The sequence below is a fragment of the Pollutimonas bauzanensis genome, from assembly GCF_900129885.1.
Taxonomy (GTDB): Bacteria; Pseudomonadota; Gammaproteobacteria; order Burkholderiales; family Burkholderiaceae_B; genus Pollutimonas; species Pollutimonas bauzanensis.
This window is the reverse complement of the sequence record NZ_FQXE01000023.1, coordinates 1-56,082: the sequence shown is the minus strand read 5'-3', so window position 1 is coordinate 56,082 and position 56,082 is coordinate 1. Positions and strand designations below refer to the sequence as shown.

Here is a 56,082-nt window from a genome sequence, read left to right as displayed (position 1 = left end):
CACCTGGCCGGCTTTCAACGATGACCGGCTGGCCCAGTTTCTGCGAAAGCGGCTCGCTGATGATGCGCGCCAATGAATCCACGCTGCCGCCAGGCGGCAGAATCGAAACTATCCGGATCGTCTGGTTGGGATAGTTATCCGGCTTCTTGTCCGCCATCGCCGAAGCGCTTATCGCCGCCAAGGAACATGCAAGCAAAACACATGCTGCGAAGCGTCTTTTTTTCTCTATCACTACTGTCTCCTTGTTTTGGTATCGGCAAAATCACCCGCAAGGGCACATGCCGTGAAGCCAGTATAGGTAGGCACTTTGGGGCTTACAAATAGTTTCTCAGTCTAGGGGTATAAGCAAAATAGATATGTTGGCTGCCCTGCCCGCCGCCTATCCGGCGGCACGCTGCTTGGTCAATGGAGGACCGTGCATTGGCTTACCGGGCCTCTGCGGGAGCGCGAGCCGGTGGTCGCCGCACTACAATGCGGGCATGTTTGAGACGCGACCGTCGGCAAACGGTTCGCCTTGGAGAATGCGCATGGAACTTCGTCAGCTTAAATATTTCATCAAGATAGTGGAGCTGGGCAGCATCTCGCGAGCCGCGGGCGCAGTCTTTGTGGCGCAATCGGCGCTCAGTCAGCAAATTGCGTCTCTGGAATCGGAATTGGGATGCAAACTGCTTTCACGCAATGCCCGCGGCGTTACGCCGACCTTGGCCGGCGCCACATTCCACAGACACGCGGTGGCTGTGATAAAGGGAATGGAGAATTTGCAGTCCGCGGTGCGCGTCGCCGCAAAAGAGCCTTCTGGACGCGTGACAATAGGACTGCCCGTTTCCATGTCGCGAATATTGACGGTTCCGTTGCTGTTGGCCGCGGCTGAAACGCTTCCGAACGTTGTCTTGACTATCGATGAGTCTCCAAGCAATTATCTGCCGGAATTGCTGCTCTCGGGGCGCTTGGATCTCGCTCTCGTTTATTCGGAAGATATCGTGCGCAGCATCAAGACGACCTATTTGCTTGAAGAAGACCTATTCCTCATAGAAAGCGCTTCGATGGATGGCAAGCCAAACCAAAATGAGACTGTGCCTCTGGACTTCCTTGATGGCATGCCGATAGCCCTGACATCGGAGCCCAACAGCATACGGAGACTGGTCGATGCCGCCTGCAACAGCGCCAACGTGTCATATAAGCTCGTGGCAGAGGTGTCGTCCCCGGTCACATTAATCGATATTGCCCGCAGCCGCCTGGCCGCCACCATAATGTCGTGGTCCGCATTGGGGCCCGCGCGCGATGATCCGAGCCTTTCCATCCGGCTGCTCGACTCACCAAGGCTCAGTCGCACCATAGCAATGGGGGAAAATGCCGACATGCCGGGAAATGAAGCCACTCTTGCAGTAAAACTGATTCTAATGAACGTATTGGACCGGCTTCTCGAAGAACGCGGCTGGTTTGGCGCCCGCAAGGCGAAAGGCCATCCCTCTCCTGACATCTAGCGCATTTCAACAATAGGCATTCATCCAGGTCACGGCTGAACGCTGAAAAAAGCATGGCCTTTGCGGTTTCCGGAAATAGCGTCTATCGAAGACGCCATTTCCGATTAAGCCAACATACGAGCCAGCATGCGTGAAGGCATCGCGGGCATACCGGCATGGCCATCGACCGACGCTCGTCGGCCACAAGCGCCTACCTGAAGCGCATCTTCAGATACAGGCTGGCGGCATTGTCGGTGCTGCCGTCGCCGAACTGGCCGCTGTAGGCCAGGCCCATCGCGGTGTTCTTGCCAACGGCCATTTCCGCGCCCAGCTCCGCCACGGCGGCATTCCTGGCTATCGGCGCGCCCGCCACCTTGAAGGCCGCGCCATTGCCCTGGATGAAGGACAAGCGGCGGCTGGGATCCACGTCGCCCGCCGCGTGGCGCCAGCCCAGTCCCGCGGACAGGCTGGCCGTGCCGGTGCCGACCTCCACGGTGGTGGCGCCGCGCAGGCCCAGGGTGAAGGTGGTGATGCTGTCGGTCTGGCTCTTGCCGGCCAGGGCCGCAGGGCCGCCGCTTTCACTAAACGCCTGGGCGCGCAGCTGGTTCCATGCCACGCCCAGGTAGGGCTCCACGGTGCTGGCCCGCCCCACGGGCACGGCGTAGCCCAACTCGGTAAACAACTGAGCGGTGTTGGCGTGGTAATCCGCTTTCAAGGCCTGGCTTGCGCCCAGCGCCACATTGCGCCGGCTGTCTATCTCGTGATGGGTATAGGCGCCGCCGGCCAGGAAGTTGACGCGGCCCGCGTCCGTGGCCCAGCTGTTGCCGCCATACAAGGCAGCCGTATAGCTGCGAACGTCGGACTTGGAATCGCGCCCGTCGACCTTGATATTGCCGTCGGTAAAGCCCAGGGCGCCGCCGGCGCGCCAGCCTTTGCCCAGCCCGGTGTCGCCGCCGATGAACAGGCCGGCCATGTCGCTCTTGACCTTGGCGGCATTGCCGTCGCCGTCCAGGGAGTTCCAGCCACCCACGACCTGCGCCCACAAGGGATAGGCCGCGGAACGAGGCATGGATCCCGCCGTCGCACCATAGGCTTGCGCCGTAGGTGCGCCGTCCAGCATGCCTGCGCCAAGGTTGCCGCGCATGCGGTTCGATAGAGTCCGCACAACGAGACCGCCAGCGTTCATCAGCGCTGACTGCGTGCTGGCGTGCACTTCACCCGACAGCTGATCCAGCGCATCTTTGACATCCGGAGCCATCAGGGCTGCCGTCGCAAGCGTGTTGCCACCGGCCGCCGACATCAAGCCGTCGAATGTTGCGCTCTGGTTGGCCGACCATTCAGTACGCGCCGCCGCGACTTTGTCGCCATCAACCGAAATCCCGACCCTGACGTCAGAAGGATTGTCGTACTTGACGTCAAGCTTGGCGAGCGAATCGAAATTACCGGCCAGGGTTGGATCCGAGAACTGGTTTATGACCTGGCCTGCCTTCGTTTCGAGAATCGTGTAGTCATGATTCAACAAATACCCGCCATTGCCGTTCTCTTGGGCCACGGTAAGCTTGACGCCACCGATATCGATATTTCCCGTGGTAACGACAATCTTGTCGGACTGGCCGGCAGCATTGATTTCCGCAATGTATTCGGAATCGGTCAACGCACCGACGCTTTCAAACGTCTGTGTACCCACCGAATTGCCCGGGCTGAATATCCCGCCGCTGGATGCGACTGTTCCCAGCACATTCAAATTTCCACCAAGAGTCGAATTTTGCACTGCCACCGCACCGCCGATCTGAATCGGAGTTCCGACGGTACCACCGCCCAATGACGAGCCGCTGGTCAACAACACATCGCCCTGAATATTGGTCGGCTGGGTGCGGCTGAAGGTGAACTTCGCCCCTTCGCCCGCGATCGCTGTGCCAGTGCCGCTGCCGATGGTGGTAGCACCCGAAAAGGCAAAATTCGAACCCTGTACACCAGTAACCGCGTTACCGATGGTTGCCGGGCCGTTGAATACAACGCTTGAATTCTGCTGCCCCGTCAGATTGTTGTCGATCGTGGCTGCGCCCTGGAAAACGGAGCTTGAACCGACGCCCGTCGACACGCTGTCCTGGATCACGACATCATTATCAAACGTGATGGCAGAGCCAGCCCCGCTGGCAACGCTTCCGCTGATGTTGGCGTCGGCATAATTCTTCGATGCGCCATCCTCGACCACGTCGTCCCCATCATTCAAGATGATGCCGGCCCAATGAGCGCCATTGTTGGACACATTCGTTTTACCAGTACCCGTGGCGCCTCTGTCGTCCACATTACCAGCCGTGAAAGCGTCGGCTTCCAAAGCCAGATTCACGTTACCACTCTGGCCATCGGCGTTGCGATCCACCAGCAGCAAGGTACCGTTATTGACAGCCAGCGTCGAGCCGTTGGTGATCGTGATGTTCTGCGTGGCGCCGCTGGTCCTCAGTTTGGAGACCAGCGATGCGCCTTTGGCTTCGACGGTCGTGTTATCCAACACAACGGTAGCACCGTCGGTCATGACTATGCCATCGCCTTGAGTCGAGACAAGCTTGGTGCCGTTCGTGGCGGTCAACGCGCTGCCGTAATTCACCATTGCAGCTGTGGCATTGTCCCCTGTGACGGTTATAGCCGTGTTGTCAAGGTTGATGGTGCCCGATGTCTTGAGTGAGCCTATGTCAGCACCCGCCAATGCGCCAACGCTGTCGATACCGGTGGTCGTGATCGTTGCGCCATGTATATTGATAACGCCATTGCCCACGCCTGCCGCACCGCCACTTGCCACCAACCCATTCGCCGTCTCGCCGGCCGTAGCGTTGGGACCGCCGCCAACCAAAATAATGCCGCCATTGATCGTGGCATTACCGCCGTTATACGCCCAGACTGCATCGCCCACGTCGCCGGTGGTGGAAATATCCACGTTGTGGGTGGTCACCTTGGATCCGGCGCCCGATGCGTAAACGCCGTAGGCCATGAAGCCGTGCGTTTCCACCGAGCCGCCATCCAGTTCGACGCTCCCGCCGTTCGTGGCATAAGCACCATACGCGCGCTGCCCCTGGGTGCTTATCGCTGTGCCATTTTTCGTGCTGATGCTTGAGTTGGCGCCGTCGGCGGTCAATGCATAGGCGCGTGAACCATCGCCGTCCTGAGCATCGCGGCCAGTTGGATTAGTTGTCGTGATCGAACCGCCATCCAGGCTGATGACGCCGCCGCCTTCGGCACGCGCACCAAATCCGTACAAGCCGTTGGTTGCGATGAATGCGCCGGCAGCGCCGATTGCGGAACCCGGACCCTTGGCGTACAGGCCGTATGACCGGTATCCGTCCGTCGTTACTGTGCCGCCGCTCAATGTGATCGAGCCACCATCGTGCGCGTAGGCACCATGGGAGGAATCGCCCTGGGTATACACGCTGGAGTTCGTGCTGGCAATGCTGCTGCCAAATGCCGATTCGATGCCTGCCGCATTGCTGCCCGCGGTCATGATGATTGCGCCCGATAGATTGGCGATTCCACTCGTGGGTTCGGCGATGTCGCCGGCCAGGATGCCGGATGCGCCCGCGCCGCTGGTGGTGATATGTGTGCCCTCGACAGTCACGGTGCCTGATCCGAGACTCCCTCCATAGACCCGCAGGCCCGCGGCGCCGACTCCGCCAGTCGTTATGGACCCGTTGGAGAGCCTGGCCGCGGCACCATTGAACGACTCGACGCCAAAGCTGCCGATTCCTTCCGTGGTGATATCCGTATCGGTGGCGGTAACGCTGGCGCCCTTGTTCGCCGCTTGAATGCCGACGGAATAATTGGCGCCATGGGTCGTGATCGAAACGTGATCCAATTCTATATGGGTGGCAATCTCGTCTGCCGTGGGCGTCCGATATGCCTGGATCGCATGCCCGAAATTGCCGTTGGTGGTGATCTGAACATTGTTCGCGCTGATGGAGCCGCCGTCGTTCGCCTGCATACCGACGGTACGCTTGCTGCCCGAGGCGGTGATACTTCCCCCGGTGATATTGACATGGCCGCCATCCGCAGCCCCCACCCCTGCGGTGAACGCATGGGCATAGTCGGCGCCGGGATTGGTCGATTGCGCGCTGATTACGATTGTCGAGTTAGTCAAAGAGGCCGTGGCGCCGGAACCCTTGGCTGTGATTGTGCGGCCGTTTCTTCCTGTCGGATCGTCCAGATTATTCGATAGGGTGGCATTATCCAAGGCCAGGCTGCCGCCCGAATTGACCAGCACCAAGTCGTAGGCGGCGCCGCTGATTTTCGTGCCATCGCCCGTAGCCACGCCGCCCGCGTTCACTGTCACCGTACTGTTAGTCATACTAGAGGCACCCAAGTCATATGGGATCTCGATCGTCAAATTGACTGCGGCGGTACCGGGCGCGTAGCCATATATGGCCAGCAGCGCTGCGGTGAGCACTGTTTTCCGGAGTATGCCGCCGCGTGTGGCCGTCTCGCCCATTGCGGATTTCGCCGCGGCCAGCGTGGCGACCTGGAAAGCCCGCCGATTCCGATATGTGTATTGTGTGCCCATGAGTGCGTCCTTGATCTGAAACTTCCGGCTGGAAAAGTTGATATGAAAAATGCGGTCAGCCCGATGTGCTTGGATGGCCGGGCCCGAATGCGTCCCGGACCAGCGCCGGCGCGCGCAGCCAGTCGGCCATCACAGAGGGCTTTCCAAGGAAGAGCCCTTGCGCGGCATTCGCGCCTGAGCTGATGACGGCCTTCAAGTCGTCCTCGGTCTCGACCCCCTCGACGACGACGCAGGGGCTGTAGTCCGCGCATAGCCTGACCAGCTTGCGCAACAGTTCGGGAGAACGCGGGCGGCCTCCCGGGCCGCTGAGGAAAGACTGGTCGATCTTGACCACATCCGGACGTGACTTGGCCACGAAATCCAGCGTGCTGTAGCCGGCGCCCATATCGTCGATCGCGATCTTGCAGCCGTACAGGTGCAAGGAATGAATCAGGTTCACGGCCTCGTCCACGTGTGGAACCGCGCTGGTCTCGGTGATTTCCAGGGTCAGGCGCCGCGCCAGGCCTGGATCGCGCCACAACTGGGCGAACAACAAGCGCCACCAGGAATCGTGCTGCATGGACAGCGCGGAAACATTGCACCCCAGGTGTATGGCCTTGTTCGACTTGAGGATCTGGATGGCCGCCCACAGCACGCTGCGATCCAGCCTGTCGACCATGCGCAAGCGCTCCAGAGCCCCGACATCGTCGGCGCAGGAAACCGCCTCGCCCCCGCCCGGCGCAGCCAGCCTTCTGAGCAGGCATTCGTAGTACAGCACTGGCTTTGCCCCATAGACGGACAGGACCGGCTGGAAGGCCAATGCGATCCGGCCAGCGCCCAGGGCATGAAGAAAATCGCCGGCCAGCGACATATCCGCCCGATACGCGCGGCGGCGGTTTTCCTGGTCCTGGGGATCCGGCGGCGCCACCGCGCCGGGCGCAACCGGCCTGGCCTTGACGAGTTTGTCGAAACTCGGCGCGTTCCTGTCCGCGAACGCGACCAGGACTTCCAGGTAGACGCTGTGCCGGCCCTGGACTACCGGCTCATACGACAGGCTTGCCTTGATATGCTCCGCGAGCAGGTCATCGTAGCCCCGGCCGGGCGGCTTGGCGTCCTGGAAGTCGACGCAGATATATTCGCCGGCAAGCGTGACGGAGCGCCTCTGCACGCCATGCCGGGACAAGCGCTCCTGCATCGCCTCGAAGGCGGCGCGATAAAAATCCTGCCCGTAGGCATCGGACAGTTCCCATAAATTGTTTATGTAAATCAGCACGCAATCATGGCGTGCCGCGCGCGGCGCAGCATACCGCCCCAGCATATGCCGGCTTGCGTTCAGCATGGCCATGCCGGTCCCTTGCACAAGGGACCGCAGCGGCACGGCCGGCACGGTCCGCAGGAGGCCTTGCCACTGTTGCCTGGCCTCATTGCTTCCGCATGGAAAAGGACAAAAGGCTCCCCTTCTGTCACGATGCGACCGTATCAGACAAATGCCCTAAACAAGGTGGCCTATATGACATTTTTTGTTGCGTTATCGTTGACGCCAGAAGGGGACGCTTTTGTCAACATTTTGCAACGCTTGGTCCCAGGCCATTCGTGCTGCAATAGCCCCCGCCAGAATCAATGCGAAGAGCCGCCCATACTGTCTCGGCCATCAATCTTTAGCAATGCTGCCCACGCGCTCTGCCGCAAGCAGCCGGAATGATGCGCCTAGCATGGGCCTGAAATACGCGCAGCGTCCGCTTCTACCCAAGAAGGCCGCGAGGACGGCCCCCCAACAGACAATCGTCCCCCGTCGCTGCTTGCGGCTTAACCGGCGCGGCAACAGTCGGAGGTAGATACATTAAAGAGCATCATGGATACCAAATACGGATACGCAAGAGTTTCAACCGAAGACCAGAACCTCGATTTGCAGGTCGCGGCGCTCAAGAAGGCGCAGTGCGCCTACATATACACGGACAAGGGCATATCCGGCGCAATAGCCTCCCGGCCCGGCCTGGATGCCCTGCTCAAAAGGCTGAAACCCGGCAACACGCTGGTCGTCTGGCGTCTGGACCGGCTCGGGCGATCACTGCGCTACCTGGTGGACGCCATCGACAAACTGGGAAAAAAGAATGTCCATTTCGTCTCATTGACGGAAAACATCGACACGACCACTTCGGGGGGCCTGCTGCTGTTCCACATGATGGCGGCTCTGGCTGAATTCGAGCGTTCATTGATCAGTGAGCGCACCAAGGCAGGCATGGCTGCGGCGCGGGCCAATGGCAAGCACATGGGCAGAAGGCGCTCCTTGACGCCCAGCCAATGCGCCGAAGCCATATTGTCGATCCAGCGCAATACGCCCATCCAGGACGTCGCGGCCCGCTACTCTGTGCACCCGAGGACCCTGCGCAGGCTCATGGCCGCCAGCCCGGGCCGCATGCCGTAGCGGCGCCGGAAGGCGGTGGCGAAATTGGCGGGGCTGGAGTAGCCCGCCAGCCACGCGGCATACGCCACGCTGACGCCATCCTGCTCGAGCGCCCGGCGGGCCCGCGCCAGGCGCGATTCACGCAGATAGGCGACCACGGTCGTTCCCCACACCGCGCTGAAGTGGCGTTGCAGCGTATTGGCGCTGACGCAGACGTGCCGCGCGATCTCGTCCAGGCTCAGCGCATCGGCCTGGCCGCTGTCCAGCAGATCACGCAGTTGCTCCATGCGCACCCGGTCGCGCTTGCGCAAGCCCGCAGCCGCGATTTCAGGCGCCACCCCTTCCAGGTTCGCGAGCGCCTCGACCGCCAGATCGAGCGCGCGCGACTCCTGGTACATGCGCCACAGGGAAGGCGTAAGGGCGGGCGGCCCCAGCATCTGTTCGACCAGGGCCACCGCCTGCGCCGAGATATGCCAGGGGCACACCGACAAATGGCGCCGCGCGAACGCCATGCAGGCCGCCGATTCGGCGCCCAGACGGCTCTCCAGCCAATCCGCGGCCATGGTGAGGCTGACGGTGCGCTCCACGTCGCCGCGGCGTGATTGCCGCAAGAAAGCGGCGGGTTCGGCCACAGACATCACCGCGCCGCGCAAGCGCCCGGCGGCCTGCGGCCCGAGCAGCAATCGGTGCCCGCCGATGCTGACCTCGACCCTGCCGCCCACCACCAGCGCAATCCGCAAGCCCGGCTTCACGACGCCTTGAATGGCCACTCCCTGCATGTCGCGCGCATCGACGCGATGCAGGATCAGCCCCTCGGCAAGCTCGACCGTTTCGACCAGGCCATCGAACAAGCCGTGGCCCGCCCCTGCCGGGTAGTACTGCGGCGCCGCGGGCTGCGCCTGCCCATATGCCGCCTGCGCAAGCGGCATGTCGGCGGCCTTGGAGGCGGATGAGGAAAAAAGCGGCGCGGCGTGGATCATGACGGGAATGAGGATAGCGCAAAGGTTTTCGGTGATCTGGAAGTGCCTGCCCCCAGAAATGGCTGACATAATTCTGAACGACAAATGCTATTAGAAATCATTCTCAACAAACCCGCAAACGCGCCAGGAACACATACGCATGCCCGCCACTCATTTCCCCTTGCAATACGCGAGCGCCGCAGTCGCTCTGGCCCTGTCCGGCGCCGCGCTGGCCCAGACCGGCGCGCAGGCCCAGGGCGCGTCCCAGGTCCATGAAATGGAAACCATCCAGGTGCTCGGCACCGCCGAGGAAGAAATCAAGGAATCATTGGGGGTGTCCGTCATCACCGCCGAAGAGATCGCGCGCCGCCCGCCCGTCAATGACCTCTCCGACCTCATCCGCCGCGAGCCGGGCGTGAACCTGACCGGCAACAGCGCCAGCGGCGCGCGCGGCAACAGCCGCCAGATCGACATACGCGGCATGGGCCCGGAAAATACCTTGATCCTCATCGACGGCAAGCCCACGACCTCGCGCAATGCAGTGCGCTATGGCTGGAACGGCGACCGCGATACGCGCGGCGACTCCAACTGGGTGCCCGCCGAAGAGGTCGAGCGCATCGAAGTCATACGCGGCCCCGCCGCCGCGCGCTATGGCTCGGGCGCGATGGGCGGCGTGGTGAACATCATCACCAAGCGTCCGACCGACAAGGCCAGCGGGTCCATCACCTATTATCACAACCAGCCGGAAGACAGCAAGGAAGGCAACACCAACCGCGTCAACATGCATTTGTCCAGTCCCATCACGGACACGCTCAGCATGCGGGTTTACGGCAACTACAACAAGACCCAGGCCGATGCGCGCGACATCAACGCCGGCAGAGCCCCTGCCGGCGTCACCGGCGACCCGAGCACATCGGGGCGCGAGGGCGTCGTCAACAAGGACATGAACGCGCTCTTCTCATGGCGGCCCGACCGCAGCAACACCGTGGACCTGGACCTCGGCTTCAGCCGCCAGGGTAATCGGTATGCGGGCGACACCATGAACAACGCCAACAGCGAATTCTCCGACAGCCTGTACGGGGAAGAAACCAATGTCATGTACCGCGAGAACTTCGCGCTGACGCACCGCGGCGACTATGAATGGGGCACATCGCGCGCGTCGCTCGGGTACGACTACACGCGCAATGCGCGGCAGGCGGAAGGCCTGGCGGGCGGACCGGAAGGCGCGCCGACGGACCTGGGATGGGACACGGCAAGACTGAAAAACCTGCGGGCCGCCGGGGAAATCAACCTGCCCTTCGACCTGGGCTTCAAGCAGGTTGCCACCGTGGGCGCGGAATGGCTGCGCGAGACCCTGGACGACCCATCCGGCACGCGGCAAACTTATACCAGCGGCAGCATCGGCAACACGGGCCAGGGCAACCGCGACCCGAAAACAGAACAAGACAGCTATGCGATCTTCCTGGAAGACAACATCGAAGCCGGCGATCGCACCACATTGACGCCGGGTGTGCGCCTGGATCACAGCAGCGAATTCGGCAGCAACTGGAGCCCCAGCCTGAACGCGTCGTTCGACGCCACGGATACCTTGCGGCTCAAAGGCGGCATCGCGCGCGCCTACAAAGCGCCCAATCTGTACCAGTCCAACCCCAATTACCTGCTCTACAGCATGGGCAACGGCTGCCTGGCTTCCGAGACCAATTCGCAGGGCTGCTACCTGGTCGGCAACGAGGACCTGGCTCCCGAAATCAGCGTCAACAAGGAAATAGGCTTCGAGTACGACCCAGGAACCTGGCGCGCCAGCGCGGCCTATTTCCGCAATGACTACAAGAACAAGATCGTGGCCGACACCAGCGTGCTGTACCGCCTGCCCAACGGCGCTCGCGTGCTGCAATGGTCCAACAGCGGCAAGGCCGTGGTCGAAGGCGTGGAAGGCAATCTGTTCCTGCCCCTCACGCCCAGCCTGGACTGGAACACCAACTTCACCTACATGATAGAGTCCAAGAACAAGTCCACGGGCGAACCGCTTAGCGTCATTCCCGAATACACCATCAACAGCACGCTGGACTGGATCTATAGCTCCAAGCTGTCGTTCCAGGCCAACGTCACTTATTACGGCAAGCAGACAGGCCCATCGTTCAATGTGCGCACCGGGGAAGCATTGACCGGCGAGGCGCTCGACACCATCAGCCCCTATGCGCTGGCCGGCTTGAGCGCGGGCTATGAAGTCAACAAGAACTTGCGCTTTCGCGTCGGCGTTGCCAATCTGTTCGACAAGAAATTATATCGGGAAGGCAATGCCAGTTCGGCGGGAGCGGCCACCTATAACGAACCAGGGCGGGCTTATTACGCTACCATGACGGCTTCGTTCTAAGCAGGGGCGGCACACCCCCTAACCGAGGCCCGCGCAGCGGCTTACCCAAGATGCAAGCTGACCTGGACGGCTATACCGGCGAAGTCGGCTATGCCGAACGCTTCCACCGCGGCACCGCGCCCGCCTGGCTGCACTTCGTGGCCGGCGGCCTGGGCCGCAGCGCCCCCGACCCGTCGCGCCCCTACCGCTGGTGCGAACTGGGCTGCGGCCCGGGGCTGGGGGCCGCCCTGCTGGCCGCCGCCAACCCGCATGCCGCCTTCCATGCGGTGGACTTCAACCCCGCCCATATCTCGGCCGGCCGGGCCTGGGCCGCCAGCGCGGCGCTGGGCAACCTGAGCTTCCAGCAGAGCAGTTTTGCCGACCTGGCGCAGGCGCCCGCGGGGCAGCGCGAACCCTACGACTATATCGTCCTGACAGGCGTCTACGCCTGGGTTTCGCCATCCAATCAGCAGGCCATACGCGCATTCGTGCGGCGCTTCCTGGCGCCCGGCGGCCTGGTGTACCTGAGCTACCCATGCTATCCGGGCATGACCGAAATGGTGCCTGTACGTAACCTGCTGCGCGAATATGCGCGCGCCGCGGATGGCGATGCCCCCCGGCGCGCCGCCACGGCGCTGGCGCAATTGCGGGCGCTGGGCCATGCCGGCGCCCCCTGGCTGGCCAGCCGTCCCGAGCTGCTTGGGGCGCTGGATGACGCCGCCGGCCGCGACCCGGCATACCTGGTCCACGACCTGCTGGCCGAGCACTGGCAAGTCCAGCATGTGGGGCAGGTCGTAGGCGACTGGACTGATGGCGGCTGCTCCTGGCTGGGCGCCGCCCAGCCGGCTGACAATATCGACGCCATCGCCCTTCCCGCGCAAACCGGCCCGCTGCTGGCCGGCCTGCCGGGTGCCGCGCTGCGCGAGAGCGCCAGGGCATTTGCCGCCAATCAGGCGTTGCGCCATGACATTTACCAGCGCGTTGGCGGTCCGCCGCGCCTGGACGAGCCGGCCCATCGCCAGGCGCTGCTGCGGCAGCGCCTGCACCGCCTTCCCGCGCCGCGGGATCAGGCGGCCGACGCGCGGGCCCTGGCTGCCGTATCGGCACCCTATTTCGGCCCCTTGCGCCAGGCGCTGGCGCGAGAGGCCATCCGCTATGATCGCTGCGCCGCGTGGCCGTCCTATGCGGCGCAGCCCGGCGAACTGAATGCGGCCTTTCAACTGCTGGCAGGCGCCGGCATAGCCCATCCGATACTGCACGCTGCGCCCGATCCCCGGCCGGCGCAGGCGCTGAACCTGGCCTTGTGCCGCGCCGCCTTGCAAGGCCGGCCGATACAATGGCTGGCAGCGCCGGCCCTGGGCAGCGCCATCAGCGCCAGCCTGGCGCAGATGGCGGCCTGGCTGGCGCTGCATGAAGGCGCCGGCAGCGGCGCCGCACCCATCGCCGACCGGGCCTGGCAGGCTTGGCGGCGCCTTTCGGCGGCGCTGCCGGCCAGGCCGACAGCGGCCTTCGCCCACGCGCTGGCGGACTTTGAAAACGAGGTGCTGCCCTGCTGGCTCAGGCTGGGAGTGGCGGCCGATCGCCGGCCCTGAGCCGGCTTATCCCTACCGGCCTTTATCCATGCAAATTGTTCATTCCCGCCGCCGCGCGATGCCGCTCTCCCTTGCCACATTCTTCTTCATATGCTGGGCGCTGCTGATGGCAGCGCCCGCCGCGACGGCCCGGCCGAGCGAAAGCGCGGGCGTTCCGCCGGCCCAGCTGCGCGCGCAATTGGGCCGCCTGGGCGTGGTCCAGCAAATCGTGCTGCCGCGCGGCGATGGACGGCGCGCGCTGCGCCTGTATCTAGCCTACCCCCAAGGCGCGGCGCCGGCGCAAGGCTGGCCGGTGCTTTATATGCTGGACGGCAATGCGGCCTTCCAGGCGCTGGCGGCGGCCGGACGCGGCGATCTGGCCCGCCGCGCGGTGCTGGTGGGCATAGGCTATGACGTGGAGGCTCGCCTGGATGGCGATGCGCGGGCTTGGGACTACACGCCGCGCCTGCCTGGCGCCGGCGACGACGGCACGCCCGATCCCCGGGCGGCGCAGCGCCGCAATGGCGGAGCGGATGCCTTGCTGGACCTGATCGAGCTGCGCATCAAGCCCCTGGTGCGCGCCGCCGCGCCCGTCGATGACACCCGCCAGACCCTGTATGGACATTCCTACGGCGGCTTGTTCGTGCTGCATGCATTGCGCGCCCGGCCGGGCGCCTTCCAGCGCTATGTGGCGGCCAGCCCGTCCTTGTGGTGGCACGCCCCCTTTATGGCGCAAAGCATGCTGTCGCTGGATGCCGCGCCATGTTGCGGCAAACATCCAGCCGAACTGCATCTGATGGCGGGCGCCGCCGAAAGCCTGCGTTCGCCCGGCGCAGCCCCGCGCGCCACCGCGGGCGACCTGCGCAGCCTGGCTGCCGTCCTGGCTGGCAGGCCAGGACTGCGAGTGGATTATCGCGAATTTCCAGGCCTGGGCCACGGCGCCATGCTTCCCGCCTCGGCGATCGCCGCCGCCGAAATCGCGGGCCGGCCCTAGAAGCGGTAGCCGACGCCGACCGTGGCGACCCACGGGTCGATCTGGGCCTTGCCTATCCGCTGGCCGTTCAGTTTCACTTTCGAGGAAATGTCGATATAGCGCATATCGGCGTTCAGGAACCAGCGTTCATTCAGCTTGACATCGACGCCCACCTGCCCGGCCAGGCCCCAGGAATCGGCCAGGTCCAGATCGCCCAGCGAACTCTTGGTGCTGAAGAAAGTGGTGTAGTTCAGGCCCACGCCCACATAAGGCTGCACCCGGGCATCGGGCAGGAAGTGCCATTGCAGGCTGAGCGTGGGCGGCAGGTGCTTGGTGGAGCCGATATTGCCCACGCCCTGGGCGCCGATATCGTGCTTGAACGGGAAGGCGCCCAGCAGTTCGACCCCTATATTGCGGGTCGCCATATAGGTCAGGGTGAAACTGGGGCGGGTGCTGTTGCCGACGTCCAGTTGCACATTGCCCAGGACATCGCCATTATCGGACTTGGGCTTGACATGCGTAACGCCGGCTTTCAGCAGCCAATCCCCGGCTTCATGGGCCGCCGCCGGGGCCGCGGCGAAAGCGCCGGAGGTCACCAGACAAGCCAGGACGACATTGCGTAAACGTAGCTGCATTCTATTCTCCATGTTTGACGTAGGGTTATGTGGGACCATTGTGAAAGGGGAAGCCATGAAGAATTTTGATACATATCAAGCGCCGCCCGCGGCGGCGCCGACTATTGGATTTGCTTTTGATACAGATCAATAAAGCCCTGCTCGCCGCGTTCCAGAACGCCAACTACGCCGTGCATGCGCCCGGCGCCCGCCTCACCCTGCGCATCGGGCGGCACAGCGCCGGGCTGGCCGCGCTGCTGACGCAATACGGCCAGCCCGGCATTGCCATACTCACCGCTTTCAATCCTTGCGCCATCACGGCTTCCGACCATGAAAACCGCCGCGCCCAGCAATCGCTGCGGCGGGCCGTCCGCGCGCTGGGGCTGCCCTGTTTCAATGGAGAAAATAGCGCGGCGGACGGCGACGGGCCTTCCGAGCCCACTGTGGCGGTGCTGGGAATCAGCCGCTCGCAGGGGCAGGCGCTGGCCCGGCGATTTCGCCAGCTGGCTTTCGTATATGCCGATAGGGACGCGGTGCCGGAACTGGTGTGGACCGGGCAGCCGCGGATATAACAATCGGACACAATTCCGCCTGGCGCCGGATTGACGGCTCTTCGACAAGCGATCCAGGCAAATTGCGCGATTATCGGCGAAAATTACGCTAACTACGCTCTTTTACAGTCGTTCGCGCCGCAACATCCATCTTGCCGCGGCCCTGCGCCTAGCCCTACCATAGGCCAGACCTATGGCGCAGCCCCCTAATCGAGCATGATTGTGACCCAGACTACCCTGACACCCCTATCCCCGGCAGCCGCCGCCGTTCCCCGCTGGACCGTGCAAAAAATCGTGGATCTCTATGAGCTTCCCTTCCTGGACCTGCTTTTCCGGGCCCAGACCCAGCACCGCAAGCACCATCAGCCCAACGCGGTGCAGTTGTCCAGCCTGCTGTCCATCAAGACCGGCGGCTGCTCCGAGGACTGCTCCTACTGCCCGCAGTCGGCGCGCTACGACACGCAGGTCGAAGCCGAGCCGCTCATGCCTTTGGCGCAAGTGCTGGAAGCCGCCGCGAAAGCCAAGGAAGGCGGCGCCCAGCGCTTCTGCATGGGCGCCGCATGGCGCTCCCCGACCGCGCGCCAGCTCGACGCCGTGACCGAAATGGTCGGGGCGGTGAAAGCCATGGGCCTGGAAACCTGTGTCACCCTCGGCATGCTCAAGGACGGGCAGGCGCAGCGGCTGCGCGACGCCGGCCTGGACTATTACAACCACAACCTGGATACCTCGCCCGAGTTCTACGGCAACATCATTTCCACACGCATTTACCAGGACCGCCTCGATACCCTGGAGCGCGTGCGGTCCGCCGGGATCAATGTCTGCTGCGGCGGCATCATCGGGCTGGGCGAATCGCGCCGCGAACGCGCCGGCCTGATCGCCCAGCTTGCCAATCTTTCGCCCTATCCCGAGTCGGTGCCGGTCAACAACCTGGTCAAGGTGGAGGGCACCCCCTTGAGCGACACGCCGGCCGTCGACCCCTTCGAGTTTGTCCGTACCATTGCCGTGGCCCGCATCACCATGCCCAAGGCCGTGGTAAGGCTCTCGGCCGGGCGCGAAGCAATGAGCGACACCATGCAGGCCCTCTGCTTCATGGCGGGCGCCGGCTCGATTTTCTACGGCGACATGCTGCTTACCACCGGCAACCCGCAACTGTTGCAGGACAAGGCGCTGTTCGAACGGCTCGGCCTGACCGCAGCCTTGTAAGCACACAAACCAGGCGCCGCGCAGCAAAGCAATAGAAGAACCGGATTTTTATGTATACCTTGATTATCAGCGTGGCGTGCAGCGTCGCCGTGTCGGTGCTGCTGAAAATGGCCCGCCGGCAGAACCTCCAGATCGAGCAGGCCATCGCGGTCAACTACGCGGTGGCGGCCAGCCTGTGCCTGCTCATCCTGCGCCCTCACCCGGCGTCCTTGCTGGACCCAGGCACGCCATGGTGGGTATTGATAGCGCTGGGCGTGCTGCTGCCGGCCATTTTCCTGGCCATGGCCGGCGCCGTGCGCCACGCGGGCATCGTGCTGAGCGACGCCGCGCAGCGGCTTTCGCTTTTCATTCCGCTGATGGCGGCCTTCCTGCTGTTCGGCGAAGCCCTGTCGGGCAGCAAAATGGCCGGAATCGCCGTCGCCCTGGCCGCGCTTGGCTGCCTGCTGGCCCGGCCGCGCCAGGCCGGCGCGGCGGGCGGCAGCGGCACGGCGGTGGCGCTGCTGTTATCGGTATGGGTGGGCTACGGCGCCATAGACATCCTGTTCAAGCAGCTCGCCAAAAGCGGCGCCGTGTTTTCCAGCAGCCTGTTCGTGGCCTTTGCCCTGGCCGGCGTGCTCATCTTCCTGTATCTGCTCGCCCGGCGCACCGCCTGGGCGCGCCGCAATATCGTGGCGGGCGCGCTGCTGGGCCTGCTCAATTTCGGCAATATCTATTTCTACATCCGCGCCCACCAGGTCTTCCCGCAAAATCCCACCCTGGTTTTCTCGGCCATGAACATAGGCGTGATATCGCTGGGCACGCTGGTCGGCGCCGGCCTGTTCAAGGAAAAGCTATCGTGGGTAAATGCGCTGGGCATAGCTCTGGCCATCGCGGCCATCATCGTGCTGATTCCGAAATAAGGTCGCGGCAACCCGTGCCGCGCGCGCTCACGGCGCCGGCATGATTTCCTTCTTCGGGTCCGCATCCCCGTCCTGCACGGGGTCGTGCGACACGTCGCTTTCCAGGTCGACGCGCGGGTCCAGCGCGGCGACCACATTGGAGCTTTGCAGACTGTCGGACATAGGCACGAAATGGGTTGGCGCGTCCTCGCTGCGATTGGCGCCGGTGACCCGCTGCGGCCGGATGAATATCACCAGCACGGCGGCGCTGGCCGAAACGAAGATGAAATAGACGCTGGGATTCAGTTCGCGCATCAACAAGCCGGCAATCAGCGGCCCGACACAGGCCCCCAGCCCATACACCATGTACAGGATGGCGCTCAGGCCGACGCGCCGCTCCGGGTCGACGTTGTCGTTCGCGAAGGCGGCCCCCAGAGGATAAAGGGTGAACTGCAATATGCCGAAGGCGCAGGAAAACAGCAGCAGCGCCCAATACGGAAAGCTCCACCAGCCCCACAAGGGGATGGAAACCACGCACAGGATGAGCGCGTTCACGCGTATCATCCCCACCCGGTCTATGCGATCGGCCAGCCAGCCCACCGGCCACTGGAATACCAGCCCCGATGCCACGGCCGCGGCCAGGAACATGGCGACCTGGTTGCTGGACAAGCCCTGCTTGACCGCATATACAGGCGCCAGGCCATAGAACGCCCCGACTATCGTGCCGGCGACGAACAGCACCGTCAGGGACAGGGGCACCCGCGACAGGTAGTATTTGATCTGTATGGGCGCGGGAACCTGCAGGGCGGGATGCAGGCGGCGCGTCAGGGCGACCGGCACCAGGCACAGCGCCGAGCAGATGGCGACGAAGACCAGCGGCTCGTAGTCGAGCTTGGGAAAAAGCATCAGCGCCAGCTGCCCCAGCACGGTTCCCATGCTGGAGCACACCATGTAGAAGGCGAACACGCGGCCGCGCTGATGGTTTTCCGTCTGTTCATTCAGCCAGCTTTCCAGCACCATGAACTGGGTGACCATGGCGACGCCGGCCACAAAGCGCAACCCCAGCCATACCCACAGGTTGTCCACCAGGGCCAGAGCCAGGACAGTCACCGTGACTATGGCGGCAGTAGCCGCATAGGCGCGTATGTGCCCGACCTGGATGATGACTTTATGGCCTATGCGCGCGCCAAAGACCAGGCCGAGGTAGTAAACCGCGATCAGGGCCCCTACCCATACCTCCGATACGGATACGGCCGTCAGCCGCAGGCCCAGATAGGTGTTGAAGAGCCCCGACCCGACCAACAACAGCAATGTGGCCAGATAAAGCGAAAAAAATGAAGCGATCGTCTTTATCACAAGGGTCGCAGATCCAGGAAGTGAACGAAGACTATGCCAATTGGTCCAGCAGGGTCCGGGCGTCGCTGACTTCAAGCTGGCCGGCCTTCTCGACATTCAGCTGCTTGACGACGCCATCCACGATCAAGGCCGAATAACGCTGCGAGCGCACGCCCAGGCCGCGCGCCGACAAGTCGAAGTCCAGGCCCATCTGGCGGGTCCAGGCCGCGCTGCCATCGGCCAGCATGCGCACACGGCCGTCCACGCCCTGGTCGCGCCCCCAGGCGCCCATGACGAAGGGGTCGTTCACCGCCACGCACCAGATCTCGTCCACGCCCTTGGCCTTGAGCTGATCGCTCAGTTCCAGATAGCCCGGCAAGTGCTTGGCCGAGCACGTGGGCGTGAAGGCTCCGGGCACGGCGAACAGGGCAATGGTTTTTCCCTTGACCAGATCGGCGACCTGGAAATTGTTGGGACCAATGGCGCATGTCTCGGTCGCGGTTTCAATGAATTCGCCCAATGTGCCGTCCGGCACCCGGTCACCGATTTGAATAGACATAAGCGTTCTCCACAGGTATTGCTTATAGAAGGAAAGGCGCCGAAAGGCGCCGTCTGGAACTGCAATCATACGCCGGCCACAAGCCGGTTATGCCGGAACTACATATCCAAATTACAAAACGATCCGGTTCATTAACAGTTTCGTAATGATACGCGCCGAAAATGTGTGGCATCCTAGCACCCAGAAGAAGGCCTTGCCGCAATCCGCAAACAGCCTCGAATCGCTCCGCACAAACAGGAGTTTACTTTGATACTGCCCAAATTATCCGCCGCCATCCTTTCCATGTCGCTGCTGGGAAGCGCGTACGCCGCTTCCCGCCTCGAGCGCGACATCTCCCTCGATCAATGGGTGTTGATGTGCGGCGCGGCCAATGGCGCGGCCGATGCCGCCGGCGCCACCGAAGAAGACCGCCACAAGCACCGCAAGACCGCCAGAAGCCATCTCATGCGCTATGCCGCCGAGCATGGCTACGCATTGAGCGAATTCGACGCCCTGTTCGAGCTCGGCATGCTCGAAGGCAGAAAACTCGTGGCAGCCCGGTCGGCCAGGGGCGGCGCCAAGTTCCAGGCCTTGATGCATGGCTTCCACAGCGATAAAAGCATCCAGTACGGGGATGTGGAAAAGGCCCTGGACACCACCTGAACGCCCGGCTCGCCGCGGGCCGGGCCGGCGGGCTTCCGCCCGCGCAGGAATCGTATATCATAGGACGGTCATCATGTCCTTCGATATACCGCAATGAGCAATACTCCCACGGGCCGCGCCGCACTCAGCCATCTCGACGAATCAGGCCAGGTGCGCATGGTGGATGTCGGCGGCAAAGCCGACACCCGGCGCAGCGCCATCGCCGAAGGCCGGGTCCGCATGGGCGCCGGCGCCTACCAATTGCTGTCGGCCCAGGCCAACGCCAAAGGCGAAGTCCTCAATACCGCCCGGGTGGCCGGGGTGCTGGCGGCCAAGCGCTGCGCCGAGCTCATTCCGCTGTGCCATACCCTGCCCTTGAGCTTCGTTGGCATAGAATTCTTTCCGGACGACGCCACGCACAGCATAGTCATCACGACGACCTGCCGCAGCGACTACAAGACCGGCGTCGAAATGGAAGCCATGATGGCATGCAGCGTCGCGGCCCTGACCATTTACGATATGTGCAAGGCCGCCGACAAAGGCATAGTGCTCGAACATATCAGGCTGCGCTACAAGTCGGGAGGCAAAAGTGGCGAATGGCACAACGATTAAGGTCCTGTATTTCGCGCAGGTGGCCGAACTGACCAGAATCCGCGAGGAACAGTGGCCGCTGGCCCGGGCGCTGACGGGCGCCGACTGGCTCGCCCAGCTGGAATCCCGCTACCCGCAACTGGCCCCCGTCAAACGGCTCAAGCTCGCCGTCAACCAATATCACGTGGGCCACGACCGCCTCATCGAACCGGGCGACGAGGTCGCCGTCTTCGAGCCGGTTACCGGAGGATAGGCCATGGTCATCGTACAGGAAGCCGATTTCGACGCCGCAGCCCTGGCGGCGCGCCTGCGCAGCGGCACCGCGGGCAAGGCGGGGTCTATCGTCAGCTTTACCGGATACGTGCGCGACTACGCCGAAAACGCCCCCACGCGGTCCCTCTTCCTGGAGCACTACCCCGGCATGTGCGAACGGGAAATCGAAGCGCTGTGCGCCGCCGCGCAATCGCGCTGGAATGTGCTGGACTGCGTGGTGGTGCATAGGGTCGGCGAATTGCGCCTGAAGGACCAGATCGTCTTCGTCGCCGTGGCCAGCGCGCATCGCGGCGACGCGTTCGCCGCCTGCGAATACCTTATCGACGCCCTGAAAACCCGCGCCCCTTTCTGGAAACGCGAGACCCTGGCCAGCGGCGAACAATTCTGGGTCCAGCAGCACGAAGCCGACCAGCATAAAACCGAACAATGGGACACGCCCAGCCAAGCCTGAAGGACATCGATGAGCAAAGCCGACACCAGCAAGCCAGCGGTTTCATTGAACTGCGCCGTTCTCACCATTTCCGACAGCCGCGACGCGTCCAGCGATACTTCCGGCGACTACCTGGCCGACAGCCTGGCGGCGGCCGGGCACCGCTGCGTGAAACGCGCCGTCAGCCAGGGCAATCTGTACCAGCTGCGCAAAGTCTTCAGCGACTGGATCGCCGACGACGCCATACAAATCATCCTGGCCAATGGCGGCACGGGCTACACCCACGGGAAATCCACCGCCGCCGCCGTCATGCCGCTGCTGGACCTGACCTTCGCCGGCTTCGGCGAACTGTTCCGGCACCTGTCCTACCTGGACATCGGCAGTTCGGCCCTGCAATCCGACGCCTTTGCCGGCTCGGCCAACGATACGCTGGTCTTTTGCATGCCGGGTTCGACCGGCGCCTGCAGGACCGCGTGGGAAGGCATCATCAAGGAACAGCTCGACAGCACGCACCGGCCGTGCAACTTCGGTACCCACTATCTTGCCGGCACATAGGAAAATAGCGCCGGCCGCCCCGCGGCCGCGCTCCGTTTGCAAACCCCTTTTTTTGCGTCTCCGCCATGCTTGATTTCGATGTCGCCCAATCCCGCCTCGCCGCCGCCGGCAAGCCTCCAAGCATCAGCGAAAGCTGCCCGCTGCACGAGGCCCGGGGCCGCATTCTGGCCCAGACCCTGTTCGCCACGCTGGATCTCCCCCCGGCCGACAACAGCGCCATGGATGGCTATGCCATCAATTACGCCGACTACGCCCCCGGCCGGCGCTTTCCGGTCCAGCAGCGCTGCTTCGCGGGCGAACAGCCGCAGGCGCTGCAGCAAGGCAATGCCATACGGCTGTTCACCGGCAGCCTGATACCCGAAGGCGCCGATACCGTGGTGATGCAGGAGGACGGCATCGAAATCGACAACCAGTTCGAGATCAGGCAACTGCCCCCCAAGGGCTCGCACATGCGCCTGCGCGGCGAAGACATACGCACGGGCGACCAGATGCTGCCGAAAGGCAGCCTGATGCGCGCCGCCGAAATGGCCCTGCTGGCATCCCAGGGCTATGCCGAAGTGACGGTTTACGCCCGGCTGAAAGTCGGCATACTGACCACCGGCGACGAACTCATCCAGCCCGGGCAGCCGCGCGCCAACCAGCAGATCTACAACTCCAACGGCACGATGCTGGCGAGCCTGGTCCAGAACATGGGCGCCAGCGTCGTGCACGTGCTGCATGCCATGGACACGCAGGAGTCCCTGCAGGCCGCGTTTTCGACGCTGCTCGCCGATTGCGACTTGATCCTGACCGCGGGCGGCGTGTCGGTCGGCGAAAAAGACCTGGTAAAGCCCGCCATCGAGCAATATGGCGGCACGCTGGACCTGTGGCGCGTCTGCATGAAGCCGGGCAAGCCGGTAGCCCTGGCCCACGCCCATGCCAAGCCCATAGTCTGCCTGCCCGGCAACCCCGTATCGGCCTTCGCGGTTTTCGCCGTGCTGGTGTCGCCGCTGATACGCGGCATGCAAGGGCGCGCGCAGATCACGCCCGATGTGCAATACGGCAGGCTCGCCACCGTCAAGTCATTCAACGACAAGCGCGAAGAATTCCTGCGGGTGCGCGCCGAATTCAATGCCCAGGGCCAGCCGCTGCTCAAGCCCTATGCGCAGCAAGGCTCGGGCATCATCAGCTCCCTGCCCTGGGCCACCGGCTTCGCCCGCATTCCCGCCAATACGGTCGTGCGGGACGGCGACGTCGTGCCCTATTACGACCTGCAGCACTGGCTGGCCTGAAGCGATCGCGCGCCGGCTAGTCCGGCCGGGCCCTGGCGCGCGCCAGATCCTGCGGCGTATTGACATTGAAAAAGGCGTCGCCCGCGCCGTCGAACACGACCGGCACGGCGCCATTGCGCTGCTGCCACAGCTGCACCTTGCGCTCGCCCGCCTGCAGGAAGTCATACAGGCTCTGCCTCAGGCTGCAATGCAGCACCATGCACAGGGGATGCACACCCTGCGCGGTGCTGGCATAGGCAATGCGCGGACCGTCGAGGCCGACCGCGGCGCCCAGGCGCCGCGCCAGATCGGGCGGCGGCTGGAGCACGTCGACGGGCATCACCAGCAGCCAGGAAAACCCGCAGCGCCCCAGCGCGCTGGCGACCCCCGCCAGCGGTCCCGCATAGGCGCCCAGGGCCGGGTCGTCGGGCACCACCGCGCCATATTGCGCATAGGCATCCAGCTGCGTATTGGCGCTGACCAGGATCCGCCCCACGTGGGGCGCCAGGAAACGCCGGGCATGCTCGATCAAGGGCAGGCCGTCGAGTTCCAGCAAGCCTTTTTCCACCGCTTGCGCGTCCGGGGCCGCCCGCATGCGCCGGCCCTGGCCGCCGGCCAGGATAAGACCCGCCAGGTCGCTCCGGGCTATCATCCGCCGATGTAGCTCATTTCGATTTTTTCCTCGGCCTGCGTTGCGCGGCCGCGCAGCTCCGAATAACGATCGTCGCGCGCGGACCATATCCCCGCCAGCCGCGCCGCGATTTCGCCGTCGCCGGCGCCGCCGCGCAACAGAGCCCGCAGGTCATGGCCCTGCGACGCGAACAGGCACAGGAACAACTTGCCTTCGGGCGACAGGCGCGCGCGCGTGCAATCCCCGCAAAACGGCTGCGACATGCTGGTGATAAGGCCTATTTCACCGCCATCGTCGGCATAGCGCCAGCGATTGGCCACCTCGCCGCGGTAGCCGGCCTGCACCGGCTCCAGCGGAAATTCGGCGGCTATCCGTTGCAGGATTTCCGCGCCGGTCAGGACTTCCCGGAGGTTCCAGCCATTCGTGCTGCCCACATCCATGAATTCAATAAACCTCAGGATGTGGCCCGAATGGCGGAAATGGCGGGCCATGGGCAGGATCTGTCCGTCGTTCAGGCCTTTGCGCACCACCATGTTCACCTTGACCGGCAGGCCGACGCGCGCCGCTACATCTATTCCTTCCAGTACCCTTTTGACGCTGACCTGGCTGTCGCTCATGCGTTCGAACATGTGGTCATCCAGCGCATCGAGGCTGACCGTCACGCGGCTCAGCCCGGCGTCCTTGAGAGCCTGGGCTTTTTTCGCCAGCAAGGTGCCGTTGGTGGTCAGCGTCACTTCCAGCGGGCGCCCCTGCGGGGTGCTCAGGCGCGCCAGCATTTCGACCAGCGCTTCCAGGCTTTTGCGCAGCAGCGGCTCGCCCCCGGTCAAGCGGATTTTCTGCACGCCCAGCTGCGCCGCCACGCGCGCGACGCGCGTGATTTCCTCGAAGCTGAGCAAGGCGCCATGCGGCATGAATTCATGGTGGGCGTTGAACACTTCGCGCGGCATGCAATACGTACAGCGGAAATTGCAGCGGTCGGTTACCGAAATGCGCAGATCGCGCAAGGGACGGCGCCTGGCGTCCAGCAACGCCGCGCCCGCCCCGGGCGCCGCCGATGGCGCCGCAGCAATGGCAGCGTAACGGGAGTCCGCATGGAAAATCACTTTGCTCATGGCTTAATCATAAACTCTCTGCGGGCGCTCGGCAGCGATTTCGTGAATGCCGCGCCAAAGGCTTCTTCCAGCGTCTGCACGCTGCCCAGACAGCTGGCGTCATAGCCTACCAGCTGCGCCACATACTCCCGGTACTGCTCGCCCTTCATCAGATCCAGCAGGCGCTGCATTTGCGGCGCATTGAGCGTATCGCGATGGACGGCGAAGAAGTAGCGCTCCTTGGCCAGCGGAATGAACCACAAGCCACAGCGCCATGCCGCCGTCTCGACCCCTATGCCCGCGTCGGCCATGCCGCTGGCGATGTGCGCCGCGATCGCCATATGCGTGAATTCGCTGCTGTCGAAGCCTTGCACCCGCGTGGTGTCGATATTCAGCTGCTTGAGCATCAGTCCCACCAGCGAGCGCGTGCTGGAGCCGATCTGCCGGTTGACGAAACGCACGTCCGGCTTGACCAGGTCGGCCACCGAAGTGATGTTCTTGGGGTTGCCCGCCTGCACGAACATGCCGGTATTGCGTACCGCCAAATGGATGAGCCTGTGCCGGTCCGGATCCAGCCATTCATTGTAGCGCTGCAGGATGGGCGCTTCGAATTCGCCCACCGGCACCTGGAAGCCGGCCAGGTCGCACTCGCCGCGGTCCAGCGACGCCAGCGCTTCGATCGCGGTGCGGTAGCGCAATTCCAGGGGCAGCATGTCCAGGCCGTTGGCCAGCTGCATCAAGCCTTCCACGGCAAAGCCGTGGCTGGCATGCAGGCGCAGGCGCGGCTGGCTTTCGGGATACAGGCGCTCGAGCTCCTCCTGGAGTTCGGACGCCATGCTTTCCAGGGTGGGCATCAGGCGCGCATCGACGCGCCGGTTGGCCCAGATCAGGTGCTGCCCGAACGCGGTCAGCTTGGTGCCCTGCCGGCGCGAGGTTTCGAGCAGCGGCGCCTCGAATTCCTTTTCGGCGTTGCGCAGCAGGCCCCAGCCATGCCGGTACGACACCCCGCAGGCCTTACAGGCGCCGGCGATATGCCCGGTGGCGTCGACGGCGGCAAGCAGCCTGATGACCTCGCTCAAAGGCAATACCGCGCCCGACGGTTTTTCCAGCGCCCATTCGGAACTCAGACGGGCTTTGAATTTATAAGTCATTTATCTCCTCGCCCCATTAGTCTTATTAATATGTTTTCAATTGCATATAAAGAGCGCCCCATATATGTGAATTTTTTCCTATTGATAGAATCACTTATCGAGGGTAGATTACTCTAAATCCAGAATTAATAAATATGCAAATTTATGCATATAAGAGACAAAATATCAATCAGCCTGCCCCTTTACTTTTCAAGGATAGCGCCATGTCCATGCCGCCCGCCGTCAATGACTTCATCCCGCCCGATGCGGCCGTGCAACAGCTTGCGCGCCAGGTGCTGCAGCGCCATGAAGGCCAGCCGGGCAGCCTGCTTCCCATCCTGCACGCCATACAGCATGCCCTCGGCTGCATTCCCGCAGCCGCCGTGCCGGTGCTGGCCGAAGGCCTGCAGTTGTCGCGCGCCGAAATCCACGGCGTCATCAGCTTCTATCCGCACTTTCGCGACACCCCGGCGGCGCCGGTGGTGCTCGAGGTCTGCCGCGCCGAAGCCTGTCAGTCCATGGGCGGCGAGGCGCTGGCCGAATACGCCAGGCACAAGCTGGGCTGTGATTTCCACAGCACGGCCGCCAGTGGCGCCGTCAGCCTCGAACCGGTGTACTGCCTGGGCCTGTGCGCCCAGTCGCCCACGGTCATGATCAACGGCCAGCCCCACGCGCGCATGACGCCGGCCAAGCTGGACCAGCTGCTGCAGGCCGAAGGGGTGTGGAAATGAATCAGGCCATCCGGATTTTCGTCCCCCGCGACAGCGCCGCCATCGCCGTGGGCGCCAATGAACTGGTCCATGCCATTGCCCGGGAAGCGCAGCGCCGCGGGCTCGATATAGACATCGTGCGCAATGGCTCGCGCGGCCTGCTGTGGCTGGAAACCCTGGTCGAGGTCGAAACCCCCGCCGGCCGGGTGGCCTACGGCCCCGTCGAAGCCGCCGATGTCGCCGGCCTGTTCGAGGCCGGCTGGCTGCAGGGCAAGCCGCACCCGCTGGCCCACGGCCTGACCGCGGACATCCCCTATCTCAAGAACCAGGAGCGCCTGACCTTCGCCCGGGTCGGCATCACCGATCCCCTCAGCCTTTACGACTACCAGTGCCACGGCGGGCTGCAGGGTCTGGAAAAGGCATTGGCCATGACGCCCGCCGCCATCGTCGACGCCGTGGTGGATTCAGGCCTGCGGGGCCGCGGCGGCGCGGCCTTCCCGACCGGCATCAAATGGAAAACCGTGATGGCGACCGCCGCCGACCAGAAATACATCGTCTGCAATGCCGACGAAGGCGATTCCGGCACATTCTCCGACCGCATGCTGATGGAAGGCGACCCCTACGCCCTGATAGAAGGCATGGCCATTGCCGGGCTGGCCGTGCAGGCCACCTGCGGCTACATCTATATCCGCTCCGAATATCCCTACGCCATATCCACCATGGAAGACGCCATCGGCCGCGCCCGCGCCGCCGGCTGGCTGGGCGGCAACATCCATGGCAGCGGCCGCGCCTTCGATCTCGAAGTCCGCAAGGGCGCGGGCGCGTATATCTGCGGCGAGGAAACCTCGCTGCTGGAAAGCCTGGAAGGCAAGCGCGGGCTGGTTCGCGCCAAGCCGCCGCTGCCGGCGATACGCGGCCTTTTCGGCAAGCCCACCGTCATCAACAACGTGATCTCGCTGGCCACCGTGCCCGTCATCCTGGCGCGAGGGGCCGATTTCTACCGCGACTACGGCATGGGCCGCTCCAAAGGCACCCTGCCCTTCCAGCTGGCGGGCAACCTCAAGCATGGCGGGCTGGTCGAAAAGGCCTTCGGCATCAGCCTGCGCGAGCTGCTTTACGATTTCGGCGCGGGCAGCGCCAGCGGCCGGCCCCTGCGCGCCATACAGGTGGGCGGCCCGCTGGGCGCCTACCTGCCAGAGTCGCAATGGGATACGCCGCTGGACTATGAATCCTATATTGCCATCTCGGCCATGGTGGGCCACGGCGGCCTGGTGGCCTTCGACGACACGGTGGACATGTCCAGGATGGCCGAGTACGCCATGGAATTCTGCGCCGTCGAATCCTGTGGCAAATGCACGCCCTGTCGGATCGGCGCCGTGCGCGGCACCGAAGTCATCAACAAGATCCGCAACAATGAGCAGCGCGAAGAACAGGTCCACCTGCTGCGCGATCTTTGCGACACCATGCTGGCCGGCTCGCTGTGCGCCCTTGGCGGCATGACCCCTTATCCCGTCCTGTCCGCGCTCGATCACTTCCCCGAAGACTTCGGTCTGCAGCGCACCGTCCCAGCAACCGAACAAGCCGCCTAACGGAGCCTACCATGCTAGAAACTGTCGTTAAACGCGAACGCGATTTTGGCACCCCCGCCTCGACCAGCACGCAAACAGTTCAAATCACCATCGATGGCACGCAAGTGGACGTAGCGGCCGGCAGCTCCGTCATGCGCGCCGCCGCCGAGGCGGGCATCAACATCCCCAAGCTGTGCGCCACCGACAACCTGGAAGCCTTCGGCTCCTGCCGGCTCTGCCTGGTGCAGATCGAAGGCCGGCGCGGCTACCCCGCCTCGTGCACCACGCCGGTGGAGGCCGGCATGGTCATCTGGACCGAAACGCCCAAGCTGCACGAACTGCGCCGCGGCGTCATGGAACTGTATATATCCGACCACCCGCTGGACTGCCTGACCTGCCCCGCCAATGGCGACTGCGAACTGCAGGACATGGCCGGCGTGGTGGGCCTGCGCAATGTGCGCTATGGGTATGACGGCGCCAACCACCGCGCCGACGCGACGGACGAATCCAACCCCTACTTCGCCTACGACCCTTCCAAATGCATAGTGTGCAGCCGCTGCGTGCGCGCCTGCAACGAGGTGCAGGGCACCTTCGCCCTGACCATAGACGGGCGCGGCTTCGATTCGCGCATCACCGCCGGCCAGAAGGACACCTTCCTGGAAAGCGACTGCGTTTCCTGCGGCGCCTGCGTGCAGGCATGCCCCACCTCTTCGCTGACCGAGAAATCGGTCATCATGATGGGGCAGGCCGAACATTCCGTCATCACCACTTGCGCCTACTGCGGCGTGGGCTGCGCCTTCAAGGCCGAAATGAAAGGCCAGGAAGTGGTGCGCATGGTGCCCTGGAAGGACGGCAAGGCCAACCGCGGCCACTCCTGTGTGAAAGGGCGCTTCGCCTGGGGCTATGCCACTCACCAGGACCGCATGCTCAAGCCCATGATACGCGGCGACATTTCCCACCCCTGGCGTGAAGTCAGCTGGGAAGAGGCCATCGCCTACGCGGCCTCGGAACTCAAGCGCATACAGGCCAAGTACGGCCGGGACTCCATAGGCGGCATCACTTCGTCGCGCTGCACCAACGAAGAAACCTACCTGGTCCAGAAGCTGGTGCGCGCCGCCTTCGGCACCAACAACGTCGACACCTGCGCCCGGGTCTGCCATTCCCCCACCGGCTACGGCCTGAAGACCACGCTGGGCGAATCGGCCGGCACCCAGACCTTCGACTCGGTCATGCATACCGATGTCGTCATCATCATGGGCGCCAATCCCAGCGCGGCGCATCCGGTGTTCGCCTCGCGCCTCAAACGCCGCCTGCGCGAAGGCGCCAGGCTCATCGTCATCGACCCGCGCCAGATCGAATTCGTCAATTCGCCGCATATCAAGGCCGATTACCACCTGCCTGTCCGGCCGGGCACCAACACCGCCCTGCTCACTTCCATGGCGCACGTCATCGCCACCGAAGGCCTGGTGGACGAGGCCTTTGTCGCCGAACGCTGCGAAGCCCCGGCATTCCAGCAATGGCGCGATTTCGTGTCGCTGCCGGAAAACTCGCCCGAAGCGATGGAAGCGGTGACGGGCGTCAACGCCCAGGACCTGCGCGGCGCGGCCCGGCTCTTCGCCACCCACGGCAATGGCTCGATATATTACGGGCTGGGCGTCACCGAACACAGCCAGGGCTCCACCACCGTGATGGCCATCGCCAACCTGGCCATGGCCACCGGCAACCTGGGCCGCGAAGGCGTGGGCGTCAACCCGCTGCGCGGCCAGAACAACGTCCAGGGCTCCTGCGACATGGGTTCCTTCCCGCATGAGCTGCCGGGCTACCGCCATATTTCCGACGACGCCGTGCGCGGCCAGTTCGAACAGGACTGGGGCGTCAAGCTGCAGCCCGAGCCCGGCCTGCGCATCCCGAATATGTTCGATGCGGCCATCAGCGGCTCCTTCAAGGGGATGTACTGCCAGGGCGAGGACATCGTCCAGTCCGACCCCGATACCCAGCACGTGGCCAAGGCGCTGGCCTCGATGGAATGCATCATCGTGCAGGATATCTTCCTGAACGAAACGGCCAAGTACGCCCACGTTTTCCTGCCGGGCTCTTCCTTCCTGGAAAAGGACGGCACCTTCACCAATGCCGAGCGGCGCATATCGCGCGTGCGGCAGGTCATGCAGCCCAAGGCGGGCATGGCCGACTGGGAAGTCACCTGCGCCCTGTCCCATGCCCTGGGCTATCCCATGGACTATCGCCACGCCAGCGAAATCATGGATGAAATCGCGCGCCTCACGCCCACCTTCTCGGGGGTTTCGTTCAAGAAAATCGACGAGCTGGGCGGCAGCGTTCAATGGCCCTGCAATGCCGACGCCCCGGACGGCACGCCCATCATGCACGTGGACCACTTCGTCAGGGGCAAGGGCAAGTTCATGATCACCAAATACGTGCCCAGCGACGAGCGCAGCACGCGCAAGTTCCCGCTGCTGCTGACCACCGGGCGCATCCTGTCCCAGTACAACGTGGGGGCCCAGACCCGGCGCACGCCCAATGTGCTCTGGCATAGCGAGGACATGCTCGAAATCCACCCGCAGGATGCCGAAGACCGCGGCATCCGCGAGGGCGATATGGTGGCCGTGCAGAGCCGCTCCGGCGAAACCGTGCTGCGCGCCAATGTCACCGAGCGCGTGCAGCCCGGCGTCGTCTACACGACCTTCCACTTCCCCGAATCGGGCGCCAACGTCGTCACGACCGACAGCACCGACTGGGCCACCGATTGCCCGGAATACAAGGTCACCGCGGTGCAATGCAGGCCGGTCGCCGAGCCGTCAAAATGGCAGGCCAGATGGTCGCGCTTCAGCGATATCCAGCAGAATCTGCTGGATCAGCGCGAGCGTGAAGGAATGGCGGCGCCACAGCCTGCGCCGGTGTCCGCGCCCGCGCCGGTGCCGGCCGAAACCGAGCCGGCCCCCGTGCTGAGTTCGCAGGAATAGGGGCAAGCGTGAGATTCGCGGATATTCCTGGCGGCGACCTTCCTCCCGACTCCCCGGCCATGGCGGGGCATAGCCGGCATCAGGTCCTGCGCGCGGGCCGGCATACCGCCAGCTACGCCGAACGCGACGAACTCGCCCAGGAAATTCCCGTTGCGCTGGAATACAACGGCATCAGCCATGCCGTCTTGCTGGCGACCCCTGTCGACCTCGAAGACCTGGCCTATGGCTTCTCCTTTACGGAAGGGATCATCCGGTCGGCGGCCGACCTGCACGACCTGGACATCATGGAAACCCCCAAGGGCATGGTCATCCAGGCCACTATCGCCAGCGCCTGCCTGAACGCCCTCAAGCTGCGCCGGCGCAGCCTGGCCGGGCGCACCGGCTGCGGCCTGTGCGGCCTGGAAAGCCTGGACGAAGTGCGCCGCGCCCTGCCGGCCCTCGCCGCGCGGCCAGCCTGCCACGACGCCGGCGCCATCGCCAGGGCCGTGGAACAGCTGCGCGCCAGCCAGGCCCTGCATCTGCTTACCGGCGCGACCCATGCCGCCGGCTGGGCCGACAGTGCCGGCGACATCCTGCATGTGCGCGAAGATGTCGGCCGCCACAATGCCCTGGACAAGCTTATCGGCCATATGCTGCGGCGATCGCTGGACGCGACCAGCGGCATCACCGTCATTTCCAGCCGCGCCAGTTTCGAAATGGTGCAAAAAGCCGCGTCGGCCGGGATGTCGGCGCTGGTGGCCGTGTCGGCGCCCACCACCTACGCGGTGGCCATGGCCGACGAGCTGAATGTGCTGCTGGCCGGCTTTGCCCGCGACAATCAATTTACCGTCTATAGCCATCCCGAATATCTCGGCAACAAAGGAGGCCAGCCTTGAACAACGTCGACCATTTGATCCGCCAGGCCAATCGCATCGGCAACTTTTTCGAAGCCATGCCCGACCGCGCCGAAGGAATAGAAGGCATTGCCAACCACATACAGAAATTCTGGGAACCTCGCATGCGCATTGCCATGCTGGATTTTCTTGAAACCCAGCCCAATGGGCAATCGGGCGAAACCGGCCTTAGCGACATCGTCCTTACGGCCATTACCCAAAACAAGCAGCGGCTAACCCCAAAGGCATCCATCATCAACTGATTTCCAGATCTTTTCCCATACCCTTCTGTACACACTCATAGATAGAGGCGCGCTCGAGCGGCCACAAGGAGACAACATGAGCACAGGTTCCACAGACCACGGCTTTTTCAGCAAGGAACGCATTACTGCTGCCCCCGGCTTCAACCGCTGGATGATTCCACCGGCGGCGCTGGCCGTCTTTGATTGCCTAATATTAGGGATAATTTAATATGATAGAAAGTCAATCTGACTAAATTATCTCTAATTTGGATAATTGCGACTATCTAGCGCCTACAGGCAGTCAATAACCAGTCCATTTATCAAACAGGATTGTTGCGTGGAAGGCTAAGCGCTATGGGGCGTGGTGAGTAACCAAGTTCAATTGGTCTGCCACGGCTCCAGTCGATGTTTAGCACGGTACCGTGGCACTACTGGTCCACGCGTCCAATAGCTCCAAATTCAACCGGCGTTTTTGCATAAAACAGTTCCAAATTCGGCTCGGCGTTGAGTCGTTCGAATAACCGGGCTGATTCGTCTTCGGACACGATCATCGTGATTTCCAAGGGTTGGTCAGTTAGTTCAAGAAAGTGGACCGAATGGAATCGGTGGCGTGCCCCGATCCCTGTTTGTGCTCCAATTAATGTCGCACCGTGCAACTGCATGGATTTAGCAAGCTCAAGTAGCCAATCACCCATTTGCTTATGGCCGTGACGGCGATCTTGCACCGTGAAAAATGTCACTTGATAACCTTTCATGATGTATACCTCCAGCGAGAGACTGCCGTAGCTGTGGAAACGCTGTCTTTCCCGCAAATACAGCGTTTTCGCCCAAGGCGCGTTCGATGTGTAATAAACGGTTGTACTTGGCCACTCTTTCTCCTCGTGCCGGAGCGCCTGCCTTGATCTGACCGCAATTGAGTGCCACGGCCAAGTCGGCAATGCTGGTGTCTTGGGTTTCTCCAGATCGATGTGACACGAGGCAGGCATATCCCGCGCGCTGTGCCATGCGTGCGGTTTCCAGCGTTTCACTGATAGTTCCGATCTGGTTGGGCTTGATCAGTATGCCCGTGCAACATCCCGTGTCGATTCCTCGCTGCAGGAATTTTCGGTTCGTGACAAAAAGATCGTCCCCAATAATCTGCACTTGCTTGCCTAGTCGAGACGTGATGCGCTGAAATCCATCCCAATCATCTTCGGCCAAAGGATCTTCGAGCGAAATGATTGGGTAGCGGCGCGTCCAGTCGGCCCAGTAGTCGATCATTTCGCCTGTAGATAACGTTCGCGCATCCCGCTGTAAATGATAGAAGCGCTGTTCACAGAAAGTCGTGGCGGCAGGATCCAAGCCAATGGCGATTTGTTCGCCGGGCCGATAGCCTGCGCGCTCGATCGCCTGCATGATAACGTCCAGGTAGGCGGCATTCGATGTCAGGGCCGGGGCGAAGCCGCCTTCGTCCCCAACGGTGGTCGGCGCGCCTGCGTCGTGTAGCACGTCGCGCAATGCATGGTAGGTTTCGGCGCCGAAACGTAAAGCTTCGCGAAAGGTCGGCGCACCAACCGGAATGAGCTTGAACTCCTGGATATCCGATCCATCCGGCGCGTGCTTGCCGCCGTTAAGTACGTTGAGCATGGGTACGGGAAGCACGTGGGCTTCAATCCCACCCAGGTATCGGTATAGATCGACGCCGTGGGATGCGGCTGCAGCCCGCGCGCATGCCAGCGAGGCTCCCAGGATCGCATTAGCGCCCAAACGCTCCTTGAACTCAGTGCCATCCAACGCCAACAGCGTTGCGTCAATGACGGACTGATCGTCCGCCGGCATGCCGGTCAAAGCAGGAGCAATGATGCCTGTGACATTCTCAATGGCATGAAGGACACCTTTACCTTCATATCGGTTAGGATCGCCATCGCGGCTTTCCCTCGCTTCGTGCTTGCCGGTGGACGCACCGGCGGGGACAGCAACTGTGGCGACCGTCCCATCGCCAAGTCCGATGGACACCTCAAGCGTTGGATAGCCGCGTGAGTCGAGTATCTCTTGCGCGGTGACAACCGAGATTCGCCTGGCGTTAGTCATGATCGCCTCTCGATGAAACCGATTTAACGGGTAGCCAGCGTGCAACCAGTCCCGCCTTAATTAGGCGCGGACGGTGCGTAACCGTATTGCATTGCGTCGAATACAAGAGAGAGCGCCCGGAAAAATGAGCGGGATGCGCAACGAAGTTGTGGGGAAGTAATGGACAGCGCACTACGATCTCCTGAGTAAGAAATTCGTAGGCATCATCAGCTGGGAATCCAGCGGTTGGGATAGGAGGTATGCCATCTCCGTATCTGAATCCTAGCACCGATTACGAAAAATGGCGACGGTAACGTGATCTGCTCTCGCACCCTTAGTAGGATTGTTTCGCTGGTATCACGCCGCGCACGCCGCCGCGTGGATTGTCCACGTCGCCGACGTAACGCGGGATCAGATGAATATGTACATGGGGAATGGTCTGGCCGGCGACTTCACCCACATTGATACCAATGTTGTAACCTGCCGGCGCATGATTCTGCACCAGCCAGGCTTTGGAGGCGGTGAGCAATTGCAGCAATGCCATACGCTCTTGGTCGGTGGTATCGAAATAACTAGCGACATGACGGAACGGAATGACGAGCAGATGGCCCGGTGTCACCGGATTGATATCGCGTCGGACATAGGCATGACTGTTTTTTAGTAATACGTCGTCGTTGGCACTGCAGAATGGGCAAGTTGAGGTGGTAGTTTTCATAGCAATGTCCTTGCGAAACTGCTGCGTTATTCATTTCCTTGAGTACTCACATGTTAGTGCTGATTATCGAGTATCGGCTTCAAGATCCTTTGGCAGGTTACGAAAAAACACTATATAATTCGCACCCAACGGAGATGGCATTCCTCCGCTAACCGCCGCGCTCTGCGGCTGATGATGCCTACAAGTTCCTGGACAGGGAAGTTGTAGGCATTTTTTATTGCCGTGTCCGCTGTCCAGGTTTTGTGTGTCAATTTTCACATTCCTGGTTCTCATGAAGAAGAAAAAACCTCCTGAGCAGTTAGCGATGCTCTCAATTGTTGTACGTTGGCTGGCTCTTTCCTCACTGGCCGGCGCCTTGGCAGGCTTGGCGTCCGCTGTCCTGCTTGTTTCGCTTGATTGGGCGACAGACACACGCCTGGCGCATCCGTGGCTCCTGTGGCTTTTGCCCATTGCAGGGCTTGCGATCGGTTGGGTCTATCACTGGCTTGGCCAATCGGTCGAGGGAGGAAACAACCTTCTCATCGATGAAATTCATGACCCTAAGCGCATTGTCCCCAAGCGCATGACCCCCCTTATCTTGCTCGGCACAGTCGCGACGCATTTATTCGGGGGTTCTGCGGGGCGCGAAGGAACCGCTGTGCAAATGGGCGGAGCCTTGGCGGACCGGCTGACCCACTTGTTTGGCCTAAACAAGGAAGACCGGCGTATTTTATTGATGGCGGGCATCAGCGCCGGTTTTTCGTCGGTATTTGGCACGCCGCTTGCTGGCGCGATTTTCGGACTGGAAGTACTGGCCATTGGCCGCTTACGCTACGACGCTATCTTTCCCTGCCTAGTCGCCGCGATCATTGGTGACCAGATACCCGGACTGCTGGGTGTTCATCACACGCTCTACACGGTGCCTTTTGTGCCGGCCGTCTCGCCAATAACACTACTCGCGACTCTTGCGGCTGGTGTCGCATTTGGTCTTGTTGGAATGCTGTTTGCCGACATCACGCACGCCGTGGGCCGTTGGTTCAAGCGGCATATCAAGTTCCCGCCGTTACGTCCGATGCTGGGCGGTGCCGTGGTCGCATTACTCGCAACTATCTTCCTGGGTGCTGACAAGTATTTGGGTCTGGGTATTCCCACCATCGTTCAAGCCTTCCAGCAGCCACTGCCAGGCTACGATTTTCTGGGTAAATTGGGCTTTACGGCGCTCACGCTGGGGGCCGGGTTCAAGGGGGGTGAAGTAACACCCTTGTTTTATATAGGCGCCACGCTGGGTAATGCCCTGGCGTATGTGCTCCCCCTGCCTTTTCCCGTACTAGCGGGACTTGGTTTTGTCGCGGTATTCGCGGGCGCTGCCAACACACCCATCGCATCCACCATTATGGCCATTGAATTATTCGGGCCGCAGATCGGCGTATTTGCTGCATTGGCGTGTGTCGTTAGTTATTTGTTTTCCGGCCACACCGGGATCTATCGATCTCAACGCCTGGGTTTGGGCAAACATGCCCTCTTTCCTGAAGGGCTGCGTTTATCCGATTTGGCCGAATTTCGCAAGAGCGCTACCCCTGTCGTACCCACCACGGCTAACAATGAAGAAAGGAGCTCTTCATGAGCAATATCGTTGCTCTACGGTTTTACTTCCAGTCTGCCGAGAAAGCGCTGCCGTCGCGCAAGCTACACCGCTTCTTTCGTCCGTCGCTGGCTTCGCATCTGCTACGCCATGCCGCGCGCGAAGGCATCGAGCAGGTCATTTTTCACCAAGTACATGCAGGCTATCTAAAAGGTCAGCGCATGTCGGCCCGACACGTGGAGACGATTCATCCCTCTCATCCGCATTGCATAGAGCTCATTGATATAGAGGAAAAGCTGCGCGATTTTTTGCGTCGTCACGAGCACCACCTTGCTCAGGCGCGAGTCATTTTCATGCGTGCGGAAATGGCGTTGGGCACATAGTTGAAAACAGACTGCCCAAGCGGTATGGACATATAACGCATGGGTGCCATCAGAGCGTTGCAACCCATGCTGCTTGGGTAGCGCCAATGAGTTCCTACTGATGGGGTTATCCGCCAAGCGCTTCTTTGTCTTTGAAGATTTCTTTATAGAGATCTTCACCATAGCCTGTTTTTAAAGGCTCGCCTTCAATTAGCTTAAAGGTTCGCGTGCCACCGCTCTGGCGTTCAGCTCGCAGAAACACGGCGTTTGGCATTTTTCTTTCATAGAAAGCATGGGAAAGTTCGTACATATGGGTCACAAAAACGATCGTGACGCCACGTTCCAACAGGGCGTTCATGATCTGTGTGGCAATCTGCGAACCTTCTCGTTCGTTCGTAGCGGCAAACGATTCGTTGAACAACATCAAGCTATCCGCGGTGTGCGGCGCTGCCTGATCGACGATATCACTCATTCTGGCGAGCTCTTCATCAAGCTTGCCGCTTTTCATTGTTGCGTCTTCTTCGCGCTTGTAATGTGTAAAAAGGCCGTCGCAAACATTGGCGCTGAACGATTCGGCTGCAACGAACATGCCGCATTGCATCATCAACTGGGACAACCCTAGGCTACGTAGGAAAGTCGATTTCCCCCCTTGGTTAGCGCCAGTAATGATCACCAAATTTTTATTTTCTGCATTCAGGTCGTTACCGACGATCCTGTGTCCCATCTGCAACGCAAGACAGACATCATAGAGTTCCGTGAAAGCGTGTTTCCGTTCCTGTTTGTCCTTGGGCACGGGAAAGCATATTGGCTCCTGCTGTTGAGTCAGGTTCGCATGTAAGTTCGAGCAGGCAATATAGAAGGCCAGTTCAGTCTGCAGCAGACAAAAGAAACTCAGGATATGATCGGTCGACTGCGCCAGCGCATTGGCGACGAGATTGATGCCTCGGTCTCTGAGCTCTGATAATGCCCTGGCTCCGTTTTCATCGCGATCCGCGAGGGTAAAGGAGTAGGCCGATTTTTTTCGGATAAAAATCTGCTTTAAAAGCCTTGTTATCCACCACTCGGTACTGCGTGGCAGCTCTCGAAGTATGTAATGGGCGCCCTTGTTACCATCGTCTAGCTGCGCACTGATCAAAACGCCATCACGAAACTTCAACGTTTTCAAATGCTCCTGGATCTCGGCAAAATAGTCATCGCTAAGCTCGGTGCGCAGCATCGCAAAAAAAGTAACGAAACCGTCGGACTCGAATTTATCCGCCTGGAGCTCGGCGATGCTCCTGAGCTCCTTCAAGGTTCCAACGAAACCCTGAAGCACTTCAATTGATCTACTGAGTATGGCGGCCGGATACTTGCTAAAAAATCCGTAATACGCTTTCTTTTCCAGTTCCATCGAGCGTAGCGTAATAGCATAGATACGCTTTATAAGCTCAGGATGTTTCAGGCAATCTTTAAGCACGCTTTGGCGATACAGGATAGTGTCCACATCGTTACCCACACTCGACAGGATCGCTTGCCGTGTCACATCGAACAAGAATTTGTCCTCAAGCGCCATCGCAGTAAACAAGGTGGTCAGTTCAAGATCCTGTGTGAGGGCCTGCTCATTCATGGGCAAAGTCTGGTGTAAATCAAAATCGCGATCTTTATACATGAGAAGAGCCTTCATGATTTCAGCCGCTCCTGTAATAAGGCGTAGGTAAGCCGGTATTTTTCAGCCAGGGATAGCGCATAAGCCAGTCCATCGGAGGGCTTTCTTACCAGTTTGTAAGTCCGCAGCGTTGGGTTTTTAGGGACGATGGTGCTGACTACGCTCACGGTTTTTTCGCTCATGGAAGACAACTCATCCAGGAACGTCACGCACACGCAGAGCAAATCCCGCTTTATGATTTCTTCCAACACATATTTGCTCAAAAACAGGGCGTCTTGCGACGTGGTGGAGGTAAATATTTCGTTCATGATGACGATGCTGTTTGGTGACGCCTTTTCCAGAATGCTATGAATTCGGACCAGGTCATCCTGCAATTTACCCCTCAAGTTTTTGATATTCTCTTCTCTTTCGAAATGTGCAAACAATCGGTCAAAGTGAAAGAGCTGCGCCTGTCTGCCGGCCACGGGACATCCCAGACTTGCCATGTAGTGCAATTGTCCGAAAGTGCGTGCGAACGTCGTTTTGCCGCCATTGTTGGGTCCTGACACAACGAAGATACGCTCCGGGCCGCTCAAGTAGAAGTCGTTGCATACAACGGCGGACTTATCGTGAATGAGTTTGTGGGCCAAGGCCAGGTCAAAGCACTCATCAGCAAGCACTGCTTTCGTTTGATCCGAAACCTTTGCGTAGCAAAACGTCAATCCGGCCTGCTTGAGCACGGCGACGTAGCCAAGATAAGCGACATAAAACTGTACTTCGCGATCGAAAACGGCAATCGTCGGATCCAAATAGTCGCCATGCGTCACACAATAATCGTCCAGGCGCTCAAAGAGTTCCGGATTCAGCTGCGCGACGAACTCAAGCACCTGAGCCTCAACATGATTCATATCGGGCCACTCGATAAACTTGGCCTTGTAGTCCTTCACCGCTCCCCGCTTGAACTTTTCGAACGTTTTTTCGACGCTCGCACTATAGTCCGCTTGGGATCCGTATTTTTGAACCTCGATGGTGGCGCCCTTTATACGCATGCAGTATTGAACGGCAGACAAATCTGCTTTAAGTTGCGTGGTCTCTTGCAGCAGTGACGTAAATGGTTCGGACCCTGTATAGCTTGCCAAATAGTCACATAACCCCAAGCCGCCAGCAGACGCCAAATTGCAATGTGATAAATCCCGCGCAAGCGTACTCACGGCCTCGCAGTAGATTTGCACCGCATCCAGAAACCACCATTCCTTCTGATACTTATAAGAGAGCTTTCCGGATTGCTTAATATGTTCGCGCATGGTGCGCATGCTTTGCGCAAAGGCGTTTACACACGCCATCGCCGTGGGGTCTTCGAGATCCTGCATTACCTCATTTCGATACGTGATGGTTTCCATATCGCCCAAAGAAACATGAAAAAATGGCGGTAAGTTGTACTCGTCCGCGCCTGCGGTGATAGCAGCGACTATCTGGTCGAGGTTTAAATCGACAAAGAATTCCGGAGCGTCCGCGCTTTCCTTTGTCATACTGTCTTCGATCCGAGGAAAAAGTATGCTGCTAAACGTCATGGCCACTTCCTCATTGCAACAAGGTCAAGAATAGAATTACGATTAGCAAAGCTCCGATGAGCGCCAGGTAAAAATTCAGATCGCCGGACTGCAAAGCTCGCAGCCGCCCCGCCAGTTTCCAGACAACCTGTTGAATTGGCTTGAACAACCAAGGGTCAAACATCTTGGCCACATCGTGGTGAAAATCGACTTTTTGCACGAAGTAAGCATTGGTCCGGTGCTCGCGCGTTGTATCCTGTGTGGGCCGATAGATGAGGCGATATACCGTGCGCATGGCATTGGAAAAACTCAGCGAGGTAGTGGCCGCGCACTGAGGATCTTCGATCATGCCTCCATACCAGACCCGTGCGCGGCGAATTCGGTGACGGCGAATGTTGAGCAGCAAAAGCAATGGCAAAATGGCCAACAGTGGCATCGCGATCATCAGCATGGAAGGCGAGATAAAGGCAAAGGTATCGGTTAACGGCACCAACACCCATCCATTCATCATTGCCAGGGCGCCATGCGCACCAAACCGGGTGAATTCCACATCGTCCAGGGCGCCTAGCCATATCGGCAGGCCGGTGGCAGACGCCAGAACAGCCACCCCGAGCAACAGAACACACCAACAGTAACGGCGGCTAATACCGGCTTGATCTATCTGCCTGGGAGCGCCCAGCAGTCCAACGCCGAATAACTTAATAGAGGTCGCCAACGCGACAGCGGCGGTAAGTGCCAAGCCCGCCCCAGCCAGGGCGAGCAGAAGCTTGCCACCCAAGTTGCCAAGATGAAACCCCTGAAACAGCGTTTGAAAAACGAACCATTCGCTGACAAAACCCATTTGTGGCGGAACGGCCGCCAGACTCATAGTGCAAAACAAGGCCCCCACGCCGAAGGCGACGCCCGCCTTGCGCAGCCATCCACCCTGCACGATGCCATACCCCGCTGCGGCCCTATAAATACCATCGGCGCAGAGAAAAAGGCCGCCCTTGGCCAGCGCATGGCCTGCCAAATGCAAAAGTGCAACGGTCCAGGCCAGAGCAGCCAAATCGAATTGAGCATTCTCCCGAAAAATCAGACAAGCACCCAATACGGTGACGGCAATGGACGCGTTTTCAGCGGTCGAGAACGAAAGTAAGCGCCGCCAATCGTCTTGCTGGAAGGCGTGAAACGCCGCAAGAATGGCCGAGAAAACCCCGATAACGGTAATGCCTGTGCCCAGGGCGAATAGCCACTCGCCCTCGCTTGGCAACCATTGCACCAAGCCGCGCGACAGCGCAAAGAAAGCGGCGTTTAACACTACGCCAGACAAGATCGCGCCCGATGCCCCGCTACCGCAGGCATAGGCGCCAGGAAACCACTCGTAGAACGGCAAGAGCCCCAGCTTCGCGCCAAAACCGACGACCAACAAGGCGCCGACCAGAATGCGACCATCACTAGACAAGGCATGCGCGCCTGCGGGAAATCCAGCAAAGTCCATGCTGTTCCCGCTCGCATGGCCCAGCAGCAAAAAGGCGACTAGGATCGCTACCGTACCGAACTCCAATAGCGCCAACATGAATAAGACGGCCTTGCCATAGTCTTTGGAGAGCCGTTCGGCCAACAGCATGATGGCCCCGCCTAAGCTCATGAGTTCCCAGGAAATCAAAAAGGAATAGGCGTCCTGCACGCCATAGATGCCCAACGCGCCCAGTAGCGACATGGCGGCCCCAACCAACCAACCGGGTCGCGCGAGCACTATCGGGCTACACAGCCCTATCGCCAACACAGCAGGCATTAGTCCAAACCCCATCAACCAAAGCGCCTCAGTGGCGTAACTGAGCGTCACCGTCTGGCCGGCCAGCGTAAAAGGCAAGATCAGCGCCGCGCTACCGTGTGGCAGTGTGGTTGCTGCCGTCACAACGCCGGCCGCAGCCCCTGCGCTAATTAGCCACCGAGCGGGCATGCTCCAGCGCAGCAGCGCCATCAACAAGCCGGCGATGATCAGCAAAAACGCGACGATTAGGCCTTCAGGCATGGTTATCCTCGTGCTCTTGTTGCCCCCCATGCACCCGCTGAGGCATGCGCTCAAGCAGTAACAACAGCGTATGGATGATGGCTGCCGGATTGGGCGCGCAACCGGGCAGGTAGACATCAACGGGCAATACGCCATCTAAGCCCTGTCCGCAGGCATAACCACCGCCGTTCGTGCCGCCCGATACCGCGCAGGTGCCCATAGCCATGACAAACCGAGGTTCAGGCATTGCCTCATAGGTTTCCAGAAGCGGGCCTCGCATGGCGTAGGTCACCGGTCCTGTGACCAGTAGTAAATCGGCAAAGCGCGGCGAGGCTGTAAAAAAGATGCCTAATCGATGCAAGTTATAGAACGGATTATTCAGCGCCTGCAGTTCGGATTCGCATCCGTTGCAGGAACCTGCATCGACGTGGCGGATATGTAGACTACGCCCAAAAATCCGATGGATATTCCCTTTTAGCTGTTCTGCCTGGGGCGTTTTTATGGCTTGGGCCCAAACCAGATCCTCGCGCCGGCGAACACCAAAGGCCCAGTCTGAGGACGAGGTAAATGCTCCGGTCGGACAGGCTTCTACGCACGCCTGGCAGGTAACGCAACGTCCGTAATCGACCGCGATGCGGGCTTGGCCGGCATCGATCACGGTAATCGCCTCGGGCAGGCAAGAATCCGCGCAGCGCTGGCATCCGTCCAGGCATTTGGCCGGGTCAAAACGCGGCATGCCTCGCACCCCGGTTTGCCCATCATCACCTGATTCCGGCCACGCCGTGCTGGCCTTTCCTTTTGTTAAACCGTACAGCGTCCACAATGGCATCACTTATCTCCTAGCGGTCGCAACCGGCCGTGGTCAGGCCAAAACTGGCCTCGTTGATCGCATAGTCCATCATGTTGCTGTCATGCACCGTGAACGGAAAAACGCGCCAATTGGAAAAGCTGGGCGACTTGATTTTGACCCGCGCCAAACGGCCGTCGCCGCCGATATGTACCGCGTAATAGAGCGAGCCCCGGGGCGACTCCGCCCAGCCCAACCCCTCACTGCCCGGCAAGGGCGTACATGGAACGTGGGTCGGTCCGGATGGCAGCGTATTCATGACCTGCTCAATCAAGCCAAAGCTATTTTCGATTTCAGTAATGCGGACCTGTTGGCGTGCATGCGCATCACCGGCTTCTTTCACCGTGGCACCCACTAATAGCGACGCATAGCCGGCATACGGATGATCGCGGCGCAGATCTCGATTGATTCCCGAAGCCCGTTCAATGGGGCCCGTGGCGCCTTGATCGATCGCGGCTTGCCGCGTTAACAGACCGGTGGTTATCAGGCGGTCCAGGTGCGGCGTACTGGTTTCGAGCATGCGTGCATAAGGCGCGAACCGATCCTGTAACTTTTGCAAATCAAACGTGAGTCCTTCCAACTGCAAATTGCGACGCAGTCCGCCAGGACAGAGCAGGTTACGCAGTAAGCGATCGCCGGCCACTCGGGCATTGATTTGCTTGGCAAGCTCCTCCAGATACTTGCCCTGCGCCTCACCCACTTTCAAGGTCGTCGTATGGCACAAATGACCGAGATAATGCAAATGGTTGTATAGACGCTCCAGCTCAGCCAGAATGACGCGTAGTGCTTGCGCCCTTGGTGGCACCACGCAGCCCGCCGCGGCTTCGATCGCCTGGCTGTACGCCAGAGCATGAGCGGCGCTACCCACGCCTGAGACCCGTTCGGCCAATACCACGCCTAAATCCGATGGTCGGCCTTCGAAGCGTTTTTCCATGCCGCGATGCTTGAAAAAAAGCTGCGCATGGTAGTGCAGGATTGCTTCGCCAATATAGAAAAACACAAACTGTGCGGACTCCACGACATCGGCGCGTACTGGTCCAAAGGGCAACACCTGAATATCTTCCCGATCCGGACCCCCGATGTGCGGTAGCTCATAGGCCACCGGCTTATAGCGAAGCAGCGGTTCGGCGCTGGCCAAACTCAGCGGAGGTGCTGTTACAGTCGCACCCGGCAAGAAGACAAGCGGCTGGGTATGGGCTTGACCCCGAAAGTGCAGCCCGCACAGATCACTCATCTCGCGTTCATACCATGACGCCAGGGGAGCGATGTCGGCAAGGCTAGGAATGGACGCTTGGCCAGGGCGGCAACGCCAGATGTGTAATGGCTGACTCGGTGCGGGATGGACAATATATCGAAGCTCGGGATCGGTATCCTGGTTGGGAAACCAGGCGTAGGCAAAGTCCAGACGACCGCCCTGCGTTACTAACTGCTGGCAGCGCATGGGTAGTTGATCAATATCCAGATCTTCAATACGCGGATCGTTCATGGTGTGCCTCCTGCGCCCAGTCCGGCGGCTACAGCGGCAAAGAAACGCATAAAGAAATCGGGCCACCACAAACCCAGAACGAGTAACGGGATCAAGGCCAACCACATCGGCAAGGTACACCAGACCGAGGGAAAGTCGGCTGGCGCCTTTGTTTTCTTATTCGAGGTCGATGTATCACGATGGCTATCTGGAATGGGGCTAAAGTACAGGGCACGAAAATGATTCAGAAACCCGATAAAGACGACGATCAGCAGCAGCGCCATCAGAAACGCCGCCCAGACAAAGGCCGTGGTCAGACCGGCGCGTAAGATGACGATTTCGCTTAAGAACAGGCCAAAAGGCGGGGCTCCGGTGATTGCCACGGCGCCGGCAAGCCACAACCAGCCCGAAACGGGAAGCCGGCGGGGCACGTCGCGTATCGCTTTGATTCTCTTGGTGCCCCATACCCGCATGACGTTGCCGGCGCCGAAGAACATGAGCGACTTACATAACGAATGATTCAGCATGTGATAAAGCGCGCCGGCCACGCCCAGGGGGCCACCGAATCCAAAGCCGAGTGCCAAAATACCCATGTGTTCAATACTGGAATAGGCCATCAGCCGCTTGATATTGGTTTGGCGAACGATGAACAAGGCCGCCACCGCCAACGACGCCGTGCCCAGCACAACAACCAACGCGCGTGGCAGCAGCCCGATCTGCGCCGCGTCGCTAATTTGCAAATAGCGTGCAATGCCGACCATGGCCGTATTCAGCAGCGCCCCGGAGAGCATGACCGACACAGGTGTCGGTCCTTCGCTATGTGCATCGGGCAGCCAGGTATGCATGGGCGCGAGTCCGACTTTGGTGCCGAACCCGACAATAACAAGAAAGAAAGCGATTGTGCTGATAGCCGGATTCATGTGCGGCGCAGCGGTTCTGAGCGCTTTCCACGTCATATCGTAGGTTGGGCCTAGCACGAGGCTTGCGCCCCAGTAATACAGTATGGTGCCCAGAAGCGCCAAACTGATGCCGGCCGACACAATCACAATGTATTTCCAGGCGGCTTCGATGCTTTCACGGCTCAGCTCAAAACACACCAGAAACGTGGAAACCAAGGTGGTCAGCTCAATGGCGATCCAGTACACCCCGGCGTTATTCATGAGCGGACTCGTTAGCGTGGTCAGGCCAAACCCGGCATAGAGCGCATAGAAGCGGTGCAAACGCACCTCTACATTGAGAATACGCATGTAGCCTATGGCGTAAATCGATCCCAGCAGATACACACTCGATACGCACAGCAGCGCCCAGGTACCCAACGCATCCACGATCAAATAGTCATTCCAAAAGTAGAATGGACCATTCAAGGTTTCGGGCAATAGCCGTAACGTGGCCAGAAATACGGCAACGGCCGCCGCTAAGTTCAAGAATTCGGCGGGTCGCGGCCGGCGTACTGCTAAGCAGCCTAGAACAGCTGCCAACGGCGCGAGCAAAATGATTAGGATTAGTCGTATGGTCATCAGCCCACCAATCTGCGTAAGGCGCGCGCGTTGGTGGCACCGGCATGCACGGCCAAATAGCGCACCAGAACGCCAAAGCATGCCACCACGACCAACAAATCAAAAAGAATGACCAGCTCGATCAGCAAGGGCATGCCGGGTATCAGAATCTGGCTACCCAGAAAAATACCGTTCTCCAGGACCAACAGCCCAAGCACTTGGCTCACGGCTTCGCCACGCACCGCCAACATCAGAAAGCCAATTAATTTCATCGATAGCATGACCGTCAGTGCCAGTACGGCGACCGTGCCGGCCAGGTCTAGCGACTGCGCCAGGTGCGTAGAGACCACAAAGGCGAACAGCGTCAGGAGCCCGCCTAGTACCAGGCTCGTGCTCGCCGACAAGCGCTCCTGCAACTCGCGATCGACATCCAGCCGGTCGACAACCCGCAATATCATCCACGGCAGGATCATGCCGCGAAACACCGCCGTCAGGACCGCAATCAAGTACAGCTCGGTAAAGTGCCCGTAATAGCCAATGGCCGCCGACAAAATCGCGATCAGCCAGGATTGCGCGGCAAAGGCCAGCAAATAGTCTTTGAGCCAGCGCGAACCCAGCATGACAAACGCCAATAGCAAGCTGCCTATGGCCAATAAGCTAAAAAGTGAAGCGGCCAAGGGTGGTAAGTGCGCAGCGAGCATGGTTTTTACCTCAATTGGTTGGCGACAATGGCCAGGATGGCTAAAAGAAAAGACGCAGCCAAGGGTTCCTGATAGCGGTAATAGCGCAAGCGCGCTTGTGCGGTTTCGACAAAAACGACCGCCGCGGCAACGAGCATGAATTTCAATAAAAGTGCAATGAGGGCACCCAAGACTCCCAGGGCTTCGCCCCGATAGGAAAGGCCCCACGGCAGCACCAACACGTTACAGAACAGGATGTAGAAGATGGCCTGCTTCATCATGGAAGCCCACTTCAACAAGGCGAGTAACGGACCCGAATACTCCAGAACCCGAGCCTCTTCAATCATGTAGACTTCAATATGCGTGCTGGAATGAATGGGCAACCGGTCGGTCTCGACCAGCAGAAGAATAAAGAAGGCCGCCACCAGAAACAGATGAGCGGGGCTCCAATAGAGCTCGGGCTGGCGCACCAGCAAATGGTTCACGACAAAAGGCAGCATGGATTTGGCCAGCAGCGTAATGCCGACAAATACCAAAATAAGCGCAGGTTCGGCCAAGATAACCAACATGGCGGATCGTGAGGCGCCTATGCCCCCGTAGGCACTGCCCGAATCCAATCCGGCCAGCGTGATCATGAAAGCGCCCAGCGTGAGGATTAAGCCTCCGCCCAAAATATCGCCCATGTCCGATGCCGGCAACGGGTAATTGGTCAGCACGGGAATAAGAATCGGCACCGTTAGCATGCACGTAAAGGCAACGATGGGTGCTAACCAATAGATAAAACTAGCGGTCTCAGGTACGACCTGCTGCTTGTGAAACAGCTTCCATAGATCACGGTAGGGCTGGAAGATACCCGGCCCTTGCGCGCGTTGAACGCGTTCTTCCCATTGCAGGATGAGGCCTTGCAATAAGGGTGACAAAAGAAGCACCGTGGCAACTTGGGCAATCTGGAGCAGGATGTCCCGTACCATGCTTGCTCCTCAGGGCTCGCGACTAAATTGCAGAGCCGCGCGCACAGGGAAATTCGCTGCCGCGCAAAAGTAACAAGCGTTACAGTGAGGCGCTATGGGTAGGGTTATAACGGTTTTTTTCACCGGCGCCACCAATCCCTTTCCTGCGTAACAGGAGTAGTTTGGTAGGCATCATCAGCCGGTTTGGGCGGTTATAAGGAGGAATGCCATCTCCTGTAACACAGTCTACATCGGTGTGTGCGTTTCGGCAATCCTGGCCTTATGCCCTATACGTATTGCGTGCCATCGTTGGGCTTGTTACACTCTTTACGGAGATGGCATTCCTCCTTTAACCATCGGCGCAAGCCGATTGATGATGCCTACAGGTCCCTGGCACAAGGGCTGTAGGCGGTATGCATCAGCGATTTGTGGTCCAGGATAACGCGTACGCAAAGATCCGGTTCCATGATTAAGATGCCTCTTTCTTCCTTCGTTTTTCATTCTCCATGCTCGGCCATGGGTTGGGTTCGGCCGCAAGTCCGGCCACAATCATCTCGCTCCATTACATGGCGGCTGCCATGCTAAGTGCAATTTTTGCAATTTCTATCGGTGCTGCCCTCGGTGCCTTGTTGCGTTGGGTACTGGGCATGGGTTTGAACTCGCTTTGGCCGACACTACCGCTGGGCACGTTGGCCGCTAATTTGATCGGTGGCCTGCTCATAGGTGTTGCCAGCGTATTCTTCGCCAATCACAGTGGGCTGGCGCCAGAATGGCGTCTGGCTGTGATTACCGGTTTTATGGGTGGTTTGACGACTTTTTCCACGTTTTCGCTGGAAGTTGGCACCATGATCCAGAGCCGGGAACTAGCCAGCGCCGCGCTAGAAATTGGCTTGCATGTCATAGGCTCAATCGCTTTAACAATACTTGGCATTGCCATCGCGCAGTCTTTATCCGGTAGTTAATTAACGGAGTCACGATCATGACAGGCTATCAACTGACGTTCTTTACACAACAAGACCGCCGCCATGGCCATCACCCTCTGCATCAATGGTTGATGGCGCTTATTCAGTCGATGGGGATTCGGGGCGCTACGATGACGGCCGCCCAAGAAGGACTCGGCGGACATCACCGCCTTCATTCGGCGCGTTTCTTTGACCTGGCGGATCAACCCATAGAAATTACGGTGGTGGTGACCGACGCAGAAAGTGAAGAACTCATGACGCGTTTAGCCGCCGAACCGGCGCTTCATTTGTTTTACTCCAAGACACGCGTGGAATTTGGACTGATAGGCGACCCCGATTGATGCCCGCCGATGCAGGGGGTTGTCCTTACGAATTGGGTCCGCTTCAATTATTTTATTTTGGATAAGGGAAAATCAATGACTACACTGATTCTTATGCGCCACGGCCATGTCGAGGGCATTAATCCCGAACGATTTCGAGGTCGTGCCGAACTCCCGTTAAGCCCGCTTGGGGAGCGCCAAGCGCACGTGTTAGCGCAGCGGGTGGCTGCACGTTTTTCGCCTGTGGCGCTGTATACCAGCCCCATGGGCCGAAGCATCGCCACCGGCGCGCCCATTGCACAAGCACTGAATCTTTCATCCAAAGTGCTTAATGGCTTGCATGACCTCGATTATGGCCAATGGCAGGGATTAACGCACGAAGCGGTAAGCGAACGTTGGCCAACGCTTTATCAGGCCTGGTACAACAGCCCGCATCTGATGCGCTTTCCCGATGGGGAGTCATTGCAAGATCTCGTAGCGCGCACGGCCGATGGTTTACGTACCGTGTTAGAACGCCACCCGAACAAATCGGATGTGGTCTTGCTCATCGGGCATGACAGCGTAAACCGTGCCCTGTTGCTCCAGTTGTTAGATCAGCCGCTTTCTGCCTATTGGCGCGTGGCGCAAAGTCCCTGCTGCATCAATCATATTGACATCCATGATGGGAAGATCACAATACGTTGTATCAATGACACCGCACATTTAGAAGAACTACCGACTAATTGAGGGTTGCGTGTAACGCCACCTTGGTTTTTGCACCGACGGAGATGGCATTCCTCCGCTAACCGTCGCTATCAGCGACTGATGATGCCTACACCTTCCTGGATCGGGAGTTGTAGGCATTTTTTGTTTCCCGTTTTCCGCTTCCAGGCTTGCCTCATGTGCTCACTATTGAGCCCAAGCACAGGAAACGGACATGTTGACACACGACTCAAAGCCCGCCGCGGATCCAAGCCGCCGCGCCTATCAGTTTGTATTGCTAATCGGTGTACTAAGTTTTTTTGCGGATTTTACCTACGAAGGGGCGCGCAGCATTCTTGGGCCGTACCTGGCCAGCTTGCAGGCGACGGCGACGATTGTTGGCGTAGTTACCGGCTTTGGCGAACTGGCAGGCTATGGGCTAAGGCTGGTTTCGGGTCGTTTGGCCGATACTACACAACAATTTTGGCCTATCACCATCAGTGGCTATGTGTTGCAAATGGCGGCAGTGCCCGCCCTGGCTTTAACACATAGCTGGCAGGCAGCCGCCGTTCTGATCATTCTGGAACGGGTTGGCAAAGCCATCCGTAATCCCCCGCGCGACGTGATGCTCTCTTATGCTGCGCAACAGGTAGGCAGATACGGCTGGGTCTTTGGCATACACGAATCGCTCGATCAATTGGGCGCGCTATTCGGCCCCTTGGTCGTTGCCTTGATACTTGCCCAACACGGCAGCTATCGGGAATCGTTTGCCGTGCTGGCTTTGCCCGCTCTGATCAATCTCTGTTTTGTCGGGCTTGCGCGTTGGCGCTATCCACGCCCGCAGGATTTGGTTGTGCAATCCCCCTCTGAAGCAAGTAATGGCTTGCCGCGTGTCTTTTGGATCTATTTGCTTGGGGCGGGCTTGATTGCAGCGGGTTTTGCCGACTACCCCTTGATTGCCTATCACTTCAGTCGCGCTCATACCGTTCCAAACGAATGGATCGCCGCGTTTTATGCTGTTGCGATGGCGGTCAGCGGCAGCGGTTCGCTGCTCTTCGGACGCCTCTTTGATCGTTATGGGTTTCGTGTGCTCATAGGCCTGACATTGCTATCAGCGCTCTTTGCGCCGCTGGTTTTCCTGGGGAATTTTTGGGTGGCCCTAGTCGGAGCCGCTATTTGGGGTCTTGGTATGGGCGTGCATGAATCCATTATCCCGGCCGCTGTTGCGCCGATGGTCTCTTCCGAGCGTCGAGCTTCAGCGTTTGGTTTGTTTACGGCCGGCTATGGCGTATTCTGGTTTGCCGGTAGTGCGGCAATAGGCATGCTTTACGACCGTTCTGTATGGGCGACGATTGTGTTTTGTGTTGTGGCGCAACTTGCAGCCATACCGTTATTCATATGGGTCAGTCGCCGTATCCATAAGTAAATGAAATGCGCCATGAACAACACATCATCGCTATCGCTTTTTGTGTCGCTCGGCGCTACGGGCGACATTGCCAATCAAAATAAGCAGGCATCCTAAGGAAAATAAGGGCGCGCTCCACACGTTTTGCGGGGCAAAAGTCGGCAAGAGCAGACCGGCCGCTACGCACCATCCAATCAGTGCAATCGCCAGACTTCCATCATCCACGAACAAGCGCCCTAGTTTTTGCAAAAATTCGATCAGCCCGGTCATGACGCAACCTCCATAGATTGAAGTCGATGGCGAGCAAGCTTGACCGAAGCCAGCGCCACAATAAGCAACGCGACCGCCAGCGCCAGAATTGCCAGATCTTCGCCTGGCCAGACTAGGCCGAATCCTTCCCCGACCCAGAAAATACCGAAAGCCGAAATCAATACGCCAACCGCGAATTTGAGCGTGTTTTCTGGAATGCGAGCCAGAGGCTTTTGCAGCACTATGCCCAGCGCAATAACAAGCACACCTGCTAGAGCGGCGCCCACGCTGGCGGGGACAAGCATATTGGCAGTGGCGCCTACAGCAATAACGATGAACACGACTTCGATGCCCTCAAGCAATACTGCCTTGAAGGCGGTGGCCACGGCCAAGGGATCGAGCGTGGTTGCCGCCTTTACACTGGTCGCGCGCAACTGGGCCGTTTCGGCATCAAAGGCCGCTTGTTCATCGTGCAGTCCGATGGCCCCTGCGGACCGCAGTATGGCTTTACGCAGCCAGCGCATGCCAAAAAGCAGCAAAAGCATGCCGACGAATATTTGCAGCAATTTGATGGGTATTTGTCCCAGCAGCGGTCCAAACGCAATAATCATGACAGCGAGCAGAACCACGCCACCGGCCACCCCTGTTAGTGCGGATCGCCAGCCCCTGACAGTGCCCACGGCAAGCACGATAGTCAGTGCCTCGACAAACTCCACCAGCGAAGCCAGAAATGCCGCCAGAACCGAAGGTCCGGCATGGGTCCAGAGCATCATGCTAATCCCCTACGAGTAAATAAAGACAATCGACTGAGTATTCCTGTTTATTACAACGGCTATGCCAATCAAGTGACTCAGACAACATGATGCTCAGAGCTCCGCATATTGCATCGCCAGAGACGATATATTAAAGATATGCATGCAGCGGTTACCAAAGCGATGACAGCCCCCGATAGCACATCGAATGGAAAATGCAGCCCTGCGATGCAGCGGGCCGTCATCACCCAAGCAACCATGGCCGCCAGAACTGCACGACCGAAAGTGGATGCTCGCCGCCACAATACAAAGGCCACCGCTGCGGCTATTGCCGCATGGCCACTCGGGAAACCGAAGGGATCGCCCGCCGACAGTCTTGGAATAAAGTGCTGCAAGGCATACTCGGGTCGAGGAATCTGAAGCGTAATCTTAAGAAGACCCACGGCGCCAACGCAGGCGATAAAACAAATTAGACAAAAAGCGGCTTCGCGCCTAAAAGATACCCAAGTGATGGTCGTCCCTGGCTGATGCCGTTGATGCCACCTCCATCCTGCGCATAACAAGGCCTGGACGATGAACAGCCTGGGCTCGAAAAGCGCAAAGGTCGCTTTCAGTACGTAGACGGAAAGCCCTCGGAAATGATCGACAACGGCTAGTAATAGAGAAACATTTCCGGGAATAGCGGTCTCGGAAAAATGAAGACTTTCACGTAGGATATCAATTGCAATCATGGATTTGGGAATCTCAAGAGGTCAATGGCATACTCGAATCGACCTCATCACGCTTCGCGGCTTCTTTCATGCTGAGGGCAGCAAGTGTTCTTTCCGGGCAGCGCTCCACACTGATTTGGCCGCGTCCACATTGACCGCCGCAATGGCAAGACCGACAATCAGATCCGGCCACCCCGAAGACCATTGAAGCGTGATCACACCCGCTAAGATAATGCCGATGTTGGCCAGTACATCGTTGCGCGCCGAAAGGAAAGCGGCTCGGGTAAGCGTGCCGCCGTGGTGTCGGAATCGTGCCAACAAGAGAGCACACCCAAAATTTACAACCATTGCCCCTAAACCGGTCAATGACAGCAGCCACGGCTCAGGCGGAGTCGGAACATTAAACTTCTGCCATGCGGTCCACAGTAACGCTAGGACAGGGGCCATAAGGATAGCGGCCAACAACATGCCAACGCGGGCGCGATTGCGTGGCGACCAGCCAATCGCTAGCGCGATTAATAGATTGACTGAGGCATCTTCCAGGAAATCGATGCTGTCGGCGAACAGCGAAACCGATCCGATGCGCCGTGCCATCGCGAACTCAACGAAAAAGTATGCGAGATTTGCCAACGCGACGATGATCACTACACGGCGTAAGCCCATATCTGAATATATTGACATTGAAGGCCGCGCGGTACTCGTTTGTTGAGGCTCTGATGATTTCATGAGGGCAGTTGCCTTAGCGGTTCTCGGATTGCGCATCGAAAACCTGATGCGCATAGACATCTAGCAGCGTTTCGCAGTCACTCAACCGCTTCTGCGCGTCAGAGGCAAGCGTGGCGCCATAAAAATCTAGCTTGCGGATTTTTTCCAGCCAGTTTTGCAGCTTTTTAAGATCGACATCGTTTTCTTCCAACTCGGCGTAGGTGAAATGGTTTGCAGCGACTTCCTTGGCAATTTCGCCTTCGAAATCCTTGCACTTGTCTAGAAATTCCTCGTACTCCTCATCCCGGTCGGCTTTAAAGCGCGCGATGACTTTCTCTTCTTGGGAAGGATCTAAGGCGACGGTTTCGAGGATCACGGAATCGCCTTTCATTTCAAAGATCTCGTTTTCCAACATCTTGAGTTGGCGAACATGATCATCGGTCTTGGGCAGTAGACATACGCCGTTCTGCAGGTAAATCCCGCCCATTCCTTTTAGCTTGCGCCATAACGCCACGCGTCTTTTTGGTGGTTCGGGAGGGACCTTGTAGGTCAGTAATAGCCAGCTCATAATTTTCATGGTACGACTATAAAGTAACGGTAGTTACTTTTCAAGTGTTTTTATATTTTAGCAACATGTCGCCGTCAGGGTCATCAGCTTGGATATACGAAGTTTATTTCCGAAGCGTCTGCACGCGGGGAATGGCCTTTTAATAGGCAGCGATCAGCGTACGGGCTTTATGCTTCAAGCAAGACGCAGGTCCTCAGCTATTAGCAGCAAAAAGGTGAGTCCCGCTGTGGGATAAGCATTGCTGAGCTGCGAGCGCTGTTAGTTATCTCTGAGCGTCCTTAACTATCACCTGATCGGGATGGGTCATTACTGTTACACCCGAGCCATCCGCGAACATTGTCCTGGTTAAGCACCAACAAACATGTGTTGGCCCCTCTTTTGAACGCTCCGCGATCAATGAAAAGGTGCGATTCATATAGCACCATCTGGGTTAATGGCGTATGGCCAACATACGTTAATGACAATCCCGCGTGCCAAGGCTTCTGGCTCATCAATATTTTTCCCGCTCGTGTCTCGATTTCCGTGGCTTCCTGGGCGCTGGCGTTAAGAATCAGGCGTCGACCCCAGGTGAGAGCACCCGTCATTTCAGACAGTACCCTGTCGGTCAGCATCGCATCGGTTAATACTTGCTTAGGAGATTGGTCGATGGGCAACCCAGCGATAGCTGACCAATAGTTCTCATCAGGCGCGCCTGTCATGAGCTCGGCGTGCGTCACATGAAACATATCGGGATCCTGGCCCACGGTGATCACGTACGGTAGCGCCAGCACCCGAGGCAAAAGATCGTCCTCTAGCTCCGATTTTTCATGCTCATCTAACCGATGCACCCAGCCTCCACCATTGCGAATGAAATCCGGCGCGCTGTGATAGTTTGGATTCCGCTTCTTGTAATAGCTGAGCAGCATATCTTCGTGGTTGCCTACAACGGCGTAAAACCACGGTTCGCGGAGTAACCTCAGGCATCCCATAGAATCGGGGCCGCGATCAATTAAATCTCCGACCGAGAACAGTCGATCCCTATTGCGATCGAAATCGGCGCGTGTTAACTCGGCCTGTAATAGATCCAGACAGCCGTGCAAGTCCCCGACGATGAAGTCACGCCCGGTGTCATTAGCGGGAAGCCATTGGCGATACGTGGTCATGATAATTTCCTTCAGCTTGACGCGTAGCCTGTCCCAATTGATAGCGTTCAGGCTGTTTCAGTTAATGCAATGTGTAGATCGCAGAATGTACTTCGTCGCCGAACAGTCCCAACAGCGCTCGGCGCATTTCACGTGGGCCCAGGCCGCGCAGCCGTTCGATATCGCGCGCTGACACGGTCAACGCTCCGTTTGGTACGTTCCACTCGCGCTCGAGATCCGTGACGATACCTCTAGCAATAACCTCAGTATGCTCGGGTCCTGGCATCGGAAAGAGCACCGGTTGCAAGCGCGAGAGCAGAGGTTCTGGCAACGTCAATAACGAATTGGCCGTGGCGATGTACAAGCAGTGGGAGAGATCGCATTCCGTTAACAGGTAAATATCGTTGTAACGCCGAGCATTGCCTGGCTCCAAGAGATCGAGCAACGCATCGTGCGGGCGCCCGCCATTGCCGTGATCATAGGTCTGGGCCTTATCGATCTCATCCAGGACAAAAAGCGGATTGGCCACTTTGACTTGTCCAATGAACTCAATCAAACGTGACGGCCGGTTGCTCGCCCAGCCGCGAGTGACGCCTTTGAGCACTTTGACATCGGACATTCCCGCTAAATTGATCAGCGCATTGGGCGTGCCGAGCAAGTCGGACAGGCGCTGCGCAAATCGTGTTTTACCGCTTCCCGGGTTGCCGGCCAACAATATGGGCTGCATGCCCAGACGCCTGACGCCGTGCCGCTGTCGAGCCACGAGGCCGCTCATGATCACCCTCAGCGCGTCATGCGCCCACGGGAATTCCGCTGCAAGCGCATCGCGGATTGCATTCAGGCGCGCAAGGCCGGGCATGAGAGTGAGCGGTACAGGCTGGCGTAAGTGTCAACGCCGGTTTAAAACTGACCCACTTTCCGGCTTTTCGGCCGGAGTAAAACTGACCCACCCGGGCCTCCAATTTTCTTAAGCTTTTGCCT

54 protein-coding genes and 5 riboswitches (1 of these 59 only partly in view) are annotated in these 56,082 nt (G+C 59.8%); of the genes, 26 read left to right on the top strand and 28 right to left on the bottom strand.

Annotation, left to right across the window (positions count from 1 at the left end; genetic code table 11):
- Positions 1 to 232, bottom strand: partial view of a Bug family tripartite tricarboxylate transporter substrate binding protein gene (locus tag BUB23_RS25195; protein ID WP_073109879.1) — the 5' end (the start) only. 767 nt of this gene lie to the left of the window's left edge; only the first 232 of its 999 coding nucleotides appear in the window; its start codon is at positions 230 to 232; its stop codon lies off the left edge, out of view.
- Between the two features lie 295 nt (positions 233 to 527).
- On the opposite strand from BUB23_RS25195, the gene BUB23_RS25190 reads away from it, so the two are divergent.
- Entirely contained in the window at positions 528 to 1,484 is a 957-nt protein-coding gene (locus BUB23_RS25190; protein ID WP_073109877.1) for a LysR substrate-binding domain-containing protein, read from the top strand.
- 190 nt (positions 1,485 to 1,674) lie between these two features.
- Here BUB23_RS25190 and BUB23_RS25185 read toward each other — a convergent pair whose 3' ends face one another.
- Complete coding sequence (locus BUB23_RS25185; protein ID WP_178372399.1) at positions 1,675 to 5,799, bottom strand: autotransporter outer membrane beta-barrel domain-containing protein; 4,125 nt, start codon at positions 5,797 to 5,799, stop codon at positions 1,675 to 1,677.
- Positions 5,800 to 6,067: 268 nt separating this feature from the next.
- Entirely contained in the window at positions 6,068 to 7,336 is a 1,269-nt protein-coding gene (locus BUB23_RS26530; RefSeq protein ID WP_143161134.1) for an EAL domain-containing protein, read from the bottom strand.
- 507 nt (positions 7,337 to 7,843) lie between these two features.
- Between BUB23_RS26530 and BUB23_RS25175 the strand changes: the two genes are divergently transcribed.
- A complete protein-coding gene (locus BUB23_RS25175) occupies positions 7,844 to 8,416 on the top strand; it encodes a recombinase family protein (protein WP_073109871.1) in 573 nt (190 codons plus the stop codon).
- On the opposite strand, the gene BUB23_RS25170 is transcribed toward BUB23_RS25175, so the two are convergent.
- On the bottom strand, positions 8,353 to 9,444 hold the full coding sequence (locus BUB23_RS25170) for a helix-turn-helix transcriptional regulator (protein WP_245801386.1): 1,092 nt from the start codon (positions 9,442 to 9,444) through the stop codon (positions 8,353 to 8,355). The genes BUB23_RS25175 and BUB23_RS25170 overlap by 64 nt on opposite strands.
- Positions 9,445 to 9,514: 70 nt before the next feature.
- Between BUB23_RS25170 and BUB23_RS25165 the strand changes: the two genes are divergently transcribed.
- From BUB23_RS25165 to BUB23_RS25155, 3 genes are all read left to right on the top strand, one after another.
- The gene (locus BUB23_RS25165; protein ID WP_073109868.1) at positions 9,515 to 11,728 is read left to right on the top strand and encodes a TonB-dependent siderophore receptor; all 2,214 of its coding nucleotides are present in this window, start codon (positions 9,515 to 9,517) and stop codon (positions 11,726 to 11,728) included.
- A 50-nt stretch (positions 11,729 to 11,778) separates the two neighbouring features.
- Positions 11,779 to 13,299 (top strand): methyltransferase regulatory domain-containing protein, encoded by a 1,521-nt coding sequence (locus tag BUB23_RS25160; protein WP_073109866.1) that lies wholly within the window; start codon positions 11,779 to 11,781, stop codon positions 13,297 to 13,299.
- A 106-nt stretch (positions 13,300 to 13,405) separates the two neighbouring features.
- Complete coding sequence (locus tag BUB23_RS25155) at positions 13,406 to 14,272, top strand: alpha/beta hydrolase (RefSeq protein WP_245801385.1); 867 nt, start codon at positions 13,406 to 13,408, stop codon at positions 14,270 to 14,272.
- On the opposite strand, the gene BUB23_RS25150 is transcribed toward BUB23_RS25155, so the two are convergent.
- The gene (locus tag BUB23_RS25150) at positions 14,269 to 14,886 is read right to left on the bottom strand and encodes an OmpW/AlkL family protein (protein ID WP_073109860.1); all 618 of its coding nucleotides are present in this window, start codon (positions 14,884 to 14,886) and stop codon (positions 14,269 to 14,271) included. The genes BUB23_RS25155 and BUB23_RS25150 overlap by 4 nt on opposite strands.
- 116 nt (positions 14,887 to 15,002) lie before the next feature.
- Between BUB23_RS25150 and BUB23_RS25145 the strand changes: the two genes are divergently transcribed.
- From BUB23_RS25145 to BUB23_RS25135, 3 genes are all read left to right on the top strand, one after another.
- Positions 15,003 to 15,437 carry a DUF3293 domain-containing protein gene (locus BUB23_RS25145; protein WP_178372398.1) on the top strand — a complete coding sequence of 145 codons (435 nt, stop codon included), beginning with the start codon at positions 15,003 to 15,005 and terminating at the stop codon, positions 15,435 to 15,437.
- A 195-nt stretch (positions 15,438 to 15,632) separates the two neighbouring features.
- Positions 15,633 to 16,619, top strand: a complete 987-nt coding sequence (bioB, locus tag BUB23_RS25140; RefSeq protein ID WP_073109854.1) for a biotin synthase BioB — start codon at positions 15,633 to 15,635, stop codon at positions 16,617 to 16,619.
- A 50-nt stretch (positions 16,620 to 16,669) separates the two neighbouring features.
- Positions 16,670 to 17,518, top strand: coding sequence for a hypothetical protein (locus BUB23_RS25135; protein WP_073109850.1), 849 nt, complete (start codon positions 16,670 to 16,672; stop codon positions 17,516 to 17,518).
- Between the two features lie 27 nt (positions 17,519 to 17,545).
- Here BUB23_RS25135 and BUB23_RS25130 read toward each other — a convergent pair whose 3' ends face one another.
- On the bottom strand, positions 17,546 to 18,853 hold the full coding sequence (locus BUB23_RS25130; protein WP_073109845.1) for an MFS transporter: 1,308 nt from the start codon (positions 18,851 to 18,853) through the stop codon (positions 17,546 to 17,548).
- A gap of 31 nt (positions 18,854 to 18,884) precedes the next feature.
- A complete protein-coding gene (locus BUB23_RS25125) occupies positions 18,885 to 19,391 on the bottom strand; it encodes a peroxiredoxin (protein WP_073109841.1) in 507 nt (168 codons plus the stop codon).
- Between the two features lie 246 nt (positions 19,392 to 19,637).
- Between BUB23_RS25125 and BUB23_RS25120 the strand changes: the two genes are divergently transcribed.
- The 6 genes from BUB23_RS25120 (at position 19,638) to BUB23_RS25095 (ending at position 23,132) form a co-directional block, all read left to right on the top strand.
- Positions 19,638 to 20,033, top strand: a complete 396-nt coding sequence (locus tag BUB23_RS25120; RefSeq protein WP_073109836.1) for a hypothetical protein — start codon at positions 19,638 to 19,640, stop codon at positions 20,031 to 20,033.
- Positions 20,034 to 20,126: 93 nt separating this feature from the next.
- Complete coding sequence (moaC, locus tag BUB23_RS25115) at positions 20,127 to 20,624, top strand: cyclic pyranopterin monophosphate synthase MoaC (protein ID WP_073109831.1); 498 nt, start codon at positions 20,127 to 20,129, stop codon at positions 20,622 to 20,624.
- On the top strand, positions 20,602 to 20,856 hold the full coding sequence (locus BUB23_RS25110) for a MoaD/ThiS family protein (RefSeq protein WP_073109827.1): 255 nt from the start codon (positions 20,602 to 20,604) through the stop codon (positions 20,854 to 20,856). The genes moaC and BUB23_RS25110 overlap by 23 nt, the downstream gene beginning before the upstream one ends.
- Positions 20,857 to 20,859: 3 nt before the next feature.
- Positions 20,860 to 21,327 carry a molybdenum cofactor biosynthesis protein MoaE gene (locus BUB23_RS25105; RefSeq protein WP_073109822.1) on the top strand — a complete coding sequence of 156 codons (468 nt, stop codon included), beginning with the start codon at positions 20,860 to 20,862 and terminating at the stop codon, positions 21,325 to 21,327.
- A 9-nt stretch (positions 21,328 to 21,336) separates the two neighbouring features.
- The gene (gene moaB / locus BUB23_RS25100; RefSeq protein WP_073109818.1) at positions 21,337 to 21,861 is read left to right on the top strand and encodes a molybdenum cofactor biosynthesis protein B; all 525 of its coding nucleotides are present in this window, start codon (positions 21,337 to 21,339) and stop codon (positions 21,859 to 21,861) included.
- Positions 21,862 to 21,926: 65 nt separating this feature from the next.
- A complete protein-coding gene (locus tag BUB23_RS25095) occupies positions 21,927 to 23,132 on the top strand; it encodes a molybdopterin molybdotransferase MoeA (protein WP_073109814.1) in 1,206 nt (401 codons plus the stop codon).
- Between the two features lie 16 nt (positions 23,133 to 23,148).
- Here the strand turns inward: BUB23_RS25095 and mobA are convergent, their stop codons facing one another.
- Genes mobA through BUB23_RS25080 form a run of 3 tightly spaced genes read right to left on the bottom strand, consistent with a single transcriptional unit; the run spans position 23,149 to position 25,984 of the window.
- Positions 23,149 to 23,763 (bottom strand): molybdenum cofactor guanylyltransferase MobA, encoded by a 615-nt coding sequence (mobA, locus tag BUB23_RS25090; protein WP_084136250.1) that lies wholly within the window; start codon positions 23,761 to 23,763, stop codon positions 23,149 to 23,151.
- Positions 23,760 to 24,854 (bottom strand): GTP 3',8-cyclase MoaA, encoded by a 1,095-nt coding sequence (gene moaA / locus BUB23_RS25085; RefSeq protein ID WP_073109808.1) that lies wholly within the window; start codon positions 24,852 to 24,854, stop codon positions 23,760 to 23,762. The genes mobA and moaA overlap by 4 nt, the downstream gene beginning before the upstream one ends.
- Positions 24,851 to 25,984 carry a substrate-binding domain-containing protein gene (locus tag BUB23_RS25080; protein ID WP_073109801.1) on the bottom strand — a complete coding sequence of 378 codons (1,134 nt, stop codon included), beginning with the start codon at positions 25,982 to 25,984 and terminating at the stop codon, positions 24,851 to 24,853. Before BUB23_RS25080 ends, moaA begins: the two co-directional genes overlap by 4 nt.
- A 203-nt stretch (positions 25,985 to 26,187) precedes the next feature.
- Here BUB23_RS25080 and BUB23_RS25075 point away from each other — a divergent pair, with 203 nt between their 5' ends.
- From BUB23_RS25075 to BUB23_RS27630, 6 genes are all read left to right on the top strand, one after another.
- A complete protein-coding gene (locus tag BUB23_RS25075) occupies positions 26,188 to 26,694 on the top strand; it encodes a formate dehydrogenase subunit gamma (RefSeq protein WP_073109799.1) in 507 nt (168 codons plus the stop codon).
- A complete protein-coding gene (locus BUB23_RS25070) occupies positions 26,691 to 28,262 on the top strand; it encodes a formate dehydrogenase beta subunit (RefSeq protein ID WP_073109796.1) in 1,572 nt (523 codons plus the stop codon). Before BUB23_RS25075 ends, BUB23_RS25070 begins: the two co-directional genes overlap by 4 nt.
- An 11-nt stretch (positions 28,263 to 28,273) precedes the next feature.
- Positions 28,274 to 31,219, top strand: a complete 2,946-nt coding sequence (fdhF, locus tag BUB23_RS25065) for a formate dehydrogenase subunit alpha (protein ID WP_084136249.1) — start codon at positions 28,274 to 28,276, stop codon at positions 31,217 to 31,219.
- Between the two features lie 59 nt (positions 31,220 to 31,278).
- Entirely contained in the window at positions 31,279 to 32,094 is an 816-nt protein-coding gene (gene fdhD, locus BUB23_RS25060) for a formate dehydrogenase accessory sulfurtransferase FdhD (RefSeq protein ID WP_073109926.1), read from the top strand.
- Positions 32,091 to 32,354, top strand: a complete 264-nt coding sequence (locus tag BUB23_RS25055) for a formate dehydrogenase subunit delta (protein ID WP_073109793.1) — start codon at positions 32,091 to 32,093, stop codon at positions 32,352 to 32,354. Before fdhD ends, BUB23_RS25055 begins: the two co-directional genes overlap by 4 nt.
- Positions 32,355 to 32,430: 76 nt before the next feature.
- Positions 32,431 to 32,562 (top strand): hypothetical protein, encoded by a 132-nt coding sequence (locus BUB23_RS27630; RefSeq protein WP_281255591.1) that lies wholly within the window; start codon positions 32,431 to 32,433, stop codon positions 32,560 to 32,562.
- A 199-nt stretch (positions 32,563 to 32,761) separates the two neighbouring features.
- Here BUB23_RS27630 and BUB23_RS25050 read toward each other — a convergent pair whose 3' ends face one another.
- The 3 genes from BUB23_RS25050 to BUB23_RS25040 form a co-directional block, all read right to left on the bottom strand.
- Positions 32,762 to 33,088 (bottom strand): DUF190 domain-containing protein, encoded by a 327-nt coding sequence (locus BUB23_RS25050; protein ID WP_073104226.1) that lies wholly within the window; start codon positions 33,086 to 33,088, stop codon positions 32,762 to 32,764.
- Positions 33,033 to 34,403, bottom strand: a complete 1,371-nt coding sequence (gene eno / locus BUB23_RS25045; RefSeq protein ID WP_073104224.1) for a phosphopyruvate hydratase — start codon at positions 34,401 to 34,403, stop codon at positions 33,033 to 33,035. The genes BUB23_RS25050 and eno overlap by 56 nt, the downstream gene beginning before the upstream one ends.
- 190 nt (positions 34,404 to 34,593) lie before the next feature.
- A riboswitch (Fluoride riboswitch) is annotated at positions 34,594 to 34,662 on the bottom strand.
- Positions 34,663 to 34,716: 54 nt separating this feature from the next.
- On the bottom strand, positions 34,717 to 35,097 hold the full coding sequence (locus tag BUB23_RS25040) for an HIT family protein (protein WP_073104222.1): 381 nt from the start codon (positions 35,095 to 35,097) through the stop codon (positions 34,717 to 34,719).
- 121 nt (positions 35,098 to 35,218) lie between these two features.
- A riboswitch (Fluoride riboswitch) is annotated at positions 35,219 to 35,285 on the top strand.
- A gap of 83 nt (positions 35,286 to 35,368) precedes the next feature.
- Between BUB23_RS25040 and BUB23_RS25035 the strand changes: the two genes are divergently transcribed.
- Positions 35,369 to 36,700 carry a voltage-gated chloride channel family protein gene (locus BUB23_RS25035; protein WP_218599009.1) on the top strand — a complete coding sequence of 444 codons (1,332 nt, stop codon included), beginning with the start codon at positions 35,369 to 35,371 and terminating at the stop codon, positions 36,698 to 36,700.
- Positions 36,697 to 37,041, top strand: coding sequence for a DUF190 domain-containing protein (locus tag BUB23_RS25030; RefSeq protein ID WP_073104221.1), 345 nt, complete (start codon positions 36,697 to 36,699; stop codon positions 37,039 to 37,041). The genes BUB23_RS25035 and BUB23_RS25030 overlap by 4 nt, the downstream gene beginning before the upstream one ends.
- 106 nt (positions 37,042 to 37,147) lie before the next feature.
- Here BUB23_RS25030 and BUB23_RS25025 read toward each other — a convergent pair whose 3' ends face one another.
- From BUB23_RS25025 to BUB23_RS24990, 8 genes are all read right to left on the bottom strand, one after another.
- Positions 37,148 to 38,683, bottom strand: a complete 1,536-nt coding sequence (locus BUB23_RS25025; RefSeq protein ID WP_073104219.1) for a MutS-related protein — start codon at positions 38,681 to 38,683, stop codon at positions 37,148 to 37,150.
- Positions 38,680 to 40,215, bottom strand: coding sequence for a MutS-related protein (locus BUB23_RS25020; protein WP_073104217.1), 1,536 nt, complete (start codon positions 40,213 to 40,215; stop codon positions 38,680 to 38,682). The genes BUB23_RS25025 and BUB23_RS25020 overlap by 4 nt, the downstream gene beginning before the upstream one ends.
- A 10-nt stretch (positions 40,216 to 40,225) precedes the next feature.
- Positions 40,226 to 42,211, bottom strand: coding sequence for a proton-conducting transporter transmembrane domain-containing protein (locus BUB23_RS25015; protein WP_073104216.1), 1,986 nt, complete (start codon positions 42,209 to 42,211; stop codon positions 40,226 to 40,228).
- On the bottom strand, positions 42,204 to 43,019 hold the full coding sequence (locus BUB23_RS25010) for an NADH-quinone oxidoreductase subunit B family protein (RefSeq protein ID WP_073104214.1): 816 nt from the start codon (positions 43,017 to 43,019) through the stop codon (positions 42,204 to 42,206). Before BUB23_RS25010 ends, BUB23_RS25015 begins: the two co-directional genes overlap by 8 nt.
- A gap of 10 nt (positions 43,020 to 43,029) precedes the next feature.
- A complete protein-coding gene (locus BUB23_RS25005) occupies positions 43,030 to 44,523 on the bottom strand; it encodes a hydrogenase large subunit (RefSeq protein WP_073104212.1) in 1,494 nt (497 codons plus the stop codon).
- Positions 44,520 to 46,019, bottom strand: coding sequence for a proton-conducting transporter transmembrane domain-containing protein (locus tag BUB23_RS25000; RefSeq protein ID WP_084136049.1), 1,500 nt, complete (start codon positions 46,017 to 46,019; stop codon positions 44,520 to 44,522). Before BUB23_RS25000 ends, BUB23_RS25005 begins: the two co-directional genes overlap by 4 nt.
- Positions 46,019 to 46,618 (bottom strand): hydrogenase, encoded by a 600-nt coding sequence (locus BUB23_RS24995; protein WP_245801290.1) that lies wholly within the window; start codon positions 46,616 to 46,618, stop codon positions 46,019 to 46,021. The genes BUB23_RS25000 and BUB23_RS24995 overlap by 1 nt, the downstream gene beginning before the upstream one ends.
- 86 nt (positions 46,619 to 46,704) lie before the next feature.
- The gene (locus BUB23_RS24990) at positions 46,705 to 47,649 is read right to left on the bottom strand and encodes a respiratory chain complex I subunit 1 family protein (RefSeq protein WP_073104207.1); all 945 of its coding nucleotides are present in this window, start codon (positions 47,647 to 47,649) and stop codon (positions 46,705 to 46,707) included.
- A gap of 158 nt (positions 47,650 to 47,807) precedes the next feature.
- Positions 47,808 to 47,872: riboswitch (Fluoride riboswitch) on the bottom strand.
- 78 nt (positions 47,873 to 47,950) lie between these two features.
- Positions 47,951 to 48,018: riboswitch (Fluoride riboswitch) on the top strand.
- A gap of 188 nt (positions 48,019 to 48,206) precedes the next feature.
- Between BUB23_RS24990 and crcB the strand changes: the two genes are divergently transcribed.
- The 4 genes from crcB (at position 48,207) to BUB23_RS24970 (ending at position 51,017) form a co-directional block, all read left to right on the top strand.
- Entirely contained in the window at positions 48,207 to 48,590 is a 384-nt protein-coding gene (crcB, locus tag BUB23_RS24985) for a fluoride efflux transporter CrcB (RefSeq protein ID WP_073104524.1), read from the top strand.
- A 17-nt stretch (positions 48,591 to 48,607) separates the two neighbouring features.
- The gene (locus tag BUB23_RS24980) at positions 48,608 to 48,931 is read left to right on the top strand and encodes a DUF190 domain-containing protein (protein ID WP_073104206.1); all 324 of its coding nucleotides are present in this window, start codon (positions 48,608 to 48,610) and stop codon (positions 48,929 to 48,931) included.
- A gap of 75 nt (positions 48,932 to 49,006) precedes the next feature.
- Positions 49,007 to 49,636, top strand: coding sequence for a histidine phosphatase family protein (locus tag BUB23_RS24975; protein WP_073104522.1), 630 nt, complete (start codon positions 49,007 to 49,009; stop codon positions 49,634 to 49,636).
- Between the two features lie 28 nt (positions 49,637 to 49,664).
- Positions 49,665 to 49,731: riboswitch (Fluoride riboswitch) on the top strand.
- A 95-nt stretch (positions 49,732 to 49,826) separates the two neighbouring features.
- Positions 49,827 to 51,017, top strand: a complete 1,191-nt coding sequence (locus tag BUB23_RS24970; RefSeq protein WP_073104204.1) for an MFS transporter — start codon at positions 49,827 to 49,829, stop codon at positions 51,015 to 51,017.
- Positions 51,018 to 51,047: 30 nt separating this feature from the next.
- Here the strand turns inward: BUB23_RS24970 and BUB23_RS26910 are convergent, their stop codons facing one another.
- The 7 genes from BUB23_RS26910 to BUB23_RS24940 all read right to left on the bottom strand — a co-directional run bounded on the left by BUB23_RS26910 (position 51,048) and on the right by BUB23_RS24940 (position 55,960).
- Positions 51,048 to 51,266, bottom strand: coding sequence for a hypothetical protein (locus tag BUB23_RS26910; protein ID WP_143161000.1), 219 nt, complete (start codon positions 51,264 to 51,266; stop codon positions 51,048 to 51,050).
- On the bottom strand, positions 51,263 to 52,018 hold the full coding sequence (locus BUB23_RS24965) for a COG4280 domain-containing protein (protein ID WP_073104202.1): 756 nt from the start codon (positions 52,016 to 52,018) through the stop codon (positions 51,263 to 51,265). Before BUB23_RS24965 ends, BUB23_RS26910 begins: the two co-directional genes overlap by 4 nt.
- Positions 52,019 to 52,095: 77 nt before the next feature.
- Positions 52,096 to 52,728 carry a phosphatase PAP2 family protein gene (locus BUB23_RS24960; RefSeq protein ID WP_073104201.1) on the bottom strand — a complete coding sequence of 211 codons (633 nt, stop codon included), beginning with the start codon at positions 52,726 to 52,728 and terminating at the stop codon, positions 52,096 to 52,098.
- Positions 52,729 to 52,794: 66 nt separating this feature from the next.
- Positions 52,795 to 53,433, bottom strand: coding sequence for a cation efflux transmembrane domain-containing protein (locus BUB23_RS24955; protein ID WP_245801289.1), 639 nt, complete (start codon positions 53,431 to 53,433; stop codon positions 52,795 to 52,797).
- A 13-nt stretch (positions 53,434 to 53,446) separates the two neighbouring features.
- Positions 53,447 to 53,980, bottom strand: coding sequence for a Chromate resistance protein ChrB (locus tag BUB23_RS24950; RefSeq protein WP_245801288.1), 534 nt, complete (start codon positions 53,978 to 53,980; stop codon positions 53,447 to 53,449).
- A gap of 278 nt (positions 53,981 to 54,258) precedes the next feature.
- On the bottom strand, positions 54,259 to 55,122 hold the full coding sequence (locus tag BUB23_RS24945) for a metallophosphoesterase (RefSeq protein ID WP_073104197.1): 864 nt from the start codon (positions 55,120 to 55,122) through the stop codon (positions 54,259 to 54,261).
- Positions 55,123 to 55,183: 61 nt separating this feature from the next.
- On the bottom strand, positions 55,184 to 55,960 hold the full coding sequence (locus BUB23_RS24940) for an AAA family ATPase (RefSeq protein ID WP_073104195.1): 777 nt from the start codon (positions 55,958 to 55,960) through the stop codon (positions 55,184 to 55,186).
- Positions 55,961 to 56,082 lie beyond the last annotated feature (122 nt).

Excerpts from the sequence above, each read along its gene's own strand:
- BUB23_RS25190 (WP_073109877.1), top strand. The coding sequence starts at position 528 with ATGGAACTTCGTCAGCTTAAATATTTCATCAAGATAGTGGAGCTGGGC.
- BUB23_RS25185 (WP_178372399.1), bottom strand. The coding sequence starts at position 5,799 with ATGACTAACAGTACGGTGACAGTGAACGCGGGCGGCGTGGCTACGGGC.
- BUB23_RS26530 (WP_143161134.1), bottom strand. The coding sequence starts at position 7,336 with ATGGCCATGCTGAACGCAAGCCGGCATATGCTGGGGCGGTATGCTGCG.
- BUB23_RS25175 (WP_073109871.1), top strand. The coding sequence starts at position 7,844 with ATGGATACCAAATACGGATACGCAAGAGTTTCAACCGAAGACCAGAAC.
- BUB23_RS25170 (WP_245801386.1), bottom strand. The coding sequence starts at position 9,444 with ATGTCAGCCATTTCTGGGGGCAGGCACTTCCAGATCACCGAAAACCTT.
- BUB23_RS25165 (WP_073109868.1), top strand. The coding sequence starts at position 9,515 with ATGCCCGCCACTCATTTCCCCTTGCAATACGCGAGCGCCGCAGTCGCT.
- BUB23_RS25160 (WP_073109866.1), top strand. The coding sequence starts at position 11,779 with ATGCAAGCTGACCTGGACGGCTATACCGGCGAAGTCGGCTATGCCGAA.
- BUB23_RS25155 (WP_245801385.1), top strand. The coding sequence starts at position 13,406 with ATGGCAGCGCCCGCCGCGACGGCCCGGCCGAGCGAAAGCGCGGGCGTT.
- BUB23_RS25150 (WP_073109860.1), bottom strand. The coding sequence starts at position 14,886 with ATGCAGCTACGTTTACGCAATGTCGTCCTGGCTTGTCTGGTGACCTCC.
- bioB (WP_073109854.1), top strand. The coding sequence starts at position 15,633 with ATGATTGTGACCCAGACTACCCTGACACCCCTATCCCCGGCAGCCGCC.
- BUB23_RS25135 (WP_073109850.1), top strand. The coding sequence starts at position 16,670 with ATGTATACCTTGATTATCAGCGTGGCGTGCAGCGTCGCCGTGTCGGTG.
- BUB23_RS25125 (WP_073109841.1), bottom strand. The coding sequence starts at position 19,391 with ATGTCTATTCAAATCGGTGACCGGGTGCCGGACGGCACATTGGGCGAA.
- moaC (WP_073109831.1), top strand. The coding sequence starts at position 20,127 with ATGAGCAATACTCCCACGGGCCGCGCCGCACTCAGCCATCTCGACGAA.
- BUB23_RS25105 (WP_073109822.1), top strand. The coding sequence starts at position 20,860 with ATGGTCATCGTACAGGAAGCCGATTTCGACGCCGCAGCCCTGGCGGCG.
- moaB (WP_073109818.1), top strand. The coding sequence starts at position 21,337 with ATGAGCAAAGCCGACACCAGCAAGCCAGCGGTTTCATTGAACTGCGCC.
- BUB23_RS25095 (WP_073109814.1), top strand. The coding sequence starts at position 21,927 with ATGCTTGATTTCGATGTCGCCCAATCCCGCCTCGCCGCCGCCGGCAAG.
- mobA (WP_084136250.1), bottom strand. The coding sequence starts at position 23,763 with ATGATAGCCCGGAGCGACCTGGCGGGTCTTATCCTGGCCGGCGGCCAG.
- moaA (WP_073109808.1), bottom strand. The coding sequence starts at position 24,854 with ATGAGCAAAGTGATTTTCCATGCGGACTCCCGTTACGCTGCCATTGCT.
- BUB23_RS25080 (WP_073109801.1), bottom strand. The coding sequence starts at position 25,984 with ATGACTTATAAATTCAAAGCCCGTCTGAGTTCCGAATGGGCGCTGGAA.
- BUB23_RS25075 (WP_073109799.1), top strand. The coding sequence starts at position 26,188 with ATGTCCATGCCGCCCGCCGTCAATGACTTCATCCCGCCCGATGCGGCC.
- BUB23_RS25070 (WP_073109796.1), top strand. The coding sequence starts at position 26,691 with ATGAATCAGGCCATCCGGATTTTCGTCCCCCGCGACAGCGCCGCCATC.
- fdhF (WP_084136249.1), top strand. The coding sequence starts at position 28,274 with ATGCTAGAAACTGTCGTTAAACGCGAACGCGATTTTGGCACCCCCGCC.
- fdhD (WP_073109926.1), top strand. The coding sequence starts at position 31,279 with ATGGCGGGGCATAGCCGGCATCAGGTCCTGCGCGCGGGCCGGCATACC.
- BUB23_RS27630 (WP_281255591.1), top strand. The coding sequence starts at position 32,431 with ATGAGCACAGGTTCCACAGACCACGGCTTTTTCAGCAAGGAACGCATT.
- BUB23_RS25050 (WP_073104226.1), bottom strand. The coding sequence starts at position 33,088 with ATGAAAGGTTATCAAGTGACATTTTTCACGGTGCAAGATCGCCGTCAC.
- eno (WP_073104224.1), bottom strand. The coding sequence starts at position 34,403 with ATGACTAACGCCAGGCGAATCTCGGTTGTCACCGCGCAAGAGATACTC.
- BUB23_RS25040 (WP_073104222.1), bottom strand. The coding sequence starts at position 35,097 with ATGAAAACTACCACCTCAACTTGCCCATTCTGCAGTGCCAACGACGAC.
- BUB23_RS25035 (WP_218599009.1), top strand. The coding sequence starts at position 35,369 with ATGAAGAAGAAAAAACCTCCTGAGCAGTTAGCGATGCTCTCAATTGTT.
- BUB23_RS25030 (WP_073104221.1), top strand. The coding sequence starts at position 36,697 with ATGAGCAATATCGTTGCTCTACGGTTTTACTTCCAGTCTGCCGAGAAA.
- BUB23_RS25025 (WP_073104219.1), bottom strand. The coding sequence starts at position 38,683 with ATGAAGGCTCTTCTCATGTATAAAGATCGCGATTTTGATTTACACCAG.
- BUB23_RS25020 (WP_073104217.1), bottom strand. The coding sequence starts at position 40,215 with ATGACGTTTAGCAGCATACTTTTTCCTCGGATCGAAGACAGTATGACA.
- BUB23_RS25015 (WP_073104216.1), bottom strand. The coding sequence starts at position 42,211 with ATGCCTGAAGGCCTAATCGTCGCGTTTTTGCTGATCATCGCCGGCTTG.
- BUB23_RS25010 (WP_073104214.1), bottom strand. The coding sequence starts at position 43,019 with ATGCCATTGTGGACGCTGTACGGTTTAACAAAAGGAAAGGCCAGCACG.
- BUB23_RS25005 (WP_073104212.1), bottom strand. The coding sequence starts at position 44,523 with ATGAACGATCCGCGTATTGAAGATCTGGATATTGATCAACTACCCATG.
- BUB23_RS25000 (WP_084136049.1), bottom strand. The coding sequence starts at position 46,019 with ATGACCATACGACTAATCCTAATCATTTTGCTCGCGCCGTTGGCAGCT.
- BUB23_RS24995 (WP_245801290.1), bottom strand. The coding sequence starts at position 46,618 with ATGCTGGGTTCGCGCTGGCTCAAAGACTATTTGCTGGCCTTTGCCGCG.
- BUB23_RS24990 (WP_073104207.1), bottom strand. The coding sequence starts at position 47,649 with ATGGTACGGGACATCCTGCTCCAGATTGCCCAAGTTGCCACGGTGCTT.
- crcB (WP_073104524.1), top strand. The coding sequence starts at position 48,207 with ATGCTAAGTGCAATTTTTGCAATTTCTATCGGTGCTGCCCTCGGTGCC.
- BUB23_RS24980 (WP_073104206.1), top strand. The coding sequence starts at position 48,608 with ATGACAGGCTATCAACTGACGTTCTTTACACAACAAGACCGCCGCCAT.
- BUB23_RS24975 (WP_073104522.1), top strand. The coding sequence starts at position 49,007 with ATGACTACACTGATTCTTATGCGCCACGGCCATGTCGAGGGCATTAAT.
- BUB23_RS24970 (WP_073104204.1), top strand. The coding sequence starts at position 49,827 with ATGTTGACACACGACTCAAAGCCCGCCGCGGATCCAAGCCGCCGCGCC.
- BUB23_RS26910 (WP_143161000.1), bottom strand. The coding sequence starts at position 51,266 with ATGACCGGGCTGATCGAATTTTTGCAAAAACTAGGGCGCTTGTTCGTG.
- BUB23_RS24965 (WP_073104202.1), bottom strand. The coding sequence starts at position 52,018 with ATGATGCTCTGGACCCATGCCGGACCTTCGGTTCTGGCGGCATTTCTG.
- BUB23_RS24960 (WP_073104201.1), bottom strand. The coding sequence starts at position 52,728 with ATGATTGCAATTGATATCCTACGTGAAAGTCTTCATTTTTCCGAGACC.
- BUB23_RS24955 (WP_245801289.1), bottom strand. The coding sequence starts at position 53,433 with ATGAAATCATCAGAGCCTCAACAAACGAGTACCGCGCGGCCTTCAATG.
- BUB23_RS24950 (WP_245801288.1), bottom strand. The coding sequence starts at position 53,980 with ATGAGCTGGCTATTACTGACCTACAAGGTCCCTCCCGAACCACCAAAA.
- BUB23_RS24945 (WP_073104197.1), bottom strand. The coding sequence starts at position 55,122 with ATGACCACGTATCGCCAATGGCTTCCCGCTAATGACACCGGGCGTGAC.
- BUB23_RS24940 (WP_073104195.1), bottom strand. The coding sequence starts at position 55,960 with ATGCCCGGCCTTGCGCGCCTGAATGCAATCCGCGATGCGCTTGCAGCG.